Origin of the sequence: Streptomyces sp. CB01580 (genome assembly GCF_001905795.1) — a bacterium.
GTDB lineage: Bacteria > Actinomycetota > Actinomycetes > Streptomycetales > Streptomycetaceae > Streptomyces.
Genome location: NZ_LIXJ01000044.1, coordinates 1 through 43,799 on the forward strand (window position 1 = coordinate 1; position 43,799 = coordinate 43,799).

At 71.6% G+C, this 43,799-nt stretch carries 4 protein-coding genes; all 4 read left to right on the forward strand.

Annotation, left to right across the window (positions count from 1 at the left end; genetic code table 11):
- Window positions 1-100: 100 nt before the first annotated feature.
- The gene (locus AMK22_RS34990; RefSeq protein ID WP_242434295.1) at window positions 101-4,768 is read left to right on the forward strand and encodes a non-ribosomal peptide synthetase; all 4,668 of its coding nucleotides are present in this window, start codon (window positions 101-103) and stop codon (window positions 4,766-4,768) included.
- Window positions 4,769-4,828: 60 nt separating this feature from the next.
- Window positions 4,829-17,650, forward strand: coding sequence for a non-ribosomal peptide synthetase (locus AMK22_RS34995; protein WP_073791572.1), 12,822 nt, complete (start codon window positions 4,829-4,831; stop codon window positions 17,648-17,650).
- A gap of 209 nt (window positions 17,651-17,859) precedes the next feature.
- Window positions 17,860-41,175, forward strand: coding sequence for a non-ribosomal peptide synthetase (locus tag AMK22_RS35000; protein ID WP_073791573.1), 23,316 nt, complete (start codon window positions 17,860-17,862; stop codon window positions 41,173-41,175).
- Between the two features lie 169 nt (window positions 41,176-41,344).
- On the forward strand, window positions 41,345-43,799 hold a 2,455-nt coding region (locus AMK22_RS41930; protein WP_143203645.1), incomplete at its 3' end, for a condensation domain-containing protein.

Sequence of the window (43,799 nt, forward strand, 5' to 3'; positions counted from 1 at the left end):
CCTCCAAGTCGTCTCCCGCGCCCGTCGAGCCGGAATCACCCTGACTTCGCGGGACGTCTTCCAACGGCAGAACGTCGCCGACCTCGCCGCGGGCTGTTCCATGGCTGCTGTCGTCGATCCGTCCGACGCGGCGGCCGACGAGGGTCGGCCGGCGGTCTCCGGGCCGGTCGGGGCGACCCCGATCCGTGAGTGGTTCTTCGCACACCACCCGTCGGCCCCGCACCACTTCGCCATGTCGATGGCGTTCGAGTCGGCGGGCGAGGTCGACGTGCCCGCGCTGCGGACCGCCGTGGCGGCGCTCGTCGCGCAGCACGACGGACTGCGTTCCACGTTCCACCGTGCCCCCGGCGCAGACGCGTGGACCGCGGTCATCGCTCCCGTCGCCGACGTCGTCGTGGACACCGTCCTCACCGTCCACACCGGCGACACCGACACCTGGCGTGCCCAGGTCGCCGCTGCCCAGGCGGGGATGGACCTCTCCTCGGGGCCGCTGTTCCGCGTCGTCGTGGGCGACCGGGGCCCGGACCGCCCCGCGCTCCTCGGGATCGTGGCCCACCACCTCCTCGTCGACGGCGTCTCCTGGCGCATCCTCCTGGAGGATCTGGAGGCGGCGTACGCCCAGGCCCGCGCCGGGGACGCGGTGCGCCTCGACGCACGGACCTCGTCCGTGCGGGAGTGGGCCGACCGGCTCGCCCGGCACACCGCGGACGGCGGGTTCGACGACCAGGTCGCCCACTGGCACGAGGCCGCCGCCCCGGATGCCGTCGCTCTTCCCGTCGACTTCCCCGACGGACGCAACACGATGGCCGTCCAGTCCACCGTGGAGGTGACCCTCGACCCGGAGACGACGGCGGCGCTGCTCCACCAGGTGCCGTCCGTCTACCGGACCAGGGTCGACGACGTCCTGTTGACCTGTCTGGCGCGTGTGCTGCGTGGGTGGACGGGTCGGGAGCGGACGGCGGTGGACTACGAGGGTCACGGGCGGGAGGACCTGTTCGAGGACATCGATCTGACCCGTACGGTCGGCTGGTTCACGACCATCCACCCCTTCGCGCCCTCCCTGCCCGAGGCAGGGGAAAACGATGACTTCGGGGCCGCGGTCAAGGCCGTCAAGGAACAACTGCGGGCCGTCCCCGACCGGGGCATCGGCTACGGCGCGCTGCGCCACCTCGCCCCCGCCACCCCCTTCACCGACCACCCCGCACCCCGCATCAGCTTCAACTTCCACGGCCGGTTCGACGCCACGGCCGGGCCCGGCGGAGACCTGTCTGCCGACGGTCTCCTCGGGCGGATGCTCCCGCCCGTCGGAGGGGACCACCACCCCGACGAGCGGCGCGCCCACGAACTGGACGTGATCGGTGTCGTCATGGACGAACGGCTGACGTTCACCTGGACGTACTCGACCGAGCGGCACCGCGCGACCACCGTGGAACGCCTGGCACGCGACCTCGCCACGCAGATCAGCGGCTTCGTGCGGCACTGCGCCCGGCCCGAGGCAGGCGGGCGCTCGCCCTCCGACTTCCCGCTCGCCCGGCTGGACCAGGCAGCCGTGGACGCCGTCGTCGGGGCCGGGCGGCAGGCGCAGGACGTGGAGGACGTCTATCCCCTCACCCCGTTGCAGAGCGGCATGCTGGTCCACACGCTCGCCGACCCGGCCGTCTACCTCGACCAGGTGTCGTTCGTGCTGGAGGGCGCCGGAGACCCGCAGGCCCTGGCCGAGGCGTGGCAGCGGGTCGTGGACGCCACCCCCGCGCTGCGCACCCACCTTGTGTGGGAGGACGTGCCGCGGCCGCTCCAGGTCGTGCGCCGACGGGCCGCGCTCACCGTTCGCCACGAGCCGGCCGGTGTCGACCCCGTCGCCGTCGCGGCGGCCGAGCTGGCCACCGGCATCGACCTCACCAGCGGGCCGCTGATGCGGATCGCGCTCGTGCCGGAACGACCCGGCGCCGTCCGCGTCGTGTGGACGTTCCACCACGTCGTCCTCGACGGCTGGAGCACCTCCCGGATATTCGCGGATGTCTTCGCGCAGTACACGGCGCTGACGTGCGGCGAACGCGCCCCGGTCGCGTCCGGGCCGCCGTTCGCCGACTACGTCGCCTGGCTGGAGCGCCAGGACCCGCGAGCCGCCGAGGAGCACTGGCGGCGGGTCCTCGACGGGTTCCGCGCGCCGACACCGCTGCCGGTCGACCGGACACCGGCCCCCGGACACCGTGCACACGCCGCCGAGCGGGTACGGGCCGAACTCGCCCCCGCCGACGCGGCCGCCGTGTCGCGGATGGCGCGGGAGCACGGACTCACCCTCAACACGGTCGTCCAGGGCGCCTGGGCGCTGCTGCTCGCCCGCTACGCCGGAGAGACCGACGTGTGCTTCGGCGCGACCGTCTCCGGACGCCACGCCGACCTGCCGGGCATCGAATCGACCGTCGGCAACTTCCTCAACACCCTGCCGGTGCGCACCGATACCGGTGGGTCCGACAGCGTCGTCGACTGGCTGCGCGGACTCCAGGCCGAGCAGGTGGAGGCCCACCGCTTCGAGCACCTCTCGCTGAGTGGGATCCGCGAATGCGCCACCGAACTCCCGCAGGGCAACGAGCTGTTCGAGAGCATCGTCGTCTTCGAGAACTACCCGGGCAACGAGGAGGCCGCCGCCGCGCACGGGCTGCGCGTCACCGACGTCACCGCCGTCGACACCACCAGCTATCCGCTGGACCTGACCGCGTACGCCGACGCGGACCGGCTCGCCCTGCACCTCTCCTACGACCCCGCCCTGTTCGGCCGTGACCGGGTCACCCGCCTGTCCGCCCAACTCCGCGCGCTGCTGCGGGCCATGGCCGAGGACCCGACCGTACGCCCGGCCGAACTGTCCATGCTGCCCGACGAGGAGCGCGCCCGGCTCGTCGAGCCCGGCGGCTGGAGCGGTGGGACCATTTCGTACGAGGACGGGACCTGCCTGCACGAACTGATCGCCGCGCAGGCCCGCCGAACCCCGGACGCCGACGCCGTGGTGTGCGGCGACGACGTCCTGTCGTACGCCGAGCTCGACGCCCGCGCCAACCGGCTCGCGCATGAACTCGTCGCCCGCGGCGCCGGGCCGGGGGCCGTCGTCGCGATCTGCCTGGAGCGCGGCACCGAGATGGTCGTCGCCCTCCTCGCCGTCCTGAAGGCCGGCGGCGCCTATGTACCACTCGACCCGGCCCACCCCGCCGAACGGCTCGCGTACGTGCTGAACGACAGCGACGCCCGGATGGTCCTCACCCGGGCCTCGCCGGCCCCGGCGCTTCCGACGGCCGGCGCGCCCGTCCTGGCGCTGGACGCCGAACCGCTGCGCCGCGCCGTGGCCCGCCACCCCGACACCGCCCCCCTCACACGGGTGCGGCCCCGGGACCTGGCGTACGTCATCTACACGTCCGGTTCCACCGGGCGGCCCAAGGGCGTCCAGATCGAGCACCGCAGCGTCAGCCACGGGGCCGCGTCGTGGAACGCCGCCTACGGGTTCACCGACGGGCGGCCGGTGCGTCAGCTCAACGTCGCCAGCATGTCGTTCGACGTGTTCGTCTCCGACCTCGTGCACGCCCTGTGCCACGGCGGCGCGCTCGTCCTCGCCCCCGCCGACGCCGTCACCGACCCGGGCCGCCTGCTCGACCTCGTGCGCTCCGCGGGCGTCACCCACCTCGACACGGTGCCGGCCCTCGCCACCGCGCTCGCCGACGAGGCCGCCCGGCGCGGCGAGGAACTGCCGCCGCTGCGGGTCCTCGCGGTCGGCGCGGACCTGTGGCGCACCGACGACTGCCGCCGCCTCCTGGACCGCGCCGACACGGCGACGACGACCGTCCTCAACACGTACGGGGTGACCGAGGCGACCGTCGAGTCGTGCCTGTACCCGGTGCACGCCGACACCCTGCCCGATACCCCGAGCGTCCCCATCGGCCGCCCCAACCCGGGCATCCGCATGTACGTCCTCGACGAGACGCTTCGGCCCGCGCCCGTCGGCGTCACCGGCGAGCTGTACCTCGGCGGGCCGAGCGTCGGTCGCGGCTACCTGGGCCGGCCCACGCTGACCGCCGAGCGGTTCGTCGCCGACCCGTACGGGGGCCGGCCGGGCGACCGGCTCTACCGCACCGGCGACCGGGCCCGGCATCTGCCCGGCGGCGACATCGAGTTCGCCGGGCGCGCCGACGAGCAGACGAAGATCCGCGGCTTCCGCATCGAACCCGGCGAGATCGAGGCGGCCCTGCGCAAGCACCCGGCCGTCTCCCGCGCCGTCGTCGTGGCCCGCCAGGACCACGGTGCCGCGCCCCAGCTCGTCGCGTACACCGTCCTCCACGACGGCCACGCCTTCGTCCCGGCCGAACTGCGCGCCCACCTCAAGGCCCTGGTGCCGGCGTACATGGTTCCCGCCGCGTTCGTCGCCCTCGACGCGCTGCCGCTCAACGCCAACGGCAAGGTCGACCGTCGCGCCCTTCCGGCTCCCGACCCGGACGCGGTACAGACCGGGACGGAGTACGTCGCCCCCCGCACCCCCGGCGAGGAGACCGTCGCCGCCATCTGGCAGGAGGTACTGGGCCTCGAACGGGTCGGCGCCGAGGACGACTTCTTCGCCCTGGGCGGCAACTCGATCCTCACCCTCCAGGTCACCGCCCGGATCCGGACCCGGTTCGGTGTGTCCCTCACCGTCCGGGCCGTCCACGACGCCCCGACCGTGGCCGCACTCGCGGACGCGGTGGAGGAACGCATCCTCCAGGAGCTCGAAGAGTCGATGCGGGGCTGAGCCGCGCCCGCCACCGACCCGCACGCACGCGTATTCACCAGCACGACCCGAGGGGGTTTCATGAACACGGCGTCCACGCCGAACTGGAAGTCCGACACGGTACCGGCGGCGGGCGCCACCGTCCTGGAGGCGGTCGCCCACTGGGCGGCCCGCACCCCGGACGGCATCGCGGTCGAGCACGGCGACACCGCCCTGAGCTACCGGGAGCTGAACGAGCGGGCGGGCCGGCTGGCGCACCTGCTCCGCCGGTCCGGGGCGCGGGCCGAGGACCGGGTCGCCGTCTGCCTGGACCGCTCCCCGGAACTGGTCGTCTCGCTGCTCGCCGTGCTGCGGGCCGGCGGCGTGTACGTGCCGGTCGACCCCGGCTACCCCGCCGACCGCATCGCGTACATGATCGAGGACGCCGCCCCGAGGCTGCTCGTCACCCGCGGCGGTCTCGGGGGTGAGGCCGTCGTCACGGGGACCGAGGCCGGTTCCCGCATGATCGACCTCGACCACGTCGGGGCCGAGCTGCGCACCGGTCCGGCCGCCGCCCCCGCGGCCGGTCCAGGCGCCGCCTCCGGCGCCGCGTACATGATCTACACCTCCGGTTCCACCGGCCGCCCCAAGGGCGTCGTCGTCCCGCACGCCGGACTCCCGGGTCTCGCCGCCGCGCACACCGCCGCGCTCGACCTGCGGTCCGGCGACAAGGTCCTCCAGTTCGTCTCGCCCAGCTTCGACGTGGCCATGGCCGACATGGTGATGACCCTCACCGCCGGGGCCACCCTCGTCCTCGCCCCCGGTCAGCCGCTCGGTGACGAACTGCTGAGGCTCCTCGCCGACCGCCGCGTCACCCACGTCATGCTGCCGCCCGTCGTCCTGGGCACCCTGCCCGCCGCCGACCTGCCCGCGTTGCGCACCGTCGTCGTCGGCGGCGAGGCCTGCCCCGACGACACCGTCGCCCGCTGGGCCACCGGCGGACGCCGCGTCATCAACGCCTACGGCCCCACCGAGGCCACCGTCTGCACCACGCTCTCCGCCCCGCTGCCCGTCGACCGCACCGGCCCGCACCCCATCGGCCTGCCCATCGACGGCGCCCGCGCCCACGTCCTCGACGCCCGGCTGTGCCCCGTCGCCGACGGCGAGTGGGGCGAGCTGTACCTCGGCGGCCCGCTCGCCCGCGGCTACCACCGGCGCACCGGCCTCACCGCCGGACGGTTCGTCGCCGACCCGTACGCCGAGCGGCCCGGCGACCGGCTCTACCGCACCGGCGACATCGTGCGCCGACGGCCCGACGGGGACCTGGAGTACGGCGGACGCGCCGACGACCAGGTGAAGATCCGCGGCCTGCGCATCGAGCCCGGCGAGATCGAGGCCGTCCTCGCCGGCCACCCGGCCGTGCGCAGCGCCGTCGTCGTCGCCCGCGAGGACCGGCCGGGCCTCAAGCGCCTCGTCGCCTACCTCGTCGGCCACGACGGCGACCGTCCGTCCATGGCGGACGTCCGCGCGCACGCCGCCGCCGAACTGCCCGAGGCGATGACCCCGTCCGCGTACGTTGTCCTCGACGCGCTGCCGCTCACCGCCAACGGCAAGCTCGACCGGCGCGCCCTGCCCGCCCCCGAGGAGGACGCCGACCGCCCCTACACCGCCCCCCGGACACCTGCCGAGACCGCCGTGTGCGCGATCTGGGCCGATGTCCTCGGAGTGACGCGGGTCGGGGCCGACGACGAATTCCTCGACCTCGGCGGCGACTCCGTCCTCGCCCTCCAGGTCGTCACCCGCATCCGCGCCGAGCTGGGCGCGGCGCTCACCTGGCGCGCGCTCTTCGACCACCCGACCCCGGCCGCGCTCGCCGCGCTCGTGGAGAGCGACCCGGACGGGGCACGCGGCGAACCGGACCGTATCCCCACGCTGACCGACCGGACCGGCCCGCTGCCGCTCGCACCCGCCCAGCAACGCCTGTGGTTCCTGCACGAGTTCGCCCCCGACAGCGTCGAGTACAACACCGCCGCCGCCCTGCGGATCACTGGGGGACTGGATCTCGACGCGCTGCGCGCCGCCGTCGGCGACCTCGTCGCACGGCACGAGACCCTCCGCACCGTCTTCGAGAACCACGACGGCCGGCCCGTCCAGGTCGTGCGGCCCGAACTCGCCGTCCCCGCAAGGGTCGTGGACCTCACCACGGAAACCGACGCCGACGCGGCTCTCGACCGGGTCCTCCTCGCCGAGCAGTCCGTCCCGTTCGACCTTCGTACCGGCCCGCTGCTGCGCGTGCTCGCCGTCGCGCTGCGGCCCGGCGAGCACGTCGTCCTGCTCACCCAGCACCACATCGTCACCGACGGCTGGTCCGTCGGCGTCCTCGTGCGCGACCTGGGCACCCTGTACGCGGCCCGCCGCGACGGCACGGCCCCCGCCGCCCTGCCCGAACTCCCCGTCCAGTACGCCGACTACGCCGCCTGGCAGCGCACCCGCACCGAGGGCGACGCCCTGGACGCCCAGCTCGGCCACTGGCGCACCCGTCTCGCCGACCTGCCCGTGCTCGACCTCCCCACCGACCGGCCGCGCCCCGCCGTGCGCACCACGGCCGGAGCGCTGCACACCTTCCGCGTGCCCGCCGACCTCACCGAGCGCCTGACCGCTCTCGCCCGGCAGCAGCGGGCCAGCCTCTTCATGGCGCTGACCGCCGTGACCCAACTGCTGTTCGCCCGCCACAGCGGACGCCGCGACATCGCCCTCGGCACCGTCACCTCCGGCCGCGACCACCAGGACACCGCGAACCTCGTGGGGTTCTTCGTCAACACCCTCGTGCTGCGCGCCGAGATCGACGAGACCGGCTCCTTCCGCCACCTGCTCGACCGCACCCGCGGCATGGTCCTGGACGCCTTCGCCCACCAGGACGTGCCGTTCGACCGGCTCGTCGAGGCGCTCGCGCCCGAGCGGGATCCCAGCCGCACCCCGCTCGTACAGGCCGCGCTCGTCCTGCAGAACGCCTTCGGCGACGCCGACGGCCTCGACGACTTCGCCGGACTGCCCGCCGCACGCGTCCCTGTTCCGCGCGCCTCCGCCCGCTTCGACCTCACCCTCGAATTCTCCGCGCACGACGGCGGACTCGATGTCGAACTCGAGTACAGCACCGACCTGTTCGACGCCCTCACGATGCGGCGCCTGGGCCGTCAATGGCTGGATCTCGCCCAGGAGCTCACCGCCCACCCCGAACGCCCCACCGCCGCCATCGGCCACCTCACGCACGACGAACGCAACCGCATCGTCGAGGAGTGGGGACGCTCCGCCGTCGGCGCCGGAGCCCCGTCGCTGACGCTGCCCGCCCTGTTCGCCGCCCGTACCGCCGCGGCCCCCGACGCGCCCGCCGTCGAGCACGGCGACACCACCCTCACGTATGCCGAGCTGGACGCCGCCTCCGCCCGGCTCGCCCACCTGCTGCGTGCCCGGGGCGTGGGCCGTGAGACCCGCGTCGCCGTCCTCCAGCCCCGCTCGGCCGACTGGCTGGTCAGCCTCCTCGCCGTGGTCAGGGCGGGCGGCGTCTACGTCCCCGTCGACCCGGAGTGGCCCGCACAGCGCCTCGACCACGTCCTGCGGGACTGCGGCGCCCGGCTCGTGATACGCGCCGGCGACCCGGCCGGCACACAGCCACCCGCCCCGGCCGTTCTCGGCCTGCCCGTCCTCCACCTGGACGACCCCAGGGTCCGGCGCGAGACCGCCGCACGGCCGGCCACCACACCCGACGTGAGCATCCCCCTGGACGCCGCCGCGTACATGATCTACACCTCGGGCTCCACCGGCCGCCCCAAGGGTGTCGTCGTCACCCACCGCGGCATCGCCGGTTTCGCCGCCGCGGCCTCCGCACGCCTGCGCACCGACCCGACCGCCCGCGTCGTCCAGCTCGCCTCGGCCGGGTTCGACGCCTCCGTCATGGAACTCCTCATGGCCTTCGGAGGCGGCGGCACCCTGGTCGTCCCCGACGGCCACGGCCCCCTCGTCGGCGAGGCGCTCCACCGCTTCTTCGCCGAGCGGCGCATCAGCCACACCCTGATCCCGCCGACCGTTCTCGGTACCATGCCGCCCGGAGATCTCCCGGACCTGAAGGTCGTCTCCACCGGCGGCGAGGCCTGCGGCCCGGACCTCGTGGCCCGCTGGGCCCCCGGCCGGACCATGGTGAACGCGTACGGCCCGACCGAGGTGACCATCGCCGCCTCGATGAGCCGCGAACTGAACCCCGGCGCGGGCGCCCCGCCGATCGGCGAACCCGTCGCCGACGCGCACGTCGCCGTCCTCGACCCCTGGCTCCGCCCCGTACCCGTCGGGGTCGTGGGAGAGCTGTACGTGTCCGGCCCGGGTCTCGCCCGCGGCTACCACGACCGATCCGGTCTCACCGCGGAGCGCTTCGTCGCCGACCCGGCGGGAACGGGCGGCCGGCTCTACCGCACCGGCGACCTCGCCAGCTGGCACGCAGACGGCCAACTCGCCTACCAGGGAAGGGCCGACGACCAGGTCAAGATCCGCGGTCTGCGCATCGAACTCGGCGAGATCGAGGCCGTGCTCGCGCGCCACCCGTCCGTCGCGCAGACCGCCGCCGTAGTACGCGAGGACCGCCCCGGCCACCCGCGGATCGTCGCCTACATGACCCCGGCCCGCCCCGGCGCCCGTCCGGACGCCGACGCCCTGCGCGGGCACGCCGCCGCCGAACTCCCCGCGTACATGGTGCCGTCGGCCTTCGTCGCACTCGACCGGATGCCGCTCAACTCCAGCGGCAAGACCGACCGCAAGGCCCTGCCCGCACCGGACACCGACGGCGCGGCCGGGCACGTCGCCCCGCGCACGGACACCGAACGGACGCTCTGCGAGATCTGGACCGACGTCCTCGACCTGGCGGACATCGGCGTGGAGGACAACTTCTTCGCCCTCGGCGGCGACTCCATCCTCAGCATCCAGGTCGTCACCCGCGCCCGCCAGGCCGGACTCGACCTGACCTCCCGCGACATCTTCGCCCACCAGACCGTCGCCGCCCTCGCCGCACACGCCGACGCCGCGGACAGCCGGAGCACGCCGACCATACGCGCCGAACAGGGCATGCTGCGGGGCGAGTTCCCCACCACCCCCATCCGCGACTGGTTCTTCACCACGCATCCCGTGGCCCCGCACCACTTCAACATGGCGATGGAGCTGACCCCCGCGCCCGGCACCCGCCCGGACGCGCTGCGCGCCGCCGTCGCCGCGGTCCTCGACCAGCACGACGCCCTGCGGTCCGTCTTCCCTCTCGGCACGGACGGTGTCCGCCACGGCCGCATCGAGCCGACCGTCGACATCGACGCCGTCCACACCGTCCACCCGCTCCCCGAGGGGCCGGCCGGCGACACCGCATGGGCCGACCTCGCCCACTGCGCCCAGCGCGAACTCGACCTCGACCACGGGCCACTGGTACGGATCCTCGCCGCCGTACAAGGCGAAGGACCCGACCGAGAGGTCACCCGGATCCTCGTCGTCGTCCACCACCTCGTCATGGACGGCGTCTCCTGGCGCATCCTCCTCGACGACCTCGCCGCCGCGCACACCCGGATCAGCGACGGACACCCCGCCGACCTCGGCCCCAAGACCACCTCGGTACGCCAATGGGCCGACCGCCTCGCCGCGCACACCCGCGACGGCGGCTTCGACGACCAGCGTTCCTACTGGGAGGGCGTCCTCGACGGCGCCCACACCGGCCCGCTGCCCGCCGACCTGCCCGACGGCGCCGACACCATCGCCCACCAGCGGACCGTGACCGTCGCGCTCGACACCGACGAGACCGAGGCCCTGCTGCACACCGTCCCGCCCGTCTACCGGACCAGGATCGACGACGTCCTGCTGACCTGTCTGGCGCGTGTGCTGCGTGCGTGGACGGGTCGGGAGCGGACGGCGGTGGACTACGAGGGTCACGGGCGGGAGGACCTGTTCGAGGACATCGATCTGACTCGTACGGTCGGCTGGTTCACGACCATCCACCCCTTCGCGCCCTCCCTGCCCGAGGCGGGGGAAGACGACGACTTCGGGGCCGCGGTCAAGGCCGTCAAGGAACAACTGCGGGCCGTCCCCGACCGGGGCATCGGCTACGGCGCGCTGCGCCACCTCGCCCCCGACACCCCCTTCACCGACCACCCCGCACCCCGCATCAGCTTCAACTACCTCGGCCGCATGGACGCCGCCACCGCCGACCACGACTGGATCCGGTCGACCACCCTGAACCCGGGCGGCGAATTCGCCCCCGACGAGGCCCGGCCCCACGAACTCGACGTCATCGGCGAAATCCGCGACGGCCGCCTCACCCTCACCTGGACGTACTCCGACGCCCGCCACCACCGCACCACCGTCGAACACCTCGCCCACGCACTGGCCGACGACCTGCGCGGCTACCTGAGCCACTGCGCCGACCCGGCGAACGGCGGGCGAACCCCGTCCGACCACCCCCTCGCCGGTCTCGACCAGACCGAGACCGACCGGATCGCCGGAAACGGCCGCACCGGCGTCGCCGACATCCTTCCCCTCACCCCCCTCCAGGCGGGCATGGTCTTCCACGCCCTCGCCGAACCCGGCTCACCGGCCTACCTCGAACAGTTCTGCTTCCTCCTGGAGGACACCGAGGGCCGGACCATCGACACCGCCGCCCTCGCCGACGCCTGGCAGCACACCGTCGACCGGTCCGACGCCCTGCGCGCCGCCCCCGTCTGGGACGGACTGCGCCACCCCGTCCAGGTCGTCCACGACGACGTCACCCTGCCGGTCACCGTCCTCGACTGGACCGACACACCCGGCGAGGAACCGGCCGAGGCCGAGCGACGCCGCGAGGCCGCGCTGCGCGACCTGCTCGCCGCCGACCGCGCGCAGGGCATCGACCTCACCACGGCACCGCTCATGCGGCTCGTCCTCATTCGCTGCGCCCCCCACCGGACACGGGTCGTGTGGACCTTCCACCACCTGCTCCTCGACGGCTGGAGCACCGCCGCACTGCTCGACGACGTCATCAGCCGCTACGCGACGGGCACCGCCGCCCCCAGGCCTCCCTTCCGCCGACACCTCGCCCACCTCCACGAGCGCGCCGGGCAGCGCGCGGCGGGCCTCGACCACTGGCGCACCGCGCTCGCCGGCTTCACGGAGCCGACCGCACTGCCCCACGACCGCGCCCCGCAGGACACGACCGGTCACGGCCGCTCCAGCGCCCATGTCGCCCGCACCGCGTCCGAAGCGCTCTCCGCGCAGGTCACCGCGTTCGCCCGGCGCCACCACCTGACGGTCAACGCCGTCGTCCAGGGCGCCTGGGCCCTGCTGCTCTCGCAGTACGCGGGCACCCGTGACGTCGTCTTCGGGACGACGGTGTCCGGCCGGCCGGCCGACCTGCCCGGGGCGGAGGAGATCCTCGGCCTGTTCATCAACACCCAGCCGGTACGCGTCGGCATCGACCGCGGCCGGTCGGTCACCGCGTGGCTCACCGCGATCCAGGCCGCGCACGCCGAGGCCCGCCGCCACGAGGACATCGCACTCAGCGACATCCCGACCGAACTGCCCCCGGGCGCACCGCTCTTCGAGAGCCTTCTGGTGTTCGAGAACTACCCCATCGACACCGACCGTGTGCAGCGGTTCGGCCTGGCCCTGCGCGACATCCAGGTGACCGAGACCACCAACTACCCCCTCGTCCTGACCGCCTACGCCGCCGGAGACCTCAGCTTCGACCTCGGATACGACCCCGGTCGCTTCGACGCGAGCACCACTGAGCGTCTCGCCGCCCACCTGGAACACCTCCTCGACGCCCTCACCGGCTCGCACCCCGACACCCTGCTCGGAGACCTGTCGGTCCACTCCGACGACGAGCTGCGGCGCGTCCTCGACGAGTGGAGCGACGGCGGGGGCAGCGCCTCCCACGGCCGTTCGGTCGTCGCCGCCTTCGCGGAACGGGTCGCATCCGGCCCGGGTGCGGTGGCGGTGCGATGCGGTGACGTCGCTCTCACCTACGCGGAGTTGGACGCGTCCTCGGACCGGCTGGCGTGGGTGCTGGCCGAGCGGGGGGTGACGGCCGAGACCAGGGTCGGCCTGCTGCTGGAACGGTCGGTGGACGTCGTCGTGGCGATGCTGGCCGTGCTGAAGTCCGGCGGCGTGTACGTGCCGTTGCACGCCTCGTACCCGGAGGAGCGACTGCGCCGCGTGCTGGGGCAGTGCGGTGCCCGGGTCGTCGTGACCGACACGGCGATGGCGTCACGCGCCACCGCGGCGGCCGTGCCCGTGGTACGGGTGGACGAGGCGCCGCGCGACGAGAATGCTCTGCCGGTGTCGACGGGCGCCGCTTCTTTGGCGTATGTGATGTTCACGTCGGGGTCGACGGGTGTGCCGAAGGGTGTGGCGGTCACGCATGGGGACATCGTTGCGTTGGCGGCGGACGGTCGTTGGGGTTCGGGTGCGCATGGGGTGGTGTTGTTCCATTCGCCGCATTCGTTCGATGCGGCGACGTATGAGGTGTGGGTGCCGTTGCTGAACGGTGGCACGGTCGTGGTGGCCGAGGCGGAACTGAGCGCGCCGGTGGTGCGTGAGGCGGTGGCGTCGGGTGTGACGGGGCTGTGGGTGACCGCGGCTCTGTTCGGTGTGCTGGTGGAGGAGGATCCGGGGTGTTTCGCGGGTCTGCGTGAGGTGTGGACGGGTGGTGACGCGGTTCCGGCCGCGGCGGTGCGGCGTCTGCTGGACACCTGCCCCGGGCTGGTGCTCGTCAATGGTTACGGTCCGACGGAGTCGACGACGTTCGCCGTGTCCGGACCCCTTGCCGTGGGCGACGCGGCGGGTGGTCCGGTGCCGTTGGGCCGGGTCATGGACAACACCCGTGCGTATGTGCTCGACGCCGGGCTCAGGCCGGTGGGTGTGGGTGTCGCGGGTGAGTTGTATCTGGGTGGTTCGGGTCTGGCGCGTGGTTATGACGGCAGGTCGGATCTGACGTCGGAGCGGTTCGTGGCGGATCCGTTCGGTGACGGTGGCCGGTTGTATCGCACGGGTGATGTGGTGCGGTGGCGGGCGGATGGCCGGCTGGACTTCCTGGGTCGTGGTGACGGTCAGGTGAAGGTCCGTGGTTTCCGTATCGAGGTTGCCGAGATCGAGTCGGTGCTGTCCCGTCATGCCTCGGTGGGTGTGGTGTCGGTCCAGGTCCGGGAGGACCGGCCGGGTGTGAAGCGCCTGGTCGCCTACCTCGTTCCGGCTGCCGGTCAGGTGCTGGACGTGACCGGGATCCGTGAGCATGCGGCGGGTTTGTTGCCGGAGTACATGGTGCCGTCGGCGTTCGTCGTCCTGGATGAGCTGCCGCTGACTGTCAACGGGAAGGTGGACCGCAGGGCGCTTCCCGCACCCGAGGCGGAGGAGGGGGAGGAGTATGTCGCCCCGCGCACCGATACGGAGAGGATCCTTGCGGGTATCTGGGGTGATGTGCTCGGCGTCGGACGGGTCGGTGTGCACGACGACTTCTTCGCGCTGGGTGGCGACTCGATCTCCAGCCTGAAGGTCGTCTCGCGGCTGCGCGGTGCCCTGGGCACGGGGTTGTCGCCGCGTGCGCTGTTCGACCACCCGACCGTCGCCGCCCTGGCCGCGCAGGTAGCCGGGGACGAGCCGGAGGAGCCGGGGATCCTCCCCGCGCCCCGGACCGGACCACTCCCGCTCTCGTTCGCCCAGGAACGCCTCTGGTTCCTCAACGACTACGACCGGGACGGCGTCGAATACAACGTCGTCACCGCGCTCCGGCTCACGGGCGAGCTGGACGTCGTGGCGCTGCGGTCGGCCGTGGCCGGGCTCGTCGCCCGGCACGAGGCCCTGCGCACGACCTTCGACTCCGTCGACGGTCGGGGCATCCAGACCGTCCACGCCCCGGACGACCTGGAGGTCCCGGTACGCGAGACCGGACTGGACGAGGCGTTCCACGAGGCCGTCTCGGTGCCGTTCGACCTGGTCGCCGGCCCCCTGTTCCGGGTCCTCCTCGTGCGGCTCTCCGAACGGGAGCACGTCCTTGTCCTCGCCATGCACCACATCGTGACCGACGGGTGGTCCATGGGCGTGGTCACCCGCGAGCTGAGCGCGCTCTACACCGCCGCCGTACGCGGCGAGGACGCCGACCTCCCGGAATCCTCGGTCCAGTACCCGGACTTCGCCGTCTGGCAGCGTCGGCGTCTGGAGGCCGACGGCGCACTCGACGAGGAACTCGCCTATTGGAAGACACAGTTGGCGGGCCTCGAACCGCTGGAACTGCCCACCGATCGGCCGCGTCCCGCCGTGCGGGGAACGGGCGGCGCCCTGCACGCCTTCGACGTGCCGACCGCACTCACCGACCGGCTCACGGAGGTCGGGCGGACCCGAGGGGCGAGCCTGTTCATGTCCCTGACCGCCGTCACCCAGCTCCTTCTGTCCCGGTTCGCCGGACGCCGGGACATCGCACTCGGGACCGTCGTGTCCGGACGGGAACGGGCCGAACTGGAGAACCTCGTCGGCTTCTTCGCCAACACGCTCGTCCTGCGGACCGCCATCGACGAAGCGCGGAGCTTCGAGGACCTGCTGACGCGGGTGCGCGGTACCGTGCTGGACGCGTTCGCGCACCAGGACGTGCCGTTCAGCCGGCTCATCGAGGAACTGGCCCCCGAACGCGACACCTCCCGCACCCCGCTCGTCCAGGCCATGCTGGTCCTGCAGAACACCCCGCGGCCGGAGTTCGAGCTGCCGGGCGTGCGTGTCACGGAGTTCGTGCCGCCCCGCGACACCGCCCAGTTCGATCTGCACCTCGAATTCCAGCCGGGCCGCGACGGCGGTCTGGAGGCCGTCATGGTGCACAGCGATCTGTTCGACGCGGCGACCGCGGACCGGTTCGCCCGGTACTGGCTGGCCCTGGCCGAGGCGCTGACGGCGGCGCCCGGGCTGCCGCTGCGCGCCCACGACCCCATGGACGCCACCGAGCGGCGCCTGCTGCTCGACTCCTGGAACGAGACCGGTGACCCGGGCGTCCCCGCCCCGTCCCCGCTCATGCTGTTCGAGGAGCGGGCACGGGCGGTGCCGCAGGCACCGGCGGTCACCTTCGGGGACACCACGATCGACTACGGGGAACTGAACGACCGGGCGGAGCGGCTGGCCGGGCGGCTCGCCGCCCATGGCGTGGGCCCCGAGGCACGCGTGGGACTGGTGCTGCCGCGCTCGATCGACCTGGTCGTGGCCGTACTCGCGGTGCTGAAGGCGGGAGGCGCGTACGTGCCGGTGGACCCGGCGGCCCCGGCCGACCGGATCGGCTACATCATGGAGGACAGCGCGGCACAGCTCGTCGTCACGCATCCGGACGTACGGGACGTCCTGCCGCCCGACGCGGCGGCGGACCGGCCGCTGCTGGTCCTCGACGGCGATGCCCCCGGCGCGGGCGTCCCCGCCGCCGGGCGGGCCCGCACCGGCGGGCCGCTGTCCCCGGAGTCCGCCGCGTACGTCATCTACACCTCCGGCTCCACCGGCCGCCCCAAGGGCGTGGTCGTCACCCACGGCAACGTGGCCCGCCTCCTGGCCGCCGCCCGTGAGGACTTCTCCTTCGGTGCCGAAGACGTCTGGACGATGTTCCACTCCTACGCCTTCGACTTCACCGTCTGGGAGCTGTGGGGCGCGCTCGCGCACGGCGGCCGGCTCGTGGTGGTCGACAAGGACGTCGCCCGCTCGCCCGCGGACTTCGCCCGGCTGCTGGACCGCGAGCGGGTGACGGTCCTCAACCAGACGCCGTCCGCCTTCTACCGTCTCGTCGAGGAGATCGACCGGATCGGCGGCGGACTGCGCGAACGGCTGGCGCTGGGCACCGTCGTCTTCGGCGGCGAGGCGCTCGACTGGACCCGGATCGCCTCCTGGGTGGAGCGTTCCGGTGTCGACGGGCCCCGGCTGGTCAACATGTACGGCATCACCGAGACGACCGTGCACGTCACCAGCCGTCCCGCCGAGGCCGCCTTCGCCCGCGGGGGATCCGGGAGCGTCATCGGCCGGGCCATGCCCCACCTGCGCGCCTACGTCCTGGACGACGCGCTGCGGCCCGTGCCCACCGGCGTGCGCGGTGAGCTGTACATCGCGGGCGGCGGCCTCGCCCGCGGCTACCTGGAACGGCGCGGGCTCAGCGCGGTGCGGTTCGTCGCCGACCCGTACGGCGAGGCGCCCGGTCGGCGCATGTACCGGACGGGCGACACGGCCCGCTGGAACGCGGCCGGGATGCTGGAGTACCTGGGCCGCAGCGACGACCAGGTGAAGATCCGCGGCTTCCGCATCGAACTCGGCGAGATCGAGGCCCAGGTCGTCCGCCAACCGCTGGTCGCCCAGGGCGCGGTGGTCGTCCGCGAGGACCGGCCCGGCGACCGTCGGCTCGTGGCCTACGTCGTTCCGCGTGCCGAGGGCGACCCGGCCGCGGCGGTCGCGTCGTTCGACGACCGGCCGCTGCGGGAGGCCCTGGGGGCCGCCCTGCCCGACTACATGGTGCCCGCGGCCTTCGTCCCGCTCGAACGGCTGCCGCTCACCGTCAACGGCAAGCTCGACCGCAGGGCGTTGCCGGCCCCCGAATACGGCAGCCGGGCCGACCACGTCGCGCCGCGCACCCCCACGGAGGAGGCGCTCGCGGAGATCTGGTCGGAGGTGCTGGGGCTCGAACGGGTCGGTGTCGAGGACGACTTCTTCGGCCTGGGCGGAAACTCGGTTCTGAGTCTTCGCGTCGTTGCTAGGGTCCGAACCGTGTTCGACATCAACCCCTCGGCCCGTGTCATGTTCGACCATCCGACCATTGCGCTGCTCGCCCGGCAGGTCGAGGAGTTGATCATCGCGGAGATCGAGGAAGCGATGGCCGCGGAGGGAATGGACCTCGATCTCATGGACGGCGATCCGGAGTAGTCCGGGCGCGGCACCGCACGACAAGGGCGTCGTCGCGCGCAGGCAAGGCGCGACGACGGACGACACACGACACGTACGACACGTGTGCGCGACCGACTGGGCGAGCGAGAAGCGAATCCGGTCGGTCGCGCACACGCGCCTTTCCCTGCCCCGCGGCCGGGATTCCGAACGACATTCGTTGATGCTTGATGTGAGTGAGGGAGCTTTCCATGGACGCCGCGTCGTCGCGTGAGGGCCGCATCGATTCGCTGCCGGAGCACGTGCGGGAGAAGCTGCGGCAGCGGCTCGCGGGACGCGCCGGCTCCGCCCGCCGCACGGGCATCGAACCTGTCGACCGTTCGGAAGACCGCCCGCTGCCGCTTTCCTTCGCGCAGCAACGGCTCTGGTTCCAGGGGGAGTACGAGCCCGACTCCACCGAGAACCACTCCGGCCTCGCCCTGCGGCTGACCGGCTCCCTCGACACGGCCGCGCTGCGCGGAGCCGTGGACTGCCTGGTCACCCGGCACGAGGCGCTGCGGACGGTGTTCGGCGCGGAGGACGGCGTCGCACGGCAGATCGTCCTCCCGGCCCGGGAAGCCGTCTCCCGCACCCCCTTCCGCCACATCGACCTGACCGCCGACGCCGGGCCGGCCGACGGCTTCGCGACCACCGATGCCGGGACGCTCGGCGTCGAGGCCGCCGACGTGGCGGCCCTCGGCGTGGAGGCCGTCTGCGACCGGCTGTTCACCGCCGCCATGGACGAGCCCTACGACCTGCGCACCGGCCCCCTGCTGCGGGTCCTGCTGGTCCGCACGGGCGCCGACGAGCACCGGCTGCTCCTGGCGATGCACCACATCGTGACCGACGGCGCCTCCATGGAGATCGTGGTCCGCGAACTGCGCGTCTGCTACGCGGCCGCCCTGCGCGGCGAGTCCGCCGCGCTCCCGCCCCTCCCGGTCCAGTACGCCGACTACGCCGCCTGGCAGCGCGCCCGCCACGCCGACAAGTCCTTCGACCGGCACCTCGGGTACTGGCGCGACCGTCTCGCCGGCCTCGAACCGCTCGCGCTGCCCACCGACCGCCCTCGTCCGGCGGTCCGCCGCGGCATCGGCGCCGTTCACACCTTCACGCTGCCCGCCGACGTCGCCGCAGCCCTCCACGACCTCTCCCGCACCCGCTCCACCAGCCTCTTCGTCACGCTCACCGGCCTCGTGCAACTGCTGCTCGCCCGGTACAGCGGACAGGACGACATCGCGGTCGGCACGGCCGTCCCGGGACGCGAACGCGCCGAAGTCGAAAACCTCGTCGGGTTCTTCATCAACATCCTCGTCCTGCGCTCCGGAATCGACCGCGACGCCTCCTTCGCCACCTACCTCGACGGCGTCCGGGAAACCGTCCTGGAGGCGTTCGACCACCAGGACGTCCCCTTCGAGCGGCTCGTGGAGATCCTCGCACCGGAGCGCGACACCTCCCGCACCCCGCTCATTCAGTCCATGGTCGTCCTCCAGAACACCCCGGCGGAGTCCATGGAGTTCGAAGGACTCCGCGTCACCCGCGGAAACCTGGCCCGCCGCCAGGCCCCCTACGACATCAGCTGGGAATTCGAGGAATTCGAGGAGTTCCAGAACACCGACGCGCCCGAGGAGGGCCGGACCGGACGCCCCGGCCTGCACTGCGCCGTCGAGTACGACGCCGACCTCTTCGAACCGGCCACCGTCGAACGGCTCGGCCGCCACTTCGTCGCCCTCGTCCGCGCCGTCGCCGCCGCACCCGACGCCCCCCTCGCCGCGCACGACCTCCTCGACGCGGACGAACGCGCCGCCGTCACCGCCCTCGGAGCCGGCGACACCCGCCCCGAGGCCGCCCACGGCATCATCCCCGCGCACTTCGCCGAGCAGGTCGCCCGGACCCCCGACGCCCCCGCGCTCACCAGCGACGGTCACACGCTCGCCTACCGCGAACTCGACGAGCGTGCCAACCGGCTGGCCCACCACCTGATCGCCGTCGGGGTACGTCCCGAGGAGCCCGTCGCCGTCTGCTTCACACGCCGCGCCGACCTCGTCGTCGCCGCCCTCGCCGTCCTCAAGGCAGGCGGCGCCTACCTGCCCGTCGACCCGGCACTGCCCGTCGGCCGCGTCTCCTGGATGCTCGGCGAGAGCCGCGTACGGACCACCGTCACCGAACAGTCCCTCACCGCCCTCGTCACCGACGCGGCCACTGCCGCGGACCGCCCCGTCACCACGGTCGTCGTCGACGAACCGGCCACGACCGACCACGTCGCGACCCTTCCCGCCACGGCCCCCGAAGCCGTCGCCGCGCTGCGCGCCGACAACGTCGCGTACGTCATCTACACCTCCGGCTCCACCGGCCGCCCCAAGGGCGTCCAGGGCCTGCACGCCGGACTCCTCAGCCGCTGGGCCTGGTTCGCCGAGGCCCACCCCCGATGGCGGGCCTCCGTCGTCTGCGCCAAGAGCTCCATCGGCTTCCTCGACAGCGCCACCGAGATCCTGGGCACCCTGCTCCACGGCGGACACGTCGTCCTCGCCACCGACGAACAGGCCAAGGACCCCCTGGCCCTCGCCGCCCTCGTCGCCGAGCACTCCGTCGAACGCCTCACCCTCGTCCCCAGCCTGCTCTCCGTCCTCCTCGACGAGACCGATCCGGCAGCCCTCGCCACCTGCCGCTGCTGGATCAGCAGCGGCGAGCCCCTCAGCCGCGCCCTCGTCGCCCGCTTCGCCGAGCGACTGCCGCACGCCACCCTGCTCAACCTGTACGGTTCCTCCGAGATCAGCGCCGACAGCGTCGCCGCGACCGTCGCCGCCGAAGGCTCCACCGACCCGGCGGGTGTCCGCATCGGCACCCCGCTGTGGAACAACGGCGCCCATGTCCTCGACGAGCGGCTGCGCCCCGTCCCGCAGGGCGTCGCGGGCGAGCTGTACATCTCGGGAGCCGGCCTCGCCCGCGGCTACGACGGCCGTCCCGCCCTCACCGCCGAACGCTTCGTCCCCGACCCGTCCGGCGACGGCGGGCGGCTCTTCCGCACCGGCGACCTCGCCCGCTGGAGCGCCGACGGCACCCTCGAACACCTCGGCCGCGCCGACGACCAGGTGAAGGTCCGCGGCTTCCGCATCGAACCCGGCGAGATCACCGCCGCCCTGCGCAGCCACCCCGATGTCGCCGACGCCGCCGTGGTCGTCCGCGACGACCACAACGGCGTCGCGCGTCTCGCCGGGTACCTCGTCCCCGTACCCGGCCGGCCCGCCCCCGACCCCGCCGCCCTGCGCGACCTCGTCCGCCGCGGACTGCCCGACTACATGGTCCCGTCCGCCTTCGTCACCCTCGCAGCGCTGCCCACCACCTCCAGCGGAAAGCTCGACCGCCGCGCCCTGCCCACCCCGGAATGGGCCGAGACCGCCGCATACGTCGCCCCCCGCACCGCCACGGAGGAAGCCCTCGCCGCCCTGTGGAGCGAGGTCCTCGGCGTCGAACGCGTCGGCGTCGACGACGACTTCTTCGCCCTCGGCGGCCACTCCCTGCTCGCCACCCGCGTCGTCAGCCGGGTCCGCGAACGCCTCGGCGTCCCCCTCGCCGTACGCGACCTGTTCGACACCCCGCGCCTCGCCGACCTCGCCGCCACCGTCGAGGTCGCCACGAGCGCGGCCGGTACCGACGACGCGGCCCCCGCCCGCCCCGAGCCGCGCATCGTCCCCGTCCCCAGGACCGGCCCGCTGCCGCTCTCGTACGCGCAGGAACGCCTCTGGTTCCTGGAGGACTTCGCCCCCGGATCCGTCGAATACAACGTCTCCGGCACCCTCCGCCTCACCGGCGACCTCGACCCGGCCGCCCTGCGCACCGCCGTGGACGGCCTCGTCGCCCGCCACGAATCGCTGCGCACCACCTTCGGATCGGCCGACGGACACGGCGTCCAGCACATCCACCCCGCCGAGGACGTCGCCGTCCCGCTCCGCACCGTGCGCGTCGACACCCCCGAGGAACTCGACGCCGTGCTCGCCGCCGAGGCCGCCACCGCGTTCGACCTGCGGACCGGCCCACTGCTGCGGGTGCTGCTGGCGCGGCTCTCCGAGCGGGAGCACGTCCTCGTCCTCTCGATGCACCACATCGTCACCGACGGCTGGTCCATGGGCGTCATCACCCGCGAACTCAGCGCCCTCTACACCGCCGCCGTCCACGGCACGAGTCCCGAACTTCCCGAACTCCCCGTCCAGTACCCCGACTTCGCCGTCAGCCAGCGCGAGCAGCTGGCCGGGGACGCCCTGGACGACCAGCTCCGCCACTGGCACGAGCGGCTCGACGGCCTGGAGCCCCTGGAGCTGCCCACCGACCGGCCCCGCCCGGCCGTGCGCACCTCCGCCGGCGCCCTGCACACCTTCGACGTTCCCGCCGACCTCGCCGCCCGGCTCGCCCGCGCCGGCCAGGACCGCGGCGCGAGCCTGTTCATGGCCCTCACCGCCGTCACCCAGCTGCTGCTCGCCCGTCACAGCGGGCAGACGGACATCGCCCTCGGCACCGGAGTCTCCGGCCGACAGTCGCCCCAGGTCGAAGACCTCGTCGGCTTCTTCGTCAACACCCTCGTCCTGCGCAACCGCATCGACGAAGGCGAGACCTTCACCCAACTCCTCGACCGCACCCGCGACGTGGTCCTCGACGCCTTCGCGCACCAGGACGTGCCGTTCAGCCGGCTCATCGAGGAACTGGCCCCCGAGCGCGACACCTCCCGCACCCCGCTCGTCCAGGCCATGATCGTCCTGCAGAACACCCCGCGCTCCTCCTTCGACCTGCCCGGCCTGCACGCCGAAGCCGTTGAATCGGTGCGCAACTCCGCGCAGTTCGACCTCACCTTCTCCTTCGCCGAGCAGGACGGCCGCCTGCTGGCGGGCGCCGAGTACAGCACCGACCTGTTCGACGCCGCCACGGTCGAGCGCCTCTGCCGCCAGTGGCTCGACCTGGCCCGCCTCGTCTGCGGCGCCCCGGACCGCGCCCTGGCGACCGTGAACCACCTCGCCGACGACGAACTGCGCCGCATCGCCGACGTCTGGGGCGTCTCGACCGTCGGCTCCGGAACGACCCCGCTCACGCTCCCCGAGCTGCTCACCGCGCGTGCCGCCGAGGGCCCGACCGCCGTCGCCGTCGAATACGGCGACACCACCCTCACCTACGCCGAGCTCGACGCCGCCTCCGCCCGTGTCGCGAGGCTGCTGACCGCACGCGGCGTACGCGCCGAGGCGCGCGTCGCCGTCGCCGTGCCCCGCTCCGCCGACTGGCTCGTCAGCCTGCTCGGCGTCATGCGCGCAGGTGGCGTGTACGTACCCGTGGACCTTTCGTGGCCGGCCCAGCGCCTGGAATTCGTCCTCCAGGACTGCGACGCCCGCCTGGTGCTGTGCGCCGCCGAGGACGCGGAAGCGGGAGCCGGTGCGCAGGCCGCGGCCGGTGCCGTGGCGAGTGAGGACGGGCGGACGGTCCGGGACGTCCTCCGGCAGAGCGGCGCGCCGGTCGTCCACCTGGACGGGACGACGGCGCCGGGGGCGTCGGAGCCGGGCCGGGAAGTCATCGGCGACGGTGCCGGTGCGGCCATCGACGACCCGCGGGTCCGCGTCGACGCGGCGGCGTACATGATCTACACCTCGGGCTCCACCGGCCGCCCCAAGGGCGTCGTCGTCACCCACCGCGGCATCGCCGGCTTCGCCGCCGCCGTGGTGGACCGGCTGCGGGTCGGGCGCGACGCACGGGTCGTCCAGCTCGCGTCCGCGGGCTTCGACGCCTCCGTCATGGAACTGCTCATGGCCCTCGGCGGCGGCGCCGCCCTCGTCGTCCCGGACGTCCCGGGACCCGTCGTGGGCGACGCGCTGTTCGGGGTCTTCCGCGACCGGCGGATCAGCCACACCCTGATCCCGCCGACCGTCCTCGGCACCATGCCCTCCGGCGATCTCCCGGACCTCAGGGTCGTCGCCACCGGCGGCGAGGCGTGCGGTCCGGAGCTGGTCGCCCGCTGGGCGCCCGGCCGGACCATGGTGAACGCGTACGGCCCGACCGAGGTGACCATCGCCGCCTCGATGAGCGGCGCCCTCGCACCGGGCGCGGGCGCCCCGCCGATCGGCGAACCCGTCGCCGACGCGCACGTCGCCGTCCTCGACCCCTGGCTCCGCCCCGTGGGAGTGGGCGTCGCCGGTGAACTGTACGTGTCGGGCCCGGGCCTCGCCCGCGGCTACCACGGCAGGGCCGGGCTGACCGCCGAGCGTTTCGTCGCCGATCCGTCCGGCACCGGCGGCCGGCTCTACCGCACCGGTGACGTGGCCCGCTGGCGGGCCGACGGACACCTGGAGTACGTGGGCCGCGCCGACGACCAGGTCAAGCTGCGTGGCCTGCGCATCGAACCGGGCGAGATCGAAGCCGTCGTGGCCCGCCATCCGCAGATCGGCCAGGCGGCCGTCATGGTCCGCGAGGACCGTCCGGGAACCCAGCGGATCGTGGCGTACGTGACCACCGACGCGGGTACGGAGCCGGTCCGCACGGACGCGCTGCGCGCGCACGCCGCCGCCGAACTCCCCGCGTACATGGTGCCGTCCGTGTTCGTCCTGCTCGACTCCCTCCCGGTGAACTCCAGCGGCAAGGTCGACCGCCGCGCCCTGCCCGCCCCGGAGGCCGAGAGCGACGGCGGACACGTCGCCCCGCGCACCGACACCGAGCGCGCGCTGTGCGCGATCTGGGCCGACGTGCTCCGGGTCGAACGGGTCGGCGTGGAGGACAACTTCTTCGCCCTCGGCGGCGACTCCATCCTCAGCATCCAGGTCGTCACCCGCGCCCGCCAGGCCGGACTCGACCTGACCTCCCGCGACATCTTCGCCCGCCAGACCGTGGCAGCCCTCGCCGCCGTCGCGGGCACGCCGGGAGCGGGCGACGCCGACGGCGGGACCGCCGAACAGGGCCCCGTCTCCGGCGAGGTCGGCACCACCCCGGTGCGCGAGTGGTTCTTCGAGACCCACACCGTCGCCCCCGGCCACTTCAACATGGCCATGGACCTCGAACTCCCCGCCGCGACGGACCCGGCGGCGCTCCGCGAGGCCGTAGGGGCGGTGCTGTCCCAGCACGACGCGCTCCGCTCGACGTTCACCCGGCCGGCCGACGGCTCCTCCCGCTGGACCGGCACGATCACGCAGGCCGCCGAAGCGGACCGGTACGTCACCGAGCACGACCTGACCGCCGCGCCCGACCAGGACATCGCCTGGTCCCACCTGGTCGCCGAGACTCAGTCGAGCCTGGACCTGGAGCACGGTCCCCTCGTCCGCTTCCTCGTGGGCCGACGCGGCGCGGAGCGGCACACCCGGCTCCTGATCGTGGCCCACCACCTGGTGGTGGACGGCGTGACCTGGCGCATACTCCTCGACGACCTGCGCTCGGCGTACGAGCAGGCCGCCGCGGGCCGCACACCGGACCTGGGCCCGAAGACCACCTCCGTGCGCCAGTGGGCCGACACCCTCGCCGCGCACACCCGCGACGGCGGCTTCGACGACCAGCGCCCCTACTGGACCTCCGTTCTCGACGGTACGGCCCCCGACCTGCCGCGCGACTTCCCCCCGGCGACCGGCGACGCGCGCGACGCACGCGCCGCCGTCGAGAACACGGTCGGTTCACTCCGCTCCGTGTCGGGCTCGCTGTCGGTGGAGGAGACGGAAGCGCTGGTTCAGCGGGTGCCGGCCGTGTATCGGACGCAGGCGAACGATGTGTTGTTGACGGCGTTGGCGCGGGTGTTGCGTGGGTGGACGGGTCGTGACCGGGTTCCGGTGCTGTTGGAGGGGCATGGTCGCGAGGAGCTGTTCGCGGGTGTGGATCTGACGCGGACGGTGGGGTGGTTCACATCGGTGTATCCGGTGGCCCTGGGGCTGCCGGGTCAGGACGTGGACGGTGTCGACGCGTGGGGTCGTGATCTGAAGTCGGTGAAGGAGCAGTTGCGTGCTGTTCCGGACCGGGGTGTGGGTTACGGGGCGCTGCGCCACCTCGGCGGTGGCCTGGAGGGCCGGGCCCTGGACGACCCGCAGATCACCTTCAACTACCTCGGCCGCCTGGACATGGCGAACACCGACGGTGCCGCCGAGGCGGGGGAGGCCGGCTGGTACCGCTCCGCCGCCCTCAACCCCGGCGGCGAGCACAGCCCCGACGAGCGCCGAACGAGCCTGATCGACGTCACCGCCGGTCTGGCGGACGGCCGACTGGTCTTCTCCTGGGCCTATTCGCCCGATGTGCATCGTGAGGAGACGGTGCGGGGACTGGCGGAGGCGTTCACCGCGGAGTTGGTGGCGTGCGTGACGCATTGTGAGGGCGAGGGTGCGGGCGGGTGCACTCCGTCGGACTTTCCGTTGGTGAGGTTGAGCCAGGCGGAGGTGGATCGGGTCGTCGGCGACGGTCGCGGGGCGGAGGACATCTATCCGCTGACGCCGTTGCAGGCAGGGATGCTTTTCCACGCGTTGGCGGAGCCCGACTCGCCGGCGTATCTGGAGCAGTTCGTGTTCCGGGTCGACGGTGTGACGGACCTCGAGCGGTTCGCGCGGGCGTGGCAGACGGTCGCGGGGCGTTCGGACGCGCTGCGGGTGTCGCTGGCGTGGGAGGGCCTGCCGGAGCCGGTGCAGGTCGTCCACCGCGACGTGACGGTTCCGGTCACCCTCCTCGACTGGACGGATGCCGACGACGCCGGGCAGGAGACCCGGCTGAGCGAGTTCCTGGACACCGACCGGGCCCAGGGGATCGATCTCGCTTCCGGACCCTTGATGCGGGTGGCGTTGGCGCGGGTGTCGGGTGACGCGGTGCGGGTCGTGTGGACGTTCCATCACGTGCTCCTGGACGGGTGGAGCACGGCGGCGTTGGTCCCGGACGTGCTGGCTGCCCATGCGGACGAGGCCGGCGCCGCGGCGAGGGTGTCGCGGGGTTCGTTCGGCGAGTACGTGCGCTGGCTGGCAGATCAGGACGTGGTGGCGGGTCGGGCGTTCTGGCGTGATCGGCTGGCGGGTGTGACGGAGCCGGCGGCGCTGCCGTACGACCGTCTGCCCGGTGAGGTGGAGCGGGGCCGGTCCAGCGGTCGGGTGCCGGTGGTGCTGGATGCGGCGGTGGCGGGTGGTGTCGGCGGGTTCGCGCGGCGGCATCGTCTGACGGTGAACGCGGTGGTGCAGGGGGCGTGGGCGCTGCTGCTGTCGCAGTGCGCGGGTGTGTCCGCGTCGTCGGCGGATGTGGTGTTCGGGACGACGGTCTCGGGGCGTCCGGCGGATCTGCCGGGCGTGGAGGACATCCTCGGCCTCTTCATCAACACGGTGCCCGTGCGGGTGCGGGTGGATCCGTCGGCGTCGGTGGTGTCGTGGCTGGAGGGTGTCCAGTCGGACCTGGTGGAGTCGCGACAGTACGAGTACGTGGCGTTGTCGGACATCGAGACGGATCTGCCGGCGGGCGTGTCGCTGTTCGACAGCTTGGTGGTGTTCGAGAACTACCCGGTGGACGCTGCCGCCGCCGAGGGGCATGGCCTGTCGGTCAGCGGCGTCCGGGCGGTCGAGTCGACGAACTACGCGCTGACGCTGATCGCCGCGGCTGTGGGCGAACGGCTCGACATGACCCTCGCCTACGACGCCGCACTCCTCGGGACGAAGACGGCCGAGCTGATGGCGGAGCGGCTTGCGCACGTCATCACGACGCTCTTGGAGAACGCCGGGACAGACCTCGGCCGCCTGGAACTGCTCACCTCGAAGGAGCGCACGCAGGTCCTGGACCGGTGGTCCGACGGCGGTGGCTCGGCCGCCGCCGATGCCTCGGTCGTGGCCGCCTTCGCCGAGCGGGTGGCTTCGCGTCCGGGTGCGGTGGCGGTGCGGTGCGGTGATATCGCGCTGACGTATGCGGAGCTGGACGAGGCGTCGGATCGGCTGGCCGGTGTGCTGGTCGAGCGGGGTGTGGTCGCCGAGGCGCGGATCGGGCTGCTGTTGGAGCGGTCGGTGGACGTGGTGGTGGCGATGCTGGCCGTGCTGAAGGCCGGCTGTGCGTACGTACCGCTGCACGCCTCGTACCCGGATGACCGGCTCCGTCAGGTGCTCGCCCAGTCGGGCAGCTGCGTGGTGGTGACGGATCGGGACGTTGCCGAGGTCGGCGGTGTGCCCGCGGTTCCCGTGGGTGCGGCGCCGGTTGGCTCGGTCGTGGTTTCGGCGCGGGTCTCGTCGCAGTCTCTGGCGTACGTGATGTTCACGTCGGGGTCGACGGGTGTGCCGAAGGGCGTGGCGGTCACCCATGGCGACATCGTGGCGCTGACGGCGGACAGCCGATGGGGTTCGGGTGCGCATGGGACGGTGCTGTTCCATTCGCCGCATTCGTTCGATGCGGCGACGTACGAGGTGTGGGTGCCGTTGCTGAACGGTGGCACGGTCGTGGTGGCCGAGACGGAACTGAGCGCGCCGGCCGTCCGCGACGCCGTGGCGTCGGGCGTGACGGGGCTGTGGGTGACCGCGGCCCTGTTCGGCGTGCTCGTGGAGGAGGACCCTGTGTGCTTCGCGGGTCTTCGGGAGCTTTGGACGGGCGGCGACGCGGTTCCCGCTGCGGCTGCCCAAAGCCTGCTGGAGTCCTGCCCCGGGCTGGTGCTCGTCAACGGCTACGGTCCGACGGAATCCACGACCTTCGCGGTGTCCGGCCCTCTGGCGCCGGAGGACGTCTCCGGTGGTTCGGTGCCGTTGGGCCAGGCCATGAACAACACCCGGGCCTACGTGCTCGATGCTTTCCTGCGGCCGGTCGGCGTCGGTATCGCCGGTGAGTTGTATCTGGGTGGTTCCGGTCTTGCCCGGGGCTATGACGGGCGTGCGGATCTGACGTCGGAGCGGTTCGTGGCGGATCCGTTCGGTGACGGTGGCCGGCTGTATCGCACGGGTGACGTGGTGCGCTGGCGTGAGGACGGCCGCCTGGACTTCCTCGGCCGTGGCGACGGTCAGGTCAAGATCCGTGGCTTCCGGATCGAGGTCGCCGAGATCGAAACCGTACTCGCGCGCCATTCTTCAGTGGGTGTGGTGTCGGTCCAGGTCCGGGAGGACCGGCCGGGCGTGAAGCGCCTGGTCGCCTACCTCGTCCCGGCTGTCGGGGGAGACATGGACATCGTGGCGGTGCGCGAGCACGCCGCGGCTGCCCTGCCGGAGTACATGGTGCCGTCTGCCTTCGTCGTTCTGGACGAGTTGCCGCTGACGGTCAACGGCAAGGTGGACCGGAAGGTCCTGCCCGCACCCGAGTACGAAACGGCGGAGGAGCACGTCGCGCCGCGCACCGATGCCGAGCGCGCTCTGGCCGCCATTTGGGCGGATGTCCTCGGGGTCGAACAGGTCGGCGTCCACGACGACTTCTTCGCCCTGGGCGGCGACTCCATCTCCAGCCTGAAGGTCGTCTCCCGGCTTCGCGGCGCCCTGGGCACGGGCCTGTCCCCGCGCGCGCTCTTCGACCACCCCACCGTCGCGGCTCTCGCCGGGCAGATCGCCCTGGACGAGCCGGCCGACGAGGCCGACGTGCTCCCAGCGCCGCGCACCGGCCCGCTTCCGCTGTCCTTTGCCCAGGAACGCCTCTGGTTCCTGCACGACTTCGACCGGGAGGGCGTCGAGTACAACATCACCGGTGCCCTGCGCCTGACGGGTGACCTGGACGTCGCGGCGCTGCGTGCGGCCGTGACCGGGCTCGTCGCCCGGCACGAGGCCCTGCGTACGACCTTCGACTCCGTCGACGGCCGGGGCGTCCAGACCGTCCACGCACCCGGAGACATCGACGTTCCGGTGCGGACCGTGGCGCTCAGCGCTCCGGAAGACCTGGACGCGGCGCTCGCGGCCGAGGCGGCGATACCCTTCGACCTCCGCACGGGCCCGCTGGTCCGGGTGCTGCTGGTCCGTCTTTCCGAGCGTGAGCACGTGCTGGTGCTCGCGATGCACCACATCGTGACCGACGGCTGGTCCATGGGCGTGATCACGCGCGAGCTGAGCGCGCTGTACGCCGCAGCTGTGCGTGGCGAGGATGCGGCTCTGCCGGAGTCGCGCATTCAGTACCCGGACTTCGCGGTCTGGCAGCGCGAGCATCTGGCAGGAGACGCGCTCGACGGTCAACTCGACCACTGGCGTGGGAAGCTGGCCGGTCTGGAGCCGTTGGAGCTGCCGACGGACCGGCCGCGTCCGGCCGTGCGCACCTCGGCCGGCGCCCTGCACACGTTCGAGGTTCCGGTGAGTCTTGTCGACCGGCTCAGGGCGGCGGGCCAGGAGCGTGGGGCCAGCCTGTTCATGGGGCTGACGGCGGTGACGCAGTTGCTGCTGTCGCGCTACAGCGGCCAGCGGGACATCGCGGTCGGCACAGCCGTTTCGGGTCGTGAGCGCACGGAGCTGGAGGACCTCGTCGGGTTCTTTGTCAACACCCTTGTCCTGCGTACCCGGATCGACGACGCGCGGACTTTCGGCGAGTACCTGGACGATGTGCGGTCCACGGTGCTGGACGCGTTCGCGCATCAGGACGTGCCGTTCAGCCGGCTCATCGAGGAACTGGCGCCCGAACGCGACACCTCGCGCACCCCGCTCGTCCAGGCCTTCGTGTCCCTGCAGAACACCCCGCCCGGCGAATTCCGCCTCCCTGGTCTTCAGGCCACGGAGCACGCGGTGCCCCGTGCGGCGGCTCAGTTCGAGCTGGGCCTGCACTTCCAGGAGACCGACGGCGGCGGCCTTGCCGCAGTCGTCGAGTTCAGCACCGATCTGTTCGACCGGACCACGGTCGAGCGGCTGTGCCGCCACTGGCTGACGCTTGCCGAACAGCTTCTCACGGCCCCCCGGCTCAGGCTCTCGCGCGCCGGGATGCTGGAGGCGGACGAGCTGGAGCAGGCGCTGCTCGGCTGGGCGGGTCCTGGTGTGGGTGTGGGTGGTCGTTCGGTGGTGGAGTTGGTCGCGGGGCGTGTGGGGGCTGTTCCTGGGGCGGTTGCGGTGGTGTGTGGTGGGGAGTCGTTGACGTACGAGGTGTTGTGGCGTCGGGTGGAGGCTCTGGCTGGGCATTTGGTGGCGTTGGGTGTGGGTGTGGAGTCGCGGGTGGGTGTGTCGTTGCCGCGGTCGGTGGATCTGGTGGTGGCGGTGTTGGCGGTGTTGCGGGCGGGTGGTGCGTATGTGCCGTTGGATCCGCAGTATCCGTCGGACCGGTTGGAGTTCATGCGTGCGGACAGTGGTGTGCGTGTGGTGGTCGACGGGGCGATGCTTGCTGGTCCGATGAGGCCGGGTGTGTTGCCGGTGGTGGGTTCGGTGTCGATGGTGTCGGCTGCGTATGTGATTTATACGTCGGGTTCGACGGGTCGTCCGAAGGGTGTGGTGGTTCCGCATGGGTCGATGGCGGGTCTGGTGGAGTGGGCGGTTTCGTTGGGGGTGGGTCGGTTCTCGCGTGTGCTGTTTTCGACGTCGTTGAATTTTGATGTGTCGGTGTTCGAGCTGTTCGGGACGTTGGCTGCGGGTGGGACGTTGGAGGTGGTGCCGGATGTTCTTGCTCTGACTGAGCGGGGGTCGTGGTCGGGTTCGTTGGTGTCGGCGGTGCCGTCGGCGTTTGCGGCGGTGCTGGAGCAGGATGCCCGGGTGGATGCGGGTCTGGTGGTTTTGGCGGGTGAGGCGTTTCCGTCGAGTCTGCGGGAGCGGATTGGTCAGGTGATGCCGGGTGCGGCGGTTGCGAATTTGTACGGTCCGACCGAGGCGACCGTCTATGCGACCGGCTGGTTCTCGGAGCGGGACGGGGAGAGCACTGGATCCATGGTGCCGATCGGCAGGGGCGTGGCGGGCAAGGGCACGTATGTGCTCGATGCCTGTCTGCGTCCTGTCCCGGTGGGTGTGTGGGGTGAGTTGTATCTCGCGGGTGGTCTGGCGCGTGGTTATCACGAGCGTCCGGGTTTGACGGCGGAGCGGTTTGTCGCTGATCCGTTCCGTGATGGTGGTCGGCTGTATCGCACGGGTGACGTGGTGCGTTGGCATGTGGATGGTTCGCTTGAGTATGCGGGTCGTGGCGATGACCAGGTGAAGGTGCGTGGTTTCCGGATCGAGCTGGGTGAGATCGAGAGCGTTCTGGTCGCGCATGAGCGTGTGAGCCAGGCGGTGGTTGTTGCTCGTGAGGACCGGCCGGGGGTGAAGCGTCTGGCCGCGTATGTGGTGGCCGACGGTTCGGGGCTGGACGTCGCGGCTGTGCGTGAGCACGTGGCTGTGGTTCTGCCGGAGTACATGGTGCCGTCGGTGTTCGTGGTCCTGGACGAGTTGCCGTTGAACGCGAACGGCAAGCTGGACCGCAAGGCCCTGCCCGTCCCGGAGTTCACCGGGGACGAGGCCGGATACGTCGCTCCGCGCACCGGGACGGAACAGGTCCTGGCATCCGTCTGGGCCGAGGTTCTCGGGCTGGAGCAAGTCGGTGTCCACGACAACTTCTTCGACCTCGGTGGCGATTCGATCATCAGCCTCCAGGTCGTCTCAAGAGCCCGTCGGGCAGGACTCGTGCTCTCTTCCCGGGACGTCTTCCAGCACCCCACCATCTCCTCTCTGGCCGCGGTCATCCCGGCTGTGGAGTCGGACGCTGCGGCGGCGGCCTCGACCGCCGAGCAGGGTGAGCTCACCGGCGAGGTGCCGACGCTGCCCGCCCGGGAGTGGTTCTTCGAGACCCACCCGGTGGCCCCGGAGCACTTCAACATGTCCTTGGCCCTCGCGCTGGACCCGGAGACCGACGAGTCGGCCCTGCTGACGGCGCTCGGGGCAGTCCTGTCCCAGCACGATGCGCTCCGTACCACCTTCTCCGGTCGCACCTCGGCCCGGTACGAGGACCGCTCGTCCGTCACCGCGCAAGGGATCTTCGCGTCCCACGACCTGCCCGAGGACGACGCCGAAGCAGAAGCACGTTGGCAGCGGCTGGCCACTGCCGCCCAGGCGGACCTGGACCTCGATGGAGGTCCGCTCGTCCGCGTCCTTCTCGGCCGGAGGGGCGCGGGGCGTGCCCCGTGGTTCTTCATCGCGGCGCACCACCTGGTCATCGACGGCGTGTCCCTCCGCATCCTGCTGGAGGACCTGAGCACGGCGTACGAACAGGCCGCCGCAGGGCGCACGCCCGACCTCGGCCCGAAGACCACTTCCGTGCGTCAGTGGGCCCAGGAACTGGCGGCTCACACGGCCCGCGGCGGCTTCGACGCCCAGCGTGCCCACTGGACCTCCGCCACGGCACAGGCCGACCACCGGCTGCCGCTCGACAACCCCGAAGGAACCAACACCGTCGCCTCAGCCCGCACGGTCTCCGTCGCTCTGTCGATGGAGGAGACGGAAGCGCTGGTTCAGCGGGTGCCGGCCGTGTATCGGACGCAGGCGAACGATGTGTTGTTGACGGCGTTGGCGCGGGTGTTGCGTGGGTGGACGGGTCGTGACCGGGTTCCGGTGCTGTTGGAGGGGCATGGTCGCGAGGAGCTGTTCGCGGGTGTGGATCTGACGCGGACGGTGGGGTGGTTCACGTCGGTGTATCCGGTGGCCCTGGGGCTGCCGGGTGAGGACGTGGACGGTGTCGACGCGTGGGGTCGTGATCTGAAGTCGGTGAAGGAGCAGTTGCGTGCTGTTCCGGACCGGGGTGTGGGTTACGGGGCGCTGCGCTACCTCGGCGGTGGCCTGGAAGGCTTGGCCGAGGACGACCCACAGATCAGCTTCAACTACCACGGCCACTTCGACATCGGTGACGAAGCCGGCGACGGCCTCTTCCGAGACGCTTTGCCGCTGCCAGGCGGTGACCATGCACCGCACGAGAACCGCACCCATCTGATCGATGTGGTCGGAGCCATCCAGGACGGCCGTCTCGCGTTCTCGTGGATCTACTCGGGCGATATGCATCGCGAGGAGACGGTACGGGGGTTGGCGGAGGCGTTCGCGGCGGAGTTGGTCGCGTGTGTGGCGCATTGTGAGGGTGTGGGGGCAGGTGGTTGTACTCCGTCGGACTTCCCGTTGGTGGGGTTGTCGCAGATGGAGGTGGATCGTGTGGTGGGTGACGGTCGGGGTGTGGAGGATGTGTATCCGTTGACGCCGTTGCAGGCGGGGATGCTGTTCCACGCGTTGGCGGATCCGGGTTCGTCGGCCTATGTGGAGCAGTTCGTGTTCCGGCTTGATGGTGTGTCGGATGTGGAGCGGTTGGCGTCTGCGTGGCAGACGGTGGTGGCGCGTTCGGACGCGTTGCGTGTGTCGTTGGTCTGGGAGGGGTTGTCGGAGCCGGTGCAGGTGGTGCATCGGGACGTGACGGTGCCGGTCACCGTGCTCGACTGGAGCGATTTGACGGAGGAGAGGCAGGCCGAGGCCCTGGCCGAGCTGTTGGACCAGGACCGCGGACATGGGATCGACCTCACCTCCGGTCCGTTGTTGCGGGTGGTGCTGGCTCGGTTGTCGGGTGATGCGGTGCGGGTGGTGTGGACGTTCCACCATGTGTTGTTGGATGGATGGAGTACAGCGGCCTTGGTGCCGGACGTGCTTGCCGAGTACGCCGGTGACGGGTCTGGGCGGGCTGCGCGATCGCGGGGTTCGTTCGGTGAGTACGTGCGTTGGCTGGTGGGTCAGGATGCGGATGCCGGGCGGGCGTTCTGGCGCGGCCGGTTGGCGGGTGTGACGGATCCGGCGGCATTGCCGTATGACCGTCTGCCGGGTGAGGTGGAGCGAGGTCGTTCGAGTAGCCGGGTTCCGGTGGTGCTGGGCGCTGGGGTTGCGGGCCGGGTCGGTGGGTTCGCGCGGCGGCATCGTCTGACGGTGAACGCGGTGGTGCAGGGGGCGTGGGCGTTGTTGCTGTCGCAGTCCGCGGGGGCGTCGTCCGGGTCGGGTTCGGGTGACGTGGTGTTCGGGACGACGGTGTCGGGGCGCCCGGCGGATCTGCCGGGGGTGGAGGACATTCTGGGTCTGTTCATCAATACGGTTCCGGTGCGGGTGAGGGTGGATCCGTCGGCGCGGGTGGCGTCGTGGCTGGGAGGTGTGCAGTCGGACCTGGTGGAGGCGCGGCAGTACGAGTACGTGGCGCTGTCGGACATCGAGACGGATCTGCCCGCGGGTGCTTCCCTGTTCGACAGTCTGGTGGTGTTCGAGAACTACCCGGTCGACACGGGCGCGGCGGAGCGGCATGGTGTGTCGGTCACTGGTGTTCAGGCTGTCGAGTCGACGAACTACGCACTGACCCTCATCGCCGGACTGGCCGGCGAACGTCTGGACATGACGCTCGCCTATGACCCCGCCCTCCTCGACCGGGCCACGGTCGACACCCTGGCCGAACGCCTCGCCCAGGTTCTCACCGTGCTCGTGGACAGTGCTGAGACCAGGCTCGGAGCGCTGGACTTCTTGGCCCCCGAGGAACGCGCCCTCGTCGTCGACGAGTGGGCCGATGGAGGGGGCGCCGCGCTCGATGACGCCTCGGTCGTGGCGGCGTTTGCCCGTCGGGTCGCTGCGGCGCCGGGTGCGGTGGCTGTGCGGTGTGGTGCCGCGACGCTGTCCTATGCGGAGTTGGAGTCCGAGTCCGACCGTCTTGCCGCTGTCCTGGTCGAGGGGGGTGTGTCGTCCGAGTCCAGGGTCGGGCTGCTGTTGGAGCGGTCGGTCGATGTGGTCGTGGCGATGCTGGCCGTGCTGAAGGCGGGTGGTGTGTACGTACCGTTGCATGCCTCGTATCCGGAGGAGCGGGTGCGGCAGGTGCTGGCGCAGGCTGGTGCCGGGCTGGTGCTCACGGACCGGGGCGTGGGTGAGGTCGGGGGTGTGCCGGCTCTCGCGGTGGATGCGGTGCCGGTCGGTGGGGGCGTGGTCGCGCCGGTCGTGAGTGCTGCTTCTTTGGCGTATGTGATGTTCACGTCGGGTTCGACGGGTGTGCCGAAGGGTGTGGCGGTCACCCATGGCGACATAGTTGCGTTGGCGGCGGACAGCCGTTGGGGTTCGGGTGCGCATGGGACGGTGTTGTTCCATTCGCCGCATTCGTTCGATGCGGCGACGTATGAGGTGTGGGTGCCGTTGCTGAACGGCGGCACGGTCGTGGTGGCCGAGGCGGAACTGAGCGCGCCGGCCGTCCGCGACGCCGTGGCGTCGGGCGTGACGGGGCTGTGGGTGACCGCGGCTCTGTTCGGTGTGCTGGTGGAGGAGGACCCTGTGTGCTTCGCGGGTCTTCGGGAGCTCTGGACGGGCGGCGACGCGGTTCCCGCTGCGGCTGCCCAAAGCCTGCTGGAGTCCTGCCCCGGGCTGGTGCTCGTCAACGGCTACGGTCCGACGGAATCCACGACCTTCGCGGTGTCCGGCCCCCTGGCGCCGGAGGACGTCTCCGGAGGTTCGGTGCCGTTGGGCCAGGTCATGAACAACACCCGGGCCTACGTGCTCGATGCTTTCCTGCGGCCGGTCGGCGTCGGTATCGCCGGTGAGTTGTATCTGGGTGGTTCCGGTCTTGCCCGGGGCTATGACGGGCGTGCGGATCTGACGTCGGAGCGGTTCGTGGCGGATCCGTTCGGTGACGGTGGCCGGCTGTATCGCACGGGTGACGTGGTGCGCTGGCGTGAGGACGGCCGCCTGGACTTCCTCGGCCGTGGCGACGGTCAGGTCAAGATCCGTGGCTTCCGGATCGAGGTCGCCGAGATCGAAACCGTACTCGCGCGTCATGCCTCGGTGGGTGTGGTGTCGGTCCAGGTCCGGGAGGACCGGCCGGGTGTGAAGCGCCTGGTCGCCTACCTCGTCCCGGCTGCCGGTCAGGTCCTGGACGTGACCGGGATCCGTGAGCATGCGGCGGGTTTGTTGCCGGAGTACATGGTGCCGTCGGCGTTCGTCGTCCTGGATGAGCTGCCGCTGACTGTCAACGGGAAGGTGGACCGCAGGGCGCTTCCCGCACCCGAGGCGGAGGAGGGGGAGGAGTATGTCGCCCCGCGCACCGATACGGAGAGGACCCTTGCGGGTATCTGGGGTGATGTGCTCGGCGTCGGACGGGTCGGTGTGCACGACGACTTCTTCGCGCTGGGTGGCGACTCGATCTCCAGCCTGAAGGTCGTCTCGCGGCTGCGCGGCGCCCTGGGCACGGGGTTGTCGCCGCGTGCGCTGTTCGACCACCCGACCGTCGCCGCCCTGGCCGCGCAGGTAGTTGGGGACGAGCCGGAGGAGCCGGGGATCCTCCCCGCGCCCCGGACCGGACCACTCCCGCTCTCGTTCGCCCAGGAACGCCTCTGGTTCCTGGAGAACTTCACCCCCGGCGGTACCGAGTACAACATCTCCGCCGCTCTGCGTCTGACGGGTGTGTTGAACGTCGTGGCGCTGCGGTCGGCCGTGGCCGGGCTCGTCGCCCGGCACGAGGCCCTGCGCACGACCTTCGACTCCGTCGACGGCCGGGGCATCCAGACCGTCCACGCACCCGAAGACATCGAGGTGGCAGTCCGCATAGCGGAAGCTGCGGGTGAGGACGGGCTCGGGGCCATGCTGGCCGAGGAGGCGGCGCTGCCGTTCGACTTGCGCAACGGTCCGCTCACGCGAGTCCTGCTGGTCCGCCTCTCCGAGCGTGAGCACGTCTTGGCGCTGTCGATGCACCACATCGTGACCGACGGTTGGTCCATGGGCGTGGTCACCCGTGAGCTGAGCGCGCTGTACGCCGCCGCCGTGCATGGTGAAGACGGCGCGCTGCCCGAACTGCCGGTTCAGTACCCGGACTTCGCGGTCTGGCAGCGCGAGCATCTGGCGGGCGAGGCGCTGGACGGTCAGCTCGACCACTGGCGTGACAAGTTGTCGGGTCTGGAACCGTTGGAGCTGCCGACGGACCGGCCGCGTCCGGCCGTGCGCACCTCGGCCGGCGCCCTGCACGCCTTCGAGGTCTCGTCGGAACTGGCGGACCGGCTCACGAGGCTGAGCCAGGAGCGTGGGGCCAGCCTCTTCATGGCCCTGACCGCGGTGACGCAGTTGCTGCTTTCGCGGTACAGCGGACAGCGGGACATCGCAGTGGGCACCGTGGTCTCCGGACGGGAGCGCGCCGAGATCGAGGATCTGGTCGGGTTCTTCGTCAACACCCTCGTGCTGCGTTCGCGGATCGACGAGTCCATGGGCTTCGGAGCTCTGCTGTCGGAGGTGCGGGAGACGACGCTGGACGCGTTCGCGCATCAGGACGTGCCGTTCAGCCGGCTCATCGAGGAGCTGGCTCCCGAGCGTGACACCTCCCGCACCCCGCTCGTCCAGGCGCTCGTAGCGCTCCAGAACACCCCGATGGGCGCCTTCGAGCTGCCCGGCCTGCGTGTCGAGGACGAGGCGATGCCGCGCGAGGCAGCCCAGTTCGAGCTGAGCCTGCACTTTCAGCAGACCGACGGCGGCGGACTGGCAGCCGTGGCCGAGTTCAATACGGACCTGTTCGACGCCTCGACCGTCGATCGGATGTGCTGCCATTGGATCGCTCTCGCCGAGCGTGTGACCGCGCAGCCGGACGCGCCGCTCGATCGGTTCGGGATGCTGGAGACCGCTGAAGCCGGTGTCCTGCTCGCACAGTGGGCGGGTCCTGGTGTGGGTGTGGGTGGTCGTTCGGTGGTGGAGTTGGTCGCGGGGCGTGTGGGGGCTGTTCCTGGGGCGGTTGCGGTGGTGTGTGGTGGGGAGTCGTTGACGTATGAGGTGTTGTGGCGTCGGGTGGAGGCTCTGGCTGGGCATTTGGTGGCGTTGGGTGTGGGTGTGGAGTCGCGGGTGGGTGTGTCGTTGCCGCGGTCGGTGGATTTGGTGGTGGCGGTGTTGGCGGTGTTGCGGGCGGGTGGTGCGTATGTGCCGTTGGATCCGCAGTATCCGTCGGACCGGTTGGAGTTCATGCGTGCGGACAGTGGTGTGCGTGTGGTGGTCGACGGGGCGATGCTTGCTGGTCCGATGAGGCCGGGTGTGTTGCCGGTGGTGGGTTCGGTGTCGTTGGGGTCGGCTGCGTATGTGATTTATACGTCGGGTTCGACGGGTCGTCCGAAGGGTGTGGTGGTTCCGCATGGGTCGATGGCGGGTCTGGTGGAGTGGGCGGTGTCGTTGGGGGTGGGTCGGTTCTCGCGTGTGCTGTTTTCGACGTCGTTGAATTTTGATGTGTCGGTGTTCGAGTTGTTCGGGACGTTGGCTGCGGGTGGGACGTTGGAGGTGGTGCGGGACGTTCTTGCTCTGACTGAGCGGGGGTCGTGGTCGGGTTCGTTGGTGTCGGCGGTGCCGTCGGCGTTTGCGGCGGTGCTGGAGCAGGATGCCTGGGTGGATGCTGGTCTGGTGGTTTTGGCGGGTGAGGCGTTTCCGTCGAGTCTGCGGGAGCGGATTGGTCAGGTGATGCCGGGTGCGGTGGTCGCGAATTTGTACGGTCCGACCGAGGCGACCGTCTACGCGACCGGCTGGTTCTCGGAGCGGGACGGGGAGAGCACTGGATCCATGGTGCCGATCGGCAGGGGCGTGGCGGGCAAGGGCACGTATGTGCTCGATGCCTGTCTGCGTCCTGTCCCGGTGGGTGTGTGGGGTGAGTTGTATCTCGCGGGTGGTCTGGCGCGTGGTTATCACGAGCGTCCGGATTTGACGGCGGAGCGGTTTGTCGCTGATCCGTTCCGTGATGGTGGTCGGCTGTATCGCACGGGTGACGTGGTGCGTTGGCATGTGGATGGTTCGCTTGAGTATGCGGGTCGTGGCGATGACCAGGTGAAGGTGCGTGGTTTCCGGATCGAGTTGGGTGAGATCGAGAGCGTTCTGGTCGCGCATGAGCGTGTGAGCCAGGCGGTGGTTGTTGCTCGTGAGGACCGGCCGGGGGTGAAGCGTCTGGCCGCGTATGTGGTGGCCGACGGTTCGGGGCTGGACGTCGCGGCTGTGCGTGAGCACGTGGCTGTGGTTCTGCCGGAGTACATGGTGCCGTCGGTGTTCGTGGTTCTGGACGAGTTGCCGTTGAACGCGAACGGCAAGCTGGACCGCAAGGCCCTGCCCGTCCCGGAGTTCACCGGGGACGAGGACGCCTACGTCGCTCCGCGCACCGGAACGGAGGACATACTGGCCGGGGTGTGGGCTGAGGTGCTCGGGCTCGAGCGCGTCGGTGTCCACGACAACTTCTTCGACCTCGGTGGCGACTCGATCATCAGTCTCCAGGTCGTCTCAAGGGCTCGTCGGGCCGGTCTGTCACTCTCGTCCCGGGACGTCTTCCAACACCCCACCATCTCCACCCTCGCCGCTCGTATCGACGAGGCCGGACCGCACGGGGCACTCGACCCCGGCGAGGGCGCGGGCCAACAGAAACCGGTCAGTGGAACGGTGGCGTCGACCCCCGTCCGGGAGTGGTTCTTCGAGACCCACCCGGTGGCTCCCGGCCACTTCAACATGTCCCTGGCGTTCGAGCTGCCGCACGACGTCGACCTGACAGCGCTCCGTGCCGCAGTCGGGGCGCTGGTCACTCAGCACGACGCCCTGCGCTCCACGTTCGTCCAGGACGCGGAAGGCGTCTGGACCGGCCGGATCACACCCGACGCCGACCTCGACGCCGTCTTCACCGTCCACACACTCCCCGCCGACGGAGCCGACGCGGCCTGGCACGCACTGGTCGTCGACGCACAGGCCGGGCTCGACCTCGCCGTCGGCCCCCTGATCCGTACGGTCGTCGGCACGGCCACCGACGGGGACGCACCGGCCCGCCTGCTGATCACCGCGCACCATCTGGTGATCGACGGCGTCTCCTGGCGCATCCTGCTCGGCGACCTGGCCACCGCGTACGAGCACGCGATCGCCGGCCGCACCCCCGATCTCGGGCCGCGGACCTCGTCCGTGCGCGACTGGGCGGACCGGCTCGGCGCGTACGTCCGCGAGGGAGGCTTCGACGACCAGGCGGCGTACTGGAGCTCGGTGGCCGAGGCCGCCGAGATCGGCCTGCCGCGCGACATGCCGCTGGGCGGCAACAAGGTCGCCGACCAGGCGGCGGTCATGGCGTACCTCGACACGGATGACACGCACGCGCTGCTGCACCAGGTCCCCGGCCGGTTCCGGACCCAGATCAACGACGTGCTCCTCGCCGCCCTCGCCCGCACCTTGCGGGGCTGGACCGGGCGGGACAAGGTCGCCGTGAACCTGGAAGGGCATGGTCGCGAGGAACTGTTCGACGACATCGACCTGACGCGTACCGTCGGTTGGTTCACGGCGATGTACCCCGTGGCGCTCGAACTCCCCGCAGGGGACGACTGGCCGGGGACCATGCGCTCGGTCAAGCGCCAGCTGCGAGCCGTCCCGGACCGGGGCGTCGGCTACGGCGCGCTCCGCCACCTCGCGGACACGCCCGGTCTCGTCCCTGCCGTCGATCCGCTGATCAGCTTCAACTACCTGGGGCAGTTCGACACGGCCACCGGCGGCGCGGGTCTCCTCGATCGGTCCGTCGCGGTCGACGGACAGGAACACGGACCCCAGCAGGAGCGGAACCATCTGATCGACGTGGTCGCCGCCGTGGACGACGGCAGGTTCGTCGTCACCTGGTACTACTCGGCAGCCGTGCACCATCAGGAGACGGTCGCGGCCCTGGCCGAGGAGTTCGTCGCGGCTCTGCGGAGTGTGGCCCGAGGCTGACGTCCCGGGACCCCGCACCGCCTCGGCTCGCTCCGGTCGGGCCGCCCCGGCCGGAGGTCGCCGCCCCGCCCTGTCCCCCGGCGCGGCGCCGACCTCCGTCCGGCCCCCCACCCCCATCCCCTCAGCCCTTCCGCCCCGCCCTTTTCTTGGTGTCACAAGGAGACGCGAGATGAGCACGCAACCGTCCCGGGAGAACCGGATCAGCGCCCTGCCCGCCCACATGCAGGAGTTGCTCAGGGCACGCATGGCCGGTGCCGTGGTGGCGGTCGACCCCGACGCGATATCTCCCGTCGAGCGCGGGGAGGGGGCGGAGCTTCCAGCATCGTTCGCGCAGCAACGCCTATGGTTCCTGGAGGAGTTCAGGCCCGGCGGCACGGAGTACAACTCCGGTCTCGCCCTGCGTGTACGAGGCGACCTCGATGTCGGCGCGCTTCAGCGGGCCGTGGACACGCTCGTCGCCCGCCACGAGTCGCTGCGCACCACCTTCGATTCCGTCGACGGCCGGGTCGTCCAGGTGGTGCATTCCACGCTCGCCATACCGATCGAGTACATCGAAGACGCCGGACAGGACGTAAGGATCGGGCAGACCGGGGAATCCGGACCGGGTGGGCAGCCCGATGCCGCGGGAGCCGTTGTCGACGATCTCCTGCGCGAGCGCCTGCTGACCCCGTTCGACCTGCGCGAAGGCCCGCTCGTACGCGTCAGCCTCGTACGAATCGGCGCCGACGAACACGCCCTGCTTCTCGCGATGCACCACATCGTCACCGACGGCCGGTCGCTGGACATCCTCACCGACGAACTCGGCCGGTGCTACGCGGCCGTCGTGCGTGGTGAGACACCCGGACTGCCCTCTCTGCCGATCCAGTACGCCGACTTCGCCGTCTGGCAGCGGGACAGGGGCGACGGTTCGGATGCGCAGGAGGAGAAGGGGCTCGCGTACTGGCGTCAGCGGCTGGCCGGTCTCGAACCCCTGGAGCTGCCCACCGACCGGCCCCGCCCCGCCGTGCGAAGCTCGGCCGGCGCGGTTCACACGTTCCGCGTCGCGCCGGAGCTGGCAGGGCGCCTCGCCGCCACGGGGCGGGAACGGGGCGCGAGCCTCTTTGTGACACTGACGGCGGTGACGCAACTGCTCCTGTCACGCTACAGCGGCCAGGGCGACATCGCGCTCGGCACCGCCACCTCGGGCCGGGACCGCACCGAGCTGGAGAATCTCGTCGGGTTCTTCGTCAACACCCTCGTGCTGCGTTCGCGGATCGATCCGACCGCCACATTCGGCGACTTCCTCACGGACGTGAAGAACACGGTGCTGGAGGCGTTCGACCATCAGCACGTGCCCTTCGACCGAGTGGTCGAGGCCGTGGCTCCCGAGCGGGACCCCAGCCGCATGCCCCTGGTCCAGGCCGTGGTGGTGTTGCAGAGCGCCACCGAGTCGGCTCCCGACCTTCCCGGTCTGAGCCTGGAGCCGATGGGGGTGACCAGGGACGCGCTGCCCTTCGACTTCATGCTCGAATTCGAGGAAAAGGGCGAGGAGTTGATCGGAGCAATCGAATACAGCACGGATTTGTTCGATGCGGTGACGGTGGAGCGGATGGCGGGGCATTGGGTGGGTCTCGCGGAGGGGTTGGTGGCTGCTTCGGGTGTGGCGTTGGCGGAGGTGCCGATGCTGGGTGCGGGGGAGCGGGACCGGGTTCTGGTGGCCGGTCGGGGTGCGGTGGTGGAGTTCGACGGTCGTGTGTCGGTGGTCGAGGCGTTTGCCCGTCGGGTTGCTGCGGCGCCGGGTGCGGTGGCGGTGCGGTGTGGTGATGTCGTGCTGACGTATGCGGAGTTGGATGCGGCTTCGGATCGGTTGGCGCGGGTGCTGGTGGAGGGGGGTGTGTCGTCCGAGTCCAGGGTCGGGTTGCTGTTGGAGCGGTCGGTCGATGTGGTCGTGGCGATGCTGGCCGTGCTGAAGGCGGGTGGTGTGTATGTGCCGTTGCATGCTTCGTATCCGGAGGAGCGGGTGCGGCAGGTGCTGGTGCAGGCTGGTGCCGGGCTGGTGCTTACGGACCGGGGCGTGGGTGAGGTCGGGGGTGTGCCGGCTCTGGCGGTGGGTGCGGTGCCGACGGGTGTGGGTGACCTGCCTGCGGTGATTCGGTCGGGGTCTTTGGCGTATGTGATGTTCACGTCGGGGTCGACGGGTGTGCCGAAGGGTGTGGCGGTCACGCATGGGGACATTGTTGCGTTGGCGGCGGACGGTCGTTGGGGTTCGGGTGCGCATGGGGCGGTGTTGTTCCATTCGCCGCATTCGTTCGATGCGGCGACGTATGAGGTGTGGGTGCCGTTGCTGAACGGTGGGACCGTGGTCGTGGCGGAGGTGGAGTTGGGTGCGGCGGTGGTGCGTGAGGCGGTTGCGGCTGGGGTGGGGTCGGTGTTCTTGACGAAGGCGCTGTTCGATGTTCTGGCGGGGGAGGATTCGGGGTGTTTCGCGGGTTTGCGTGAGGTGTGGACCGGCGGTGAGGGGGCGTCGGGTGTGGCGATGGCGCGGATGCTGGAGCACTGTCCGGACACGGAGCTGGTCCATGTCTATGGTCCGACGGAGTCGACCACGTTCGCGGTGTGCGGGCCGGTCGTGGCCGGGGATACGG

Bases quoted from the DNA above. Each gene is read 5' to 3' on its own strand.
- AMK22_RS34990 (WP_242434295.1), top strand. From the start codon at position 101: ATGGCTGCTGTCGTCGATCCGTCCGACGCGGCGGCCGACGAGGGTCGG.
- AMK22_RS34995 (WP_073791572.1), top strand. From the start codon at position 4,829: ATGAACACGGCGTCCACGCCGAACTGGAAGTCCGACACGGTACCGGCG.
- AMK22_RS35000 (WP_073791573.1), top strand. From the start codon at position 17,860: ATGGACGCCGCGTCGTCGCGTGAGGGCCGCATCGATTCGCTGCCGGAG.